Source organism: Marinobacter sp. MBR-105, from assembly GCF_053628895.1.
In genome coordinates this window covers 1-48,375 of sequence record NZ_JBRJHG010000024.1, presented here as the reverse complement: position 1 = coordinate 48,375, position 48,375 = coordinate 1, and the positions used below count along the sequence as shown (strand labels likewise).

The window sequence follows — 48,375 nt, the reverse complement described above, 5'->3', positions numbered from 1 at the left end:
CCCGCGTCGCTACGCTCCGATGGGTGGCAGCCTTGCTCCGGTCCGGGTGGCAGGCTTCACGTGGAATGGGTGGCAACCTTCAGCGGTTTACGCACATTAATCGATAATGAATATCTGACAGCGACCTAACCCCGCATCTTATATTAATAAAAGCAAAGCTTCTGCACAACCCCTTAACTACCGACTCAATATTATCTCTGATACTCTCGGTTTTAAGACTCAGAATCTTTTTTGACTTCGTCAAGCCGACATTAATATTAAATTCGTTATTATCATCCACTAAACCGCCATACTTTACATATGACCTCAGAGATAGCGTGCTAAGAATAAGGGATTGAAATGCACTATTAGGAATGGAGTCATCTGCTATTTCAAAATTCAAAGGCCAAAATAATTGGGGTTTTGAAGACTCCGGTACGTGGCGAAGCAACGCCTGGCTAAGAGAAATAGAAGATCCAATTACCTCTTTGATCTTATTCCCCAATGAATAATTGTCCTCACTTGCATCTATTTTTTTTGCTGCCCTCGCAACAAGTAGATCATAGTCACTTAAACGGATCCCACCTTCATTGAGATGCTTAAAAATCGGAATCGCACGAGTAACATCAGTCGTTTCAATAGCTGTAACCTCGTACTTTGATGCAATATCCTTTATATATGTAGAAACACTTTCAGCCCAAACATTGGCTTTATTTCTCCACATCTCTAATATAATTTGATAGTTTTCTTCAGCATCTTCTACAGATGATATTGAGTTTAAGCGCTCATCGTCATCATAATCTCTTAATGCAAATCTAATCCCTGCTATGTCGCTTAGATTAGCTTCTAAAAGTTGGTGGGCTCGCTCATGGGCAAGGGCTTGTATTAGAGGCCTCCACAATCCCGGACGCTTGTTATCACTGTAAAACAGTGGAATCAATTTATTTGACACGCAGCCTCTTCGGAAAGCGGTTGCATAGGGAGTAGCATCAGGTTCTTTCGATCTCAATTGAAAGTATGGTGACCACCAGGAGGTGACCTGCTTATTATTTTCATTAAACGAATATGATTGGAAGCAACCAAATATATCGTCGGGCTCTAGATTATTAAGTCGTTCTTCATCGAGCTCTAAATCTTCATAACCAAACAGATCTTCAGGCATATTGATAGCTTCCTCACTGAAGTCTGGAAGCCTCAAGAACCATCTCTTTTTTAGCTTTCTATATATATTAGATAAGTATTCATCAAATTCTTCTACGCTGGTAAATCCAGAACTATCAAACTGATCCGTAAAAGTAAAATAAAGTGTTGTAAGTCGTTGCTGTCCATCCAAAAGAAAAGTGCATGAAGAGTTTTCTTTATCAATTCCCTGATCGACTATTCCCAAATGCCGATATGCATAGTCGCTTGTCTTTCCCTTTAGAACGAGAATACTTCCCACTGGAAAATCAAGCGACACGGAAGCTAATAAGTTTGCCTGCTTGTCAACACTCCACTTAAACTCTCTCTGAAACTCTGGCAAAACCAAATTCTTTTTATCGGCATCTTCAAAAATATCGGAAAGATTCATTAAGACCTCTTCTGCTTAAAATGTTTATAACTGCTAAAATAATCAAACTAACAAAAAAAATGGAAGGCTTAAATTGTCAAACATTTAATTTATATGAATGAAAAATCCTTACCCACCACTTATTCTTAATTTTCTATTGATAGTAATATCCTGAACGCTCAAAATTCTCTAAGATTCAAAAATCCCCTTGATTGCACTCCAAAATCTCGTTGAGAATATCGGCCAACTGATGAAGTGAGTCGGGCTTTAAGCGCCTAATTCTGGCCACGATATCCGTTAGATCGAGCTCGTCCAATCTTGCTTCGATACGGCAAACCAACGCCGCCAAAGTTTCTTTTTCCTGTGACACCAAACCTTCAGGTGCTGCTCGCAGTTCCTCCAAAGTTTGCTCACATTCTTGACGAGAAAGATGGTCCGCTCGATCGTCGAGTCCCGAAAGCTGTTTGAACCAAGTGCGGGCCACCTCTCTGGCGTCGATTTGTTCCAGTTGAGCAATACGATTTGATAATGACTCTCGAGCAACTTGGACAATATCGAGCTCTGACTGACCAAGATAGGAGGGCAGCTCCTGCTCCAAGGTGTTCATTTTATATCGGGCTTCTTCAAGAGAGAGCGCCTGAATGGATTCATTATCGGGAATAAAGCCTCGCGCCCAGAGGGCGGCTTTCTCCTTCACGGCCGCAACGCGCTCACTCGCGAAGCGTTTGTAGATTTCTTGGAAGCTCCAGAGCGGCTCAACTTCCTCTTGCTCACACCACTGATCTAATTCACCACATCTCTCAGCAATAGCGCGACCTAACGTCGCCTCGACCTGCTCCGGGCCACCAGAAAGGTCTGTCCACGCCTCAAAATCATTACAGACCTTATCTAGCTGACGGCGAGCATCTTCTATGTCATCAAGGTCCCGCTGTTCGGCAAACACTTCGCGTAACCGCTGCACTTGGGAGCGAAGCTGGTACGCCGAATCCAGAGAATAAATCTCTGCGTCGTAAAGCTTGGCCAGCGACTTTCGATGCTCACTCACCATCTCAGACGCTTTTCCTTCGAGGCTTTTGAGCTGGACGATCAGTTCCTGGAGCTCCGAATCCATTTGGTTCCGCCCGCCTTCCTCAAGGACTTCAGTGAAACGCTTCGCTTTACTACGGAGGTCGTCCAACTCCACGATGGTGGATCGAGACGAGATGGAGGTGACGTCAACCAATTGCTTCGCTTCAGCCAAAGCGCTTTGGTATTTAAACCGGTCTTCTACGTGGGAGATAGAATGGATCTTTTGCTGTTCAGCAGCCGCCGCTAAGTTTGGTAGTTCCAATTTCTTAAGGGTGTTCTCAGCCTTATCCATCTGCTTTCGATAGTCAGCCACTTGCTGCGGCGAGCGACACACCGATCGCTCAATCCAACGAGGCCCCTCCTTGGCTACCCATTGCCGAGCTACCTGCAATAGACTCTCGACCTCTTCGATGTGGGACTCTTCCCATTCCCCGTTAGTTACGAGTTCATGGAAGCCGAGAATACGATCACATACAGATAGCCCCCCAATTGAGTTTTCTCTCTGTAGGCGTCGCTCAAGCTCCCGCTGGATTTCTTCCGAGCGATGCTCAAAGGCCGACAACTGCTTTTGAGATTCGAGAGCCTCATCAATTAACTTTTCGAATTTATAGAGAACCTCATCTGGGACTGGGTCCTCTTTTTCCATTAATTTGGCTTGCCGATAGAATTCCAAGCGTTGTCGGTGCCGCGACGCACTTTGCCAGCTATCAATCAAACTTTGCCAGCGTTCCAGCGCACCTTCACTTATTGCTTGGAGCGTCGAATTGCCAAGGATCTTCCCATCGAAATCCGACGCCTTTAAGGCATGCCCTAGCCATGTGGATACATCACATGCCTCCCCGGCGACCGAAATCCGCCAACGCGGAACCCGCCGTCCCAAAAATAGGCCTAATAACAAACTAGCGGATGCGATATTCAAACCAAATGGTGGTGAAAACAAAGCCTTTCGCGTCTGCTCTAAAGTCCGATCGGGATCATCCCTATGCCAGGCATCCATCTGCTCCAGAACCGACTTGACCTTTGGATTACCCGGCACGCTGGAAACATTGCCGCTCTGGTCTAGGATCCTCCACGCATTGGCGAGTACTTGGCCTGCCCGATTGCGAAGTCGTACAGGACGAGACTGAATCCATTCGTCATTGAGCTCGCCCTTCACAAGCGCTCTGACCAACTCCAAGACATCTTTCTTGGCCTGACTTCCAGCCCCCGATCCTGTCGCAAAGCCATCGAATGGAAACGGAACAACGCTGGGGTAACACCTTGCGAAAATTTCTTGCCCTGCTTTAGTTAAACGCTTTACCTTGAGCTCGCCAAAGCCAGCCGCCTGCCGATGACCTTCAGACAGCAACGCCGCGGTTTCCTCTTGGGCAACACTTTGAGCGCGGGAAAGCTCGGCCGCAACAAATCGACGGTAGCGCTCTTTCTCCTCGCTAGAAAAACCACGCTCCAAAACCAAATTGCGTTTCAGCGATTCTGAGAGACGTTCTTTAGAGTCTTGAAGATAGATCACCCATATGGGGGCTTGGGCCACACCATAACGCGAAAGCTCGTTGTTGAGTGCATCAGTGGTTGCGTTACGGAGCTCCTCCAGAGACTCATCAGACTTAACGTAGGTATAAATGATTCGGCCCTTGGCCTCATTCACATCAACCGCACGAGACCAATCTCTGAAAGCATTGGCGATCGTCTCAAAGACCGTCTGAGATGAGGCGAACAGAGGATCAAACTTCCAGTCCTGAGTCGTGATCGCATTCTCTTGCGCAAAGCTAGTTTCAACGTATGCAAGGTTGCACAACGTCCGGCCAAAATTAACAAACAGCGTCCCCACATCACCAATATTTGGATCATTGGAACGGCTACGCAACAAGCGCATAAATTGACCGCGTGTGGCCGCGTCCTGAACTAGCTCATACTGACCAAAATCAGGATTCCATTCCAAGAGCCCGAGCTCTTCCGTCAAGTAAGTCAGTGTTTCGTGTAAGACAGTTTCAGTAACGCCAGCCGTGAGGCGAAGGAAATAGTTGTAAAGTTCTTGCCTGGGAAGACGCACACCGAGTTTCAGACCAACAGCCGAAGCCGCCAACACTTTTCGGCCAGAATCACTCAGCAGGGCTTTACGTTCTTCCAGAATGCCTTGGAGGGTTTCGGCGATCGTCCCGCCTCGGGCCTGCTCGGCTGCCACAAATTCGGGCAGCATTCCGTTTAGCAGCAAGTCAGCAGCCGATATCGTGGTTGGGACGTTGTTCGCAGAGATGCTCGGCTGACCTGCAAGCCGCTCAATTGCCTCTTTAGCGATGTTGAGGGCGGAGCGTGACTGCACCACATCCTGTTGCCGGGTCAGGAACCAGACGGCAAACGGATGTAATGGCCAACAGCCCGAGGTGATCACCTGCCTGAACTTATCCGGATCCGCCCATACTGGGAGGCGTTTGGCCTCGGGGACTGCCTGAAGTAGAAGGCCATGTTCGGCCTCATCATGGTCGTTATGAAGGACCTTTTGATCGATAAAGTCCGTATGTCTTTTCTCAATTAAATGAGCAAACAGGGTTTCAAGGTTCGTTGAAAGATAGGATTTTTGTGCCGCCTCGAAGCGCGTGATGTAGCGCTGCAGATGCATTAGATCCCTTCGGTCTAAGCGGCTCACATAGGCTTTGAGATCGTATTGAATAAACCCTAAGAAGCGCGCCCGGCCGCTAGCGTCTTGGATCCCTTGGAATAACTGTTGGAGTGCTGAATCCCCGGCGAGATGGGGATGCTCCGCTGCATACTCCAAAAACCGTCCGAACTCGTCGAATAAGATGAATAGGCCGCTGAAGGGTCCATTCGCATTGCAGTATTGGCTGGTGACGGTGGCAATGAGATCCTGGACAGACTCATTGCCTTCGACCGGAATATGAGCCCCGTTGGCGGCTTCATATATGGTGTCCACCGCTGCGTAAGTCACCTCATCGTGCTCGTCAAGACGCTCAATAATCGCCACTTCATTTAGTCCCGGTAGGACTTCTGCGAAATCAGCTTGTCGCAGAGAGAAGTTGCGCCGGACAAAATTCGCTGCGATGTTGAACCTCGGCGATAGTTCCTCGACGGGGGACAGGTCGCAACCAGCGTTCTTGAGCTGGAGGATAATTTGCCGGGCAATCTCCGATCCAAGATTGAAATTCGCCATGCCATCGAGAGGCACCACCAGAGCTGGCTTACCCAACAACTCTAGAGACTGCGATAGTTGATGGCCCAACTCATTATCCGCCCGGGCCACTCGATCGCGAATTACATTTGCCGTAGGTGTGTCGGGATTGGCAAGCAACTTTGCTAAAGTGACAGCCAAATGCGACTTCCCAGAGCCGTAACCCGCGATGGCTAGTGAAAATGGATTCCCTTGCTTTTCCCTTCCTTGGGCAATTTCTTCAACGAGGTTGGTAACGAACGTAGCTGTGTCCTTCAGGACGTAGCCGTCGGCCGGACTATCCGAGTGAACTGCGTGATAGCGTGGACCATGAAATACGAAATTTGTTGCGGCTCGTTCAGCTCTTTCCGGATTATCCTTGACCCAGCGAAGCTGGACAGCACCCTCGAAGAACAAATCATCACGAAAGTGAACGATGTCTTTTACTAGAACTTCGGCGTTATTATTAGATAAGTCGGTCATACATAACCTCTAACACGTCATCCGTATTCATAAGACGAGTAAGAATAGGCGCCCCCGTCTGACGATCCACGCGGAGCAGTCCAGCGCTCTCCGCCGAGGCGAAAAAATCATTCTGCTCCTCGCTATTCCAACCAGTGGCAGCCATCAAACCACTTTCGCTTTCAAGTTCACGCAAGGCAATTTGGCTTTCTCCGGGGAAAATGTCGTCCCATATCAAGAACAAAAGCGCACCCAAGGTATCAAAAAACGCCGGCTGCAACGGCATCTTACGCAAACGAATGCGACCGTCCTCTTTTTGAATAGCAGCGGCTTTGCCTAATGCGGCCGGATCTGCGTAGCTACGAACCAACGGGCCGACAGCATCTCGGCTACTGCCGTATTTGTTTTCGAGGTAGGCCTCAAAGTGGGCCTCATCAAGATCCCGGCCAAGCGCTGCCGCCCCTTCAACAAACACCGCATGCCACACCTCGGCGCCACCTCGGGCGCGGCATAACATTAGGTGTAGTACCCATTGAGTGGTTTGTTCAATTAGATGGATATCCTCATCCATGACCGTTTTCCCGAGAGAAGTCAGTTGAAGCTGAATTCCCTCGCCTGATTTAGTAGCCCAGTTAATTAGCCCCATGCCCCGGGCGTACTGAAGCAGAGGTCGAACCTTGCCAGAGCTTTTTCCGGTTGGGATACCGGTTTGCTCCGAGATAGTTGCAATAGTGACGGGGCCGTCATTTGATTGAGCAAACGCAAGCAACGCGCTGAGATAGTGTCGCTCAGGCTGAAAGGTCATATGGAAGCTCAGCGGCAGACGGTCATTCACAGCACTCACCACACATCCCCCAGCCTGTCACTAAGTGCAGTCACCGAGACCTTACGAACTATTACCCGTAGATCTCCATTCGGACGCTGTTCATAGCCGGCTGAGAGACACTCACCTTTCTTAAGAGCAGACAGCTGTGTGGCCCAGTCCTCAGCAGAGCTATTCGGTATCATATTCTTTAATATCGTGGCGTAGGTCCTAAGCTCTGTAGAAGCAGGAGCAAAAAACAACTTGTGTGCCGCCTGAAACAATCGATCCCGTTCTTCGCTACTGAAATTACTCAAAGTTTGAGTTGCCAGGATCATCGACGCACCAAATTTCCGCCCTTCCCTAAGGTATTTCTCCAGGGGAGATCCACTGCGGTGGTCCAGGTTCTGAACTTCGTCGAGCACAACTGGTAGCGGTCGATTTTTTGAGCCAGTTCGCTTCATAAAATCCCAAAGGTCCCACAGAACAAATTCAATGATAAGCCGTTGGATTTCGGGCGGAATATTGTACAGCTGAAGAATCTTCACCAGCCTATGATGGTCGTTGAAGATCTCAGGCCAGGCACTCTCATTGGCATTCGCAAAAGGCTCCGTGCGCGCCAAGGGCATAATCTTGTTGGCGAGTAAAACTTCCTCATCATCTTTTAGCTGGTTGTAAAGGCTTTCAAGGGTTAGATCGCCCGCGGCAACACCTTGCTCAATGCTGTCAACCAGAGTCGCCTTCTGCTGCTCGCCCAAAGAGCTGTATACCGCGGTAAAAATACTTGCGACGCGTTTTGCCACTTCGAACGGTTTTTCTACGATTGTCCCAAGACCTTCAAACTCAGCTGACTGTGGCTTGAACGGATCGAGAGGCAGTTTTTGTCCGGCCGCCACGACGTAACTTTGGGGCGCTGCTATGCTCTTGAATTCGTCTTCAAGTTGGTCGGGTTTAAAACCATCGGTGTAATCGATAACCAAAGAGTTCTGCTTGGCCTTCGCCATTTCCAGCAGCAACGCTTGAATGGCGTAAGTCTTGCCATTGCCAGACCCGCCAAAGACGAGCAAGTGCCTATTGGGCAGCTGTTTGTGACCAAACTCCCAATACACAGGCTGGCCTTCTCCCCCGTGCGCAGTTATCTCCTGTCCGATCAAGAGGCGATCGGGAACGCCCGATGATGGATTTGGTGGGGGATCAGCTAGTGAGGTCTCTTGAGGACCCATAGCCGTGGTCGTTTGATCGACTGCGGGCTCAGCAGTTACCGGCTCAGAGGCTTTCGTGACCGGCATATCTGCCACCGGTAGTTGAGTCTCTTCTCGAGGCGTGGTTGGCGGATGATCCTGCTTACGTGGAGCTGAAAGCTGCGGCAGATTCGACAAAGTTTGTGTCGAGTCACCCTGAGCTTCGCGGCTGCCAGGCAAGTCTCCGACCTGTACTGCGGTCGAAGGCCATATCTGATGCTTTACGTCATTCCCATCGTTAAGCAGGGCGTTTAGCACCGCATTTTGGCCAATGGCTGCATGATAAACCTCAAGCGCCTCCTTGTGCCCGTTCAACGACAAGTAACCAGCTGATCGCGCTCTTCGCAACTCGAGCCCGTCCTCTGCCGAACGTTGGTCATTCGTCCAGAACGTCGCGCCGACCGCGCGCCAATTTATGACAAAGTAACCTTCCGCCATCTGTTCAAGTGCCTGTTCCACCATTTCCTTGTCAGACGGTTTGATCGACATGACATTTCGCACCACCAAGGCGCGATGAAGCTGCGCCCACCAGTAGCGTCGATCAAATGCAGCCGGCGGACTCTCTGCCCTGACCGGAAGGAACAAACTGCTTAGGTGGGATAGTCCGGCCGCGGCCTGGGCCACCGATTCTTCCACATGATGATTAGACTCTTGGCCGACCTTGCATTCAACAACGGTTGCATCGATCACCAGCTTTCCCTGCTCTACGCTGGCCTCAAGCAGCAGAAGGTCCGGTCTGAGTCCGTCGGAGGCCCCGTCGAACCAATGAACAAAAGAGTCTAAAGGCAGAGCTGCAGACACCAAGGAATCGGAGCGGTCCAGGTACAGCCGATTAGCCATGGCGTACCCGATAACATCCCGCATCACCCCTTCGCTCCCCAACGCACTGACGAGCGAAAGTCCGGTGACGGACTGCGCCTCGTCCATGAGCGTATGAGCAACCGTCTCGCATTGTTCAGCGGGCCATTCGCGATAGATTTGGCCCAGCCGCCGGCTGACACCTCGCGCCAACTCCCCAGTGGTGTTGCTTTCCGTGGACAGGGTCAGATTAAGTTCGCCATACGAGCCAACCCCAGAGGCAAAGCCAACCAGCTTTCGCTGATCCTTAGCCTTTTCCCCTTCATTCAAGATCAGCGTCTTATCAACGAACCGATCGACACAGGTCACCCACCGACAACAACGATGCATTTCCTGAGTGAATTTCTGCTCTAATTCGCCATATTCGACCTGATTAAAGATCACATGATGGCTACCTGGATAGTCTGGATTTTTGAGACGGGCCGTCATTTCTGCATGGCGTGCAGCCACTTTAAATCGTCGATTGCTCACCAAACCTCGGCGCAGATTGGGGTCGGTTGAGCTCGCTAGCCTCGGATGCTCGCAGATAGGGAATTTGCCCACTTGGCCCGCTGCCCAATCAATTTCGAAGGGTTGGGTTGGGACAACAGAGTCGCCTCCGCATTGATCATTGAGAAAGTCAAATAGGAACCCTACGTCATAGGCACTGTTCACAGATTGCAATAAGCTTTGCACCTCTTCACGGGTGCGAGCTGGGCGGTAGGCGATTCCCAGCTTACACGGGCGGTTACGATTTTCCTCTCTCCCATTCCAACGCTCTTGCCAGCGAAGCAAGACTTCCTGGGCTCTGGTTGCGGAGGGGCCGCGCCCAACCAAACGCACGCTTACGACGAAGGGAACGTCAGTTGTCCCCGATTGCTCTTTGGTTATTTCGGTAACGAAGCTATCGATGCCGGCAACGATGGGACGTAGATCTTCGACATTCGCCGCTAAAATGGAGAGGCGGTCGGCCGCATATGGATGAATCTTACTGAACGCCTTGAGAGTCCGTTGGATCATTGTAGATTCCGGCGTGGTGCGCAGATACGCCGACAAGCCCTCTTCGGACGACGCATCTTCCGATCGCATTTCCGCCTGAGCAGCCAAAGTAGGCGTCGTCTTCGGTTTCTCGCCCAAACGGTGAATCAGACCGAACGATCGAAGATTAGTCGTGAGCGTCCTCGAAGCATCAAATACCAGGCCGTAAAGGGGGCGGCGCAACTCGACCAACCCCAGCAATCGATCAAAGGCAGCTTTCCCGGCTTTTGCATCCTTCTGGAGCAGGGTCCGAAGCGTTTCACCAAGCCCATCACGGAGGAACACTTCTCTTGCCTGCACCGTTTCCGCGATGGCGGGTGTGATACCGGTAGCCACTAACGCAGGGACAAACGCACTTGTCGGGGATAGGTTCTCAGGAACGCAGACGAATGCCTGATAGAGGCGCCTTAGCAGATCAGCTCCTAGCGCGCAGCGGTCCTCGTCTCGTTTTAACGCCAAGTCCACCATTTCGCTGTAGCTTTTCACAAGATTAATCAGTGGCTTGTCGATCGCCGCAAAATAGCCGTCATTAGCTAGCGCTGAAATAAACCCCCTATAAGCACTCGAAAGTTGATCGAAAGCGTCTTGTGTCTTAGTTTCCAAATCCTCTTCCGGAATTCCTTCTAAGACATCGCGGACAGATGCTTCCCACATCCCGGTTGAAAGCAGCCGATTAGCTTCTTCGTCGTCAATTGCGAAATACAGTTCATCAAGGGCCGAACCCATGTGAATAACCGGCAATCGCAACGTTGGCTCTTTCTCAAGCGCTTCAAGCATGAATTGGGCAAAACTATGCCTAACGCGTTCCTCGTGGTTGGGTGGTATAATCCAAACGAACGACCGGTCCACCGACAACCGGCTGACTTCGGCTTCGGCGGCTACACGAAAAGTCAACCGACTTTCCTTAATCCCCTTTGAAATAATATCAACTGGTCGCTCATCTCGACCAAAAACCACGGATAGCGGGACAGCCTTTTTCTCGACATCATCATCGTTAGGGTCAGAATCTAGTTCCAATTCAAAGCCGCTAAGAAAGTCGTCAATTCCACCGATTAGTCCACGATAGGCTTCCTCAGCGATACTCGAATCCTCTCCCTGCTTGGGGGTATCAAACTCGAACCGTTCGATTGTCACTCGAATCTGTTTGAGGTGTAAGGGGGCCCAATCGGTCCCGCAACCTTTGGCGAATTCCTCAACACTCGAAAAGATGGCGTTCGCCAAGGTTGAAAACGCAGGCCCCCGGAGACGCGTTGGCGTGTTACGACGATTTGACGTTTTCTTCGTCTTGGTCTTTAGGATCTTGATAACGGGTGCAAAATCTGTGTGCAGAAGTCGTTCTTCTGACTCAAGCGTCCCCTGCTGGACGAACGTCTCAAGCGTATCGAGAAAATCGTCCGTAGAGTCATAAGGAGTGTGATTGATCACCTCAGGTGCGACCGCCAAGTCCTTCCTAGCCTGCTCGATATTCTGTAATGCCTTCTTTCGACCGCTTGCTTCCCGATACGCATCCCTCTTAAACAAGCGTGCGGCGTCGTCGAGCAAGGTCAATCGCTTGGCGGGATTGGCCGGAGAAAAAATGGGCGGGATACCCCAAACTGGCAGGTTTTCATAAGCCAGAGCCAAAGTTTCACTGGCGTTGTTGCAGTTGATGGCCTTAGGAAGCAGATTCTTTTCAAGGAACTCAGATAGCTGGAACAAATTCCTCGGGCGAATTTTAAATAGCTGTTCAAAAAACGCATTAAATTTTTGAACAACACCTCCGTCGATGTCGGGCAGATTGGCCTCGTGCAAAAACCTTTGAGCCCAATCCGTATAGTCGCTGTTCAGCCGTTCCCTAAAAAGCACAGTCTCATTTACGACATTGAAGTCAGCTAAGCCACCTCGGTCCGTAGCATGGTCGATACCCGCCAGTACCACCAACAGGAGGTCTTGTCCGTTCGATGCCGTTAAGTTGCGGTAGTGCGTGAGGCGATCTTCCGTATCCACCCACCCTTTGTTTTGCAGCCGAATTGCTTCTTCGGAATCAGTTTGTAATCCACTACTTAACCAATGTTGGTTAAGCCCAAATGCCACTTTCAGATGGTATTCAATCTTGGCGTTTTTAGAAGCCACGTAATCCAATAGCTGTTCGAAGATAGCGTGGATGGCTTGTGGTGGCATGGACTGAGTAAACACACGGAGTTCTGCTGGCTCACCAGGGGTTAAATCCGCAAGCTCTCGCTCAGCCTGCTCTTTTACATAGTCGACGACGGTCTGCGTATAAAATCTCATGTTTTCTTCTTAGCCGGGTTTTTAACAAGAGGCGTTGCATCAGAAAGGGGGATTAAGAACCCCCCACGCTTCAGCTCATCTTCAAGCCAAGCGGCACAGTCATTGGGGACTGCTGGTCGAATGCCGGCGCTGAGGGTGGAGAGCGCCTCCTTGATTTGAGTCGCACCCGCAGCGATCCCGAAGTGACGGTATAAACGCTGCAAGAATTCGTCAAAAGGGAGACGCTGGCCCGGCTCCAGCAATACCGCAACCAAGGTTTCTACTAACGACGAAGGGAGCGTGAAACGCATGGGGCCTTTGGGTGGGACGATTAGCCCAATTTGTTTTCCGAGCGATCGAAAGAGCTTGAAGCCATGGGCATCAGCATTTCTGAAATTTTTATCGTCGTCGGTTAACGCCGAGAGGGTCGGTAGCTTTGTCGAGCGCACCGCGCCGTACAACAGTTCCTCGGTAGCACTAACGGATGCGCTAGATGCTTTCCCGAGATCTGTTCCTACTCCAGCATTGGGGCCCACGGTTATCCAGCTGTACCCACCCTCAAACTGTTTCTTGCCGCCACTCGATCGTTCGCCGACCCACCGCACGGCTTGGAAGCAGACGCTGCGCAAAACGTGTAAACAGCAAAGGTCTTGAAGCACGCGCATTTTCTTGAGGGCGTCTTGATTGGACAGGACAACATTGCTCAACTCCCAGGCAAACAGTGCGGCCTCACGCCAGCTTGCTGAATGTACCCATCCAAACGCCTGATGCGAGAGTTTTTCGTTGATGGCCGGGGTCTCCCTTGCGGTGTGTTCAATCACCGCACCCAATTGCGAAATCGGCCCATCGATCGCAGACAAAGTGTCGCTTAGCCCGTCAGCCAACTGACCACGGACAGCCGCCCAATCAACGTAACTGTATTCATCATCCAGCCACCGAGAGGCCTGTTCGCATCGAGCTTCCTGCAACACATGCCAAAGCTGCAAAAACAAAACTTCTCCACCACGCGCCATAAAGTTATGGCTGCCCGTTGAAAAGTGCCTCTCTGCGGCGGGCCAATCCTCAACGTTGGCCCCTTTCGCGTCGGTGTGGCGCCAGTCAATCTCACGTGCAAGCAGAAAGTCGGAAGCCGGAATGAAACTGTGTGTGACCCAAGTCCGCTCCCCAGCAACACCCACGAAACCCGAGAACAATTGTTGCAGAACCCGAACCGCGCGTTCACTGCCTTCCCCACTGTCGCTCGCGATGTTGGATTGCATGTCCTCGACCAACTGTGAAAATCGCTCAACATGTGTCTTGTGGCGTGTCTCGAGTTTCGATGACGGGAAGAAGGAGAACAACTTCACGGCAAGCCGACTCTCAGGCAAGTACTCCAATCCGCCTTTGAGATCTTCAGGTAAGTCAGGAAAGCCTCTTCCTATCTCACCAGCCTCGCTTTCCTTCTTAGAGCTAAAACACAATAGAAACTCTGCCAGGTACTCCAACGGGGTCTGATCTTTGTAGAATCGACGTCCGAACGCCCGAACGGCAGGATTACTATCCGTTTGTTTTTCAATAGAGATATTTGGAAATCGTAGCGTGTTCATTATTGGTAAACCAACTTCTGGCCGCCGTCGACCGGCGTGAATTTGTGGATTCGAAGGTCACCTTGGGCATCGATCTCAAGGAGCTTAACGTTATCGGCCGAGGCCCGTACCCGCTCCAACAAATCGCTACGGAACTGTTCCAAGCTCGCCCCGTGGATAGCGTCCAAGTCACTCGTTAACTCGCCGAGGTCTTTACTGATGATGTAATCAAGTAATGGCAGACTCAGCTCCAGGCTTGCTTCCGTGACGGGATGCTTCAGTACCGGCAGCCCACTTACCTCGTCGAGGTCGATGGTGAATTCATCAAACGGAATCTTCCCAAGCACGATCTGAACTGACTGGAACACCTTCTCATCGGGACGTCTAAGGGTGATGTATAAGCTTTCACGTTTATTTCTGGGCACGGACGCACCGATGTACTCTTCCATCAACACTCCCAACACTTGTTTCACAAAGCGCTGTTTCTCCATACCCGACAAATTGTGGTTTACGCTCCAGGCCCGGAGTTTTCGGAGCATTGGGGACTGCAGGAAATCATCGAGGAAAACCTCGGCTGATGCGTGATTTTCCTCACGAGGCGAACCGAACATGTAGGTGAGACGCCGAATTTCCCGCCGAGCGTTTCCGTCGTTCGAACTACCCAAACGCGATGCGAAGTGCGCCCTCACTTCACTGAGTTGGACGGGATAAAGCCAAGCCTCTTCAAGCTTGCCTTCGTGCATCTGTTGGTCGAAGGTCGGCGACGCAGCAATGCCAAAATTAAGGTCTGCCATTTGGCGTAGACAAGACAATGCGTCCACCGCTTGAAGACTAAGTTGGCTACCATGGCCAAAGAAGGTCTCGCTGAACACGCCCCGGAATTTGGTTTGCGGATCTTGCCGGATCTGTTCACACGACAACCCACCCGTGAGACTGAAGCTCAAATGAGCCGCTATCTGACGCATGGTCATACGCCGGCCATACGCATCGAGTCGACGGTAGACGTCTCCGACTCGTTCGCCAACGGTGTCAGCGCACTTATTCATCGCGTCCACGTTGCGCCGTATAGGGCAGCGATCTTTCGCTTCACAGTCACTACACCGGGCCCAGCCGGGATGGGAGACAAGCTTCGACAGCAATCGTTCAGCGGTGTCGACGTTACTGAGCATGCTAAGGTTTGCCACATACACTCGTTTCGTGCCATCGAGTTGCAGCAAGTTAGCGTCTGAGACTTTGTCCTTTAGGAGCGGCTGGTTCAGGCACTCTAGGATCTTTTGCTGAGCATCTCTCTGGCCATGCCCTGCTTTCGCCATCAGTTCCGTAAACGAACTTAGGAGGGGGCCGGTATTACTTACGATTAAAGCGCTGCCGGGTTGATTGAATGCATTGTCTAGCTTTTGTGCTCGACTTTGTGCTGACAACTCACTCATGTCCTTCACAATCGTAAGCTTATGTCCCTCCAGCGAGACAACCTCCTCTTCTTCAGGCGATTTTGGTGCCGGCTCGTTCCCCGGCACGCCCAGGGCACGCTTCCAGATATCTAAAGCCACGGTTGACTTGCCATCTCCTGCATGTCCAGTCAGGACAATCACGACATCACTTTGATCGGCTAGCAACTCTCGAATGCTCGAGACAAGATTAAGCTCAACGTGTAGGTCAGTAAAGTAGGGACTGATCGCCTGAGCTTCCGCAAGCGCATAACGGTTGTCAGCTGTAAGATTATGTATGCTATTCAAATATCGAACAAAACCATCTGCTGCTTGTGCGTGCTTCGTTATATTCTGCTCATCTGCAATGCCGACTTCCTCACCGATAGAATGAATGGGCTTCGCCTTCGGTGTGTAGCCTTCCTCATTGACGCCCACTGCGTTAGCGTCCTCATGAGCGAACAGACTCAGAAATTCCCTTCGAATCATAGATGCAGATATCGTGGGCTCGTCTTTCACCGTAAGCATTGACTCCAAGATTTGCTTAAGATACTCAGATTGGCGTGAATTCAGTTCAGACACAAACAGCTGTGGTAGATCTTCAGAGCCAGTAAGCCGTTTACCGGTCGCCCATTCAATCAGGGTAACCGCTAGGGAATAGAGATCCCCCGACGGTGATGCAAGGTAGCCCTCCTTGGTCATCAGAGTTTCTGATGAATACCCAGGAGTTCCGCCGAGTACTTTATCGCCGCTGTAGCTTGCCAACCCGAAATCTATCAATTTGGCAACTTCTGTCTCAGCGTTAAAAACAATGTTGCCAGGTGTAACATCATTATGGGTGATCCCCCCGCGTACGACATCGTCGCCGCCACTACCTTGCGGGGGCGGAAGTTCATGTAACCCGGCTAGGCCTTGCAGAATTTGTTCCGCTACCAAGAAAAAGCTTTTAGCATCCGGGCGATCACCTCTTGAAATTAGGCTCTTGAGTGTATCGCCTTCGACGTACTCCTCGACAATACACCAATAGCTGTTATTCCACTGAAGGAACGAACGATACTTGGCGACAAACAGATTGTGCTTAGCCGCTCTTAGGAAATCTCGTTCAGCAAGCACCTTGTCTCTTGGCACATCGGCACTGAAGATCTTCAATGCGGCCAAGTCGCCAAGGCTGTCTCCAAGAAAGACATCGCTAGTGCCACCGCTTCCAAGGCTCTCTTTAAGAACCCAGATATTGTGTTCATCTCCCACTTGAGGTCTTCTTGGGTTCTCTTCAGGGATAGCTTTTTGAACTTCAGAGGCACTTTCTCCTAACCAACTCGTGAGCTCATTGAACACCTCCTCCGCAGTTGGCCTGTCAGAAATTTCGACCGACTTCATTCGCTGCGCAAGTTCGCAAAGTTGGTTTTTATCCCCCTCTGTCGTTTTATCAAGTAGTTCGCTGAAAGTCTGACCTAAGCTGAAGACGTCGAAACCATAATCCGTATTTCCGGCCAGAGCCTCTGGGGGGAAAAATCTCTTTTTATAATCGGAGAGCTCATCTGACATAACCGTAAAATCTGCACTAGGATCGAAGACTAAGTCAAAATCCGTGAGTTCAACATGATCATCTCGACCCACAATAATGCTTCGCGGTGTCACGTTCCGGTGGATGATACTTGCTTCTGACTTGTGCAAGTGGACGAGGGCACCTGCGATATCTCGTACCACCCTCACTGAAAAATCTAAACTCAGCCCCTCATTGGTTTCTAAGACCTGGTCAAGAGTTTTAACATCTCCCCACCGACAGACCTCAACCACAAGCCCCTTCTCGTTCGGTTGCTTTTTCACTGGCCTGATGTTTGGGTGCGGGGGAACTCGCTCAAGAACATCAAGGCTCCGAAATTGACGCTCCTGTAAGTCAGGAAGGTCCGAAGCTACGCCAAATACTCTCAACCGGTAGAGAGCATCACCGCGCTTTGGATTTTCCTCAGCGAGATAGCTGACGTAACGTTCGTTACGCTCAAGGTCGTGTAGGATTCGATATCCATGGATCTGATCTGCGTAATCCTGTCTACGACAACCTATCTCAAAGTTCTCATCCCACACTTTCCGCAACCTACGAAAATTGGAGGCGTTAAGTACTCCCCTACCTTTTTCTATGTCACGTTTGACTCTTTCTCGCAGATACTTACCGAGCTCAGACATACCGACAAATGTCAGGTGGTCGGGCAAACGCCTGTTCTGGTCAACCTGTCGAATGACTTCAAACGCACTATCGGCTCCTTCAACAGATGACTTATCAGAAGTCAGCACCACTATCGACTGAACGAACGGAGATTGTGCAGCAGGTAGTGTTTTTTCTATAAGAGATTTAAACACCTTTGCCTTGGGCAAATTAACGTTGTGCGGATTGGGAACTGCCTGATTATTTCGAAACCATGAACTTGGCGCGACATCGATTTCTCCGCGCCAATCTTTAAGCTCAATCACCGCCGCAAAACTTTCAGAGATAAAAAGTGCATCGCATTCACACACCCTATGACCTGGATCTGTGATGTGAATACTCGGATACAATTCGTAATGCTCTGACGGAAGAAGAAGGGGTTTTAGCTCCGCAAAAGCACGACGTTCATGTTCAAACTCAGAGTGGTCGAATGGCTTCATACCTTACCTGGTCTTACGTTAATGAAAATTGATACAAGATATCTCCGGATTGACACGGGGAATAACCGAGAACGTAACCGAACCTAAAATATAAACTTGTAGAAAGCCAAGGTGATTTGATCTTTCTTCAAAAAAAGTATTTGGATCCCTGAATAAAGTCCGCGCCGATAAGTTGCAAATTTGGCAGAGTAGACTAAGGGAAACCGGTAAGCATTTGGCCATAAAATACAATCACTCTCTGGCGTAGCCATCAAAGTAGATGATAATTTACTTCCTATCAATATGTTAGGTTCCGAATTTCTGAGAGGGTCCCCGTTCTCGTCCAATTGAGCGCTAGCAGACTATCTCTCCGACGCCCAAATCCGTTGTATGAAAGTAATTGCCACCAATACAGTTCGCCATTTGTCGCACTGTCACTCTTGTGATCAATAATCATCGATGCGTTTTCGCCATCTACAAAAAGGTCGATAACCCCACTGACCACTTGGTTTTTGGCATTAGTGGAAACAACATGCAACTCGCTTTCGCAAGACTTCAGTCTGCCTACCATGCGAACAAGTTGAGCACGAAAAAATTCAAGATGGATTACAAACGATTTCCGCTCACCTTCAAGGTTGACGTATCCAGGATTATACTCGAGCACTTTATCCAATAATTTAGGTTGCATGAAATACACCTGATATATGCGATGCATCCAAATACCCAGATCGTTCGCTGAAACATGCTCTAATTTCGCAATGTCTGGAGAAGGGCCATATTTCGTTTCTTCCCGCTCTACTAGATTGACCACGCTATTACGCTTGCCAATCGACGGGTTTAACGTATGCGTCAGTTTGTCAGATTGCCGCTTTGGATCGATGAGAAGGGCGACATTGCAGGCTGCTTTTTCGTCACATTTTGGCCTTTTAGGAGCGTACATTCCGTTTCTTATCGCTCGACATACGTATCTAACCGGCACAGAAGATTGAGCAGCAGTCAGTGGTTCTATGTAAACCAGCATCGATCCATCGCTGAAACCCTCGAAGTAAGGCAAGATCAACTGCTCACGTGCTCGCGTCAAAGCGACATAACATAGATTCTTAGATGTTTCCACCTGCTCTTGAGCTAATATTGAAGTGAAGTTCTTTCGCGTTGGCCCGTCATCGATCCTTGGCAAAATCTGCACAAAACTCTGCCGTAACATGGCCTCAATATCACCATCTGGATAAGCCATGCTGATACTCGGGAACCTCGGCTCACTGGCCTTTTCAGCATCCAGCACCATAACCACAGGCCACTCAAGCCCTTTGGATGAATGCCAGGTTTTCAGCGCCACCGCATTCTCAGCCTGTGGATCTGCGTTTGGCTGTTCGTCAATACTGTCTTTGTTCTGGTTGAGCCACACTGGGAAGGTTGAAACGTTCTTGCCAACGATTCCCATGGCATTCAGCGTTTCCGGCTGTAACGACTCAAACTCTTCTGCCAGCCCGATGAGCTTTATAAGATTTGCCCGGTACTGTGCGCCGTCCGGATGTTGTTTCAACGCCTCAAATAGCTTTGCTTCTTCAATCACTGTTAGAAGCTGGGTTTTGACCGGCTGTTTGCGTATTGTTTTCCCCAGTGGCTCCAGCAGTTCTTTGATGTCGTGTTTGAGAGCCGTTTTAGGATCGTAACTGGTTAGCAGCTCTTTGAGCCGCTCCGTGCTGTTGCCGTTCAACAATGGCGAGGTGAGTAAATCCAGCCAGGCATAGTGATCGCGTTTGTTATTGAGTGCCTGCAACGCATTAAGCGCCCATTGCACGGCCTCACACTTGAGAAATCCCGGTTCCTGGATTTGCACTTCTATGCCCACGCTACGCAATGCGGCAGCGAACTTACCTAGCCTTGAGTGACCACGCGCAAGTACCGCAATGTCGGAACCACGAATGGGGCGTTTTTCTCCGGTGTGGCGGTCTGTGATTTTGGTGCCGCTGGCCAGAAGATCAGACAAGTGGTTAGCCAGGGCGATGTTGCCTTCTGCAGTAAAGCCCGGCTTGGGGCTTCTGGAGCTAGCGTTGAGGTTCCAATCGTCTTTGCTGAAACGCAGCACCTGCACTGCAGGTAAATCAGACTGGTAACCCGCCTTCGGTTCCAGTTCCCGGTAGTTGTCTCCGTAAAGGGTTTTACCAACACCGTTAATGAACTCCATTAGCTCTGGCGTGCTTCGCCAGTTGCTATCCAGTTCTTTGACGACACTATCTTTGCCCTCACCTTCCTTGAGCAGTTCAGCAAAAAGCCGGCTGTCAGAGCCCTGAAAGCCCATGATGGACTGTTTCAGATCGCCCACGATCAAGGTGTACTTGCTGGTTTTCTGGAAGCGTCGGAGCAAGGCGTACTGAAGCGGGTTGGTGTCCTGAAACTCGTCGATAATGAGGCAATCATAACCGCCGGAGATTTCTTCCAGCCATTCGGGGTGGGCCTCGAGCATGTCATTGGCCAGGTGCACCATGTCGCCGTAGTCCACCAGGCCAGCTTGTTCTTTGGTTTGTTGGTACGCGGAGAGTGTTTCCAACACGCCGTTGATAAGACATTCGATGTGGTTTAGGGCGTCGTTCAACGGGCCCGGGTGCACGCTGAGTTTTTCGGCGGCGTTCCAGATGGCTTCTGCCAGATCGGCGCGCGTATGCTTGTTCCGAATGTTTTTCAAGTCTTCCGTGTATTGCAGCTTGGCCCAGAGTTTCCAATCGCGCTCTAGCTTGTTCCTTGTGGCTGAATAAATACTTTCTACGAATGCTCGGGTGTGTTTGTTATTCCCCCACTCCTTTTTGTGGCCAAGGGTTTTCGCCTCCGGGTACTCAATTTTTACTGCTTCAATCGCTCTCCAAAGGGCTTCTGTGTACGGCGCCCCGTCTTTCTGCACATGGCCATAGGTGCTGGTAATGATCTCTTTGGCCTGGCTCAGCAGTGCATCCGCTTCGCCCGGGGACGTATTGAACCCTTTCCCGAGGGAACGGAGCTTGTTGATCAGCGCGAGGATGGTGTCCGTCAGCTGCTCATCTGCCTCCTGGTAGTCCTCGCCCTTGAACGAACCTGTGTAGCCATAGAGTTCCAGGTTATCCAGAACCGGTTGGATGGCCTGTACCTGGTCCATCGCCTTTCGTAGGAGAAAGTCTTGCTCCTGTTCGGTCAGCTGCCTGGGGATGGGCGATCGACCAGCTTCGTAGGCGAAGGTTTTCAGGATATCCAACCCGAAGGCATGGATAGTTGAGATGGTGGATTTCTGAAGTAGCCGGGCTTCCACCATCATGCCTTCTTTGAGCAATGCCAGGCGAATACGGCTTCGCATTTCGTTGGCAGCATCGTTAGTGAAAGTCACCGCCAGCACTCGGTCCGGCTTCACAATACCCTGCTTAATCCAATCGGTGAGTGTGCTCTGGATAGTGTAGGTTTTCCCGGCGCCGGCACCCGCCTTGATGAGGGTGAGAGGTTGGGCTGGCAGAACGGCAGACTGGCTCATGCGTTGCCCTCCTCATCGCGGGTAAATCTGCTAACGATCGGATTATCCGTAAGCGCGTACGGAGTGATACCGCGGTCTTTCCAGGCTTTTTCATCGGAGCGCTCATTGAGCCTGATGTTGCCGTTCTCAATGTCTTTCAGGCGCGCCTGAACCAGCTCTGCGGCTTTTTCAGACTGTGCGACCAATCCGGGTTCCGGTTGCAGCACGTTCAGTTGATTACTGGGCGTCAGGGGCTGGTCGGTGAGCAAGGTGGTGTCGTTCAGGGTGTAGTAACCGCTCATCACCTCACCTTGCTCATTGTTCTGTTGAAACAGTTGCCGGTAGATCAGCGTTTGCAACTCATAACCTTTTTCCAGGCGCTTTAATCGGCTCGTGTGTTTGGAGGTTTTGTAGTCTACGATCAAACGCTGGTTGCCGTTGCTCAGTACTGCATCCACGTACCCTTTCAAGGGTGTGTCCCAGAGCTGGCCTTGCAGCTCCAATTCCACCTCGGAGATGGACCAGTTTTCCTGGTTGCACCAAGCAGCAAAGTTATTCAGTGCCCGGTACACTCGATTGCGCAGGTTGGTTCTTTTCAGGCGCCACTGTGGCGAGTCCAGAAATGCAGCCTCTTCCCGCACCGCCTGATTGAATAGGTTGTCGAAGAGTGTTTCGCTCCATGCCTGGTTCTGGTGCTCACGGAACAGTTCAAAGACCTTATGGGCGATAGTACCTTGCACTGAAATATCAGGTGTCTGCGGCTCCCATTGGCGGGATTTGATGCCGAGGCGATACAGCAGCCAAGCCAGTGGGGAGTGCATGAGCTTTTCCAAACTGCTTGGGGACTCCGGCTTTATTGTTCCGTCCTGGTTGGTTCTGGCCCTCTGAATGAGTTCCGGGCCCAACTGCAGATCCTCCAACACCGGAGGCGTTGGTTGTTCCAGCTTGATGGTGGTTTTGCGCAGCAGGGGGTGGTCCGACTGCATAACCGGCTGCTCAAGGCGTTCTGGTTCCAGCTCATTCAAGGATTGGAAACATAACGCCATATCCAGCAGTGTTTCGCTGGGCTCCAGTGTGCTCCCCTGGTGATCATTCATCGAGCGCAAGAACGTGATGCGGGTATCTGCTCGGCTTAAAAGCTCGGCGAAAGACTGCTCCCATAGGGCTTGGCTTTGCTCAAGGGTGGGAATCGCCAGATCCGTGGTCTTGGCCAGTTCATCCCATGCTTCCCGTTGAATAGGGCCAGTATGCTCCGGCTGAAAACTATAGTTACCCTGGTTGAAGCCCAACACAAACAGCTCGTCCACCTGAAACGGTAGTGGTTCCCCGTCCTGTATGATGTTGATGGCGTGCAGGTATCGAACTCGATCTTCCTGGGATTCCAGGGTAGCAACGGGAATTTGGCGGGTAACGTTGCGAATGAGTTCCTCGAAGGAGGCGTCGCCATACAAGTTCATCAGCCGCTGGGTATTCGCCAGAAGATTTCTCATCCGGGATTTTGGCAGCCCTTTTATGCGTTTACCTGCCAGGTTCTCTGCAATACCGCCCAGCCACTCCAGTACCGCCGTTGGCGTTGCCTCCGGGGAGCTTTGGAGTAACTGAAGCATAGCCTGCTCTTCAGCACTGGCATCGTCTCTCAGGGACAGCTCTTTGCCGTCACTAAAACGCTCGGCAAGTTTCTGGCCAGTGGCCGCAGACCAGGGCATCAGCGGGTTAATCATGGCACTCATAACGGCCATGGGGATGTCGGGGTGAATCAAACTGGAAAGCAAATCGTGAATCAATGAAGACTGCCAGTCGAATACACCGGATTCCGGTCGCAGGTTACTGGCAATCAGGCCTGCGTACTCAAAGTGTTTGTCCAGCCAAAGCTCGTAATCGCCGCCTTTGGGCACCACCACAACGATGCGCTCTGGTTTGGTTCCCTGCTCTACCGCCGCTTGTACCATTGAGGTTGCGGCTTCAACTTCCTGTAGCTGGTCCCTGCAAGTCAACCAGTGAAGATTTTCTGGCTTGGTGTCCGGTTTGTCCCCTTGGAACAATGTGTTGGCAAAGCGCTGTACCGGGCACTCCAGATTATCGGGCTGAGGAACAGGAATGAAATCGTATTTCTGAGGCTCCGGGGCAAGCCAGCCTTTCTCGTCGAGTAGCTTCAGAACGTCCCGCTGCCAAGGGTAAAGATCGTCCTGATTCAAGAGGGGATAGACATAGACCGGTTCGATATAGAGTTCTGTGTGCTCACGAAACCACAGCTCGGCAGGTTGGTCTTGTGCCGGACGTTCGCCGATTTTCCGGGCGAGCTCTGCAAGGTCGTTGTAGTAACGCTGATTTCGGGTAGCGGGTGATGGTATATCGGCAGGTCTGGCACCCAACGGCACGTGGTTCAACAGGAACTGCAGGCCCGCCTTCAATTCGGCAACGGTGGCTGGTTCATCCACCCGGATGCTTTTGGCCCAAAACGCTTTGGGCATCGCCAGGGCGTGTTCCTGTATGGCAACGTCCCAATCCAGCTCACTGGGCTCGATTAGCCACATGTCCGCGAGAGTTTCCAATAACACGGAGAAACTGCCCACTTTGGTACCCATGGTGTTCCGGGTAGCCAGGGCATAGCGGGTTTCACTGGCGGTGAATGCATCTGGGACTAGCAGGAAGTCCATTTCTTATCCTTTTGCTGTAGCCTGACTGGCAGGTTCATCCAAGCTACCTATGTTTATAACGCTTTGGTTTGTAAGCAGCAATTTGGATGCTGTTAATTCGTGTTAAAAGGTCAGGTATTCATGTTTGTCCGCACTACGAGCCTCTACCCTCTACCCAAACGAAGCTGTCGGCATTCAAAGTGGTTTCCCCATTGAAACGGTAAGCACACAGCTTTCCGCCCTGCTCCCCTGCCACACTGTAGTCTAGGCATGCGATATGTTCACTTAATGGCTTGGGAGTTCCATTCATCCAATAATGGCCAATGAACACCGGTTTTCCCCCGTCGTATCCTGGCAAAACATTGGACTTGATCGTTTGGTCGGGAATTCGGTGAATTTCTTTTCCCGGCACCATGGCAAGATCACGATAGGTTAACTGCCCTTGCATCCACCAACTTGTGCGGATATTGGTTCGTTTGTTCCGCTCCTTGTCATAAAAGTGGTGCCCATCGGGCAACGGGATCTCGAGTCCCTTAAGCAGCGTTTCAACGGCATTGAATGCATCAGAACCTTCACGGCTGCTTGCCTCCCAGGTTTCGGGCAGCAGTTGGTTTTTCTGATTGGTGAATTGGCCAATCAGGTCAATATACTCAGGATGCCAACAGGCGTGAACGACACGAAGCTCAGGTAAATCCAGGTACACGGGAAGGGTTTTAAACCACCCAATCATGTCGTCGTGATCCTTGCTTCCTTCTCCTACCTGGCGCAAAAATGCTTCGTGCTGTTTCCGATTCTTGTCGGTATGCGCGCGCAGGTGTTCGCCAGGTTTATTGGGGTCTTCACTGGCCCAAGCTACGGCGTTGAACTCATGGTTGCCCATAACTGCCCTCGCCGCGCCTTTTTCAACCATTTCGCGGGCAATCGCTACGGTTTCTACTTGCTCCGGGCCCCGGTCTACGAAGTCTCCAAGGAAAATCACCTGTCTTTCAGGATGCTGCCAAACTCCTTTTAGCTCTTTATAACCCAGTTTGGTAAGCAAGGCTTTCAGCTCTGTGGCGTAGCCGTGGATGTCTCCGATCAAGTCATACATTTTTAGTGCTTTCTCCCTTCCAGGTAGGCAACAACGGGGTCCAGGCAACGGGTATGCAGCGTTTCCGCATCAAAAAAAGACTCGGCCAATTCCAGAACGAGTGCTTCCTTCAACGTGAAACCTTGACGAAGTCGCCCCTCGACACTTTCCGCGATGCGATCGTATTCGTCAAAACAATCGTTTTCTTTGCAGCAGGTGTTCATTGGATCAAACTCGAACAATGCGCGGGAAATCATGTCTGCTTTTAGTACGATGCTCATCCTTCCTCCTGTACGCTATGGTGACAGTGTAAGGAGTTGGTGCGACAAGAGACGTCGCCAGCATTGTTATGCTGCCGTTGAACTATTATTTATTGAGCTTGAGGGCATGCGAGCACTCTGATTGTCGGCCAGTCATTCTGGCCACCAATTACCGATCTACCGGCCTTGTATCAGAGGGGGGATGGCTTTGCGTTGTTAGGAGATTTAGGGGCGCTGCCAACTTGAAAGGTCAACAATCCGATAACTCTTTTTTATGCTATTGATCTCTTCTTGCGCTGCAATATCTGTCAGCAGTAAATCAACAGCTCGATTTACCGCTATTTCGCTTGCTGCTCGATAAGCCGTCTTGGTTTCCTCTCGTTTCGACTCGATGAATTCACGTAGTTCCTTCTCCATCTTTGGTCGGTGCAGTGTTTCCTGAGCATTTAGGGCAATGTACTCAGCCCTCGCAAATAGCACTGCATCAGTCGCCAGCACGGCAACACCTATTCCAAGCGCATACGGGCCAGTAAAACTTGTCGCCGCTGTTCTTGCAGCTCCTTTGGCACCACTCTTGGCAGCCTGTCCAATCGCACGATTTCGAAAACGTTTCACATCAGCCATAGCGGCCATGACAGCAGGAGAACTCGCTGCCGCGCCTACGATGCCCACGCTGGCAGATGTGATCTTGCCGACATTAGCCGAAGCAACAATGACATCAAGTTCAAGGGGTAAATCAGAACTTCTCACTAGTTGAGAGAGATCTAGCAAGGGAGTTTCTGGAGGCAGATCGCTCAGCTCAACAACCGAACCGTGGGTGTTCAAATAATAATCAACCTCGAGACGAAACTTATCAAATTCATTCAGGATGAAGTTGGTCTGGATCTTCGGAAAATCGTTGGTTAGGCTTTCCATAGCCTGGGTATACCCGCTTGCATCTTCAAGCTTTTCCCCTATCTTGTTTGCAGCCCATTCATCCAAATCATCCGTCATGGAAATAAAAAGGCGCAAATAACTTGCTGTTGTTGAGAAGTGCCATTCAAGGTACTCATCTACTGCCCGCTGCAACTGATCAAAACTCGCATCGATGCGTTCTTCAGCATTTTCATAGATTAGAACAGGCACATCTGCTTTGAGATCATGAGACTTTTGACGAACCAGGTTGGCAAGCTGTAGATGCCGTGCGGGACTCAGTTGGCTCGCCTCTCCGGAACTGAGCAAGTGGGCAAAAGGCCCTGGATTATTTTCTGTAAGTTTTTGTAGACCATAAAAACCAAGGCCCAGAAGAAAAAACCAGGTTGCAACGACTATGATCCAACGCTTTTCGACTGGTTTCCGGCCCTTCGGAGAACCGGGAGTCTGTGTATTTTCTGATGTCCCTCCATCACCACGGCTAACAACCATCGCTTCAGTCATACATCATGCTCCGAAAACCTTGCTCTGAGGGAGTCCACTCCCACCATCAACCGACAGAATGCCCACACAAATGCGCATTCTGAGATAAAGAACAATGTCCAACCCAATACATTAAGCATGACCGGCGTACCAAGGGTCTCAATTGTATTCTGGATTGCCCAGTATTCTGTTAGACCAACACCGAGATGAAGAAGCTCTAAAAACGGCAAAATGCCACTGCCCTCAATTTGAGCAGTTCCCCTCCCCATTACATCAAGCCAGCTCATACCCTTCACATTCGGGTGCGGTATAGATAGGGAAACCATTACGGACAGCGTGATCATTATCATCGCCGCGGGAAGTGTGCTGACTTTTCGGACTATTGGCGCAACTGATTTTTCTATTACATGTTCTTCGACTTTACGTGCAAGAGACCTCGTCGACCATTGAAACACCAAAAAGCCGAACAGCACGGCTCCCCATACCGCCAAACCTCCGGAACGGAGATTAAGCAAAAGAATCACGGACAAGAAGGTCGCCAAGGGAAAAATATAGAACCAGGAAATAACCCCTACAGCCAGTGGCTTGCGTAAAGTGGAGCTGGCTTTTAAGTATTGGCCGAGCCAAGCTTCTCTTCGAAGTTTGGCATGTTCATAACCGGCGCGACCAATGCAGGAAGCAACAACCAGAATGAGCAGATAAAAAATGTAATTTGCGATGCTGACGGGTAGCACGCTCCAAGCACCCAATACTGCAATAAGCACTACGTGATATGAACTATCCTTCAGTGGCATGCTCTACGCGCCCAAGTCCCCAAGGACAACGACTTTGCGCTCTGGATGCTGCCACACGCAGTCTTCTTCACGGTAATCCATTTTGGCGAGGAGAGCTTTAAGCTCGGTCGCGTGGCCGTGAATGTCACCTATCAAGTCATACATCATTCAGTCCTTTTAAATTCGTGACTACCGGGCCGCCAACCCCGCTGAACTGATGACGGCCAGCTCGCGATCGCTGATTATGGCACTCGGCTCTGCCCCATACTGCTTACCAACCACCTCACCATTCAGGTTAAAAAGGTAGGCTGCGTTCTTTTCGTAATAAAACCAATACTGCTTGATCTTACCCCAGATGCCAAGTTCTCCCCCTGTTTCAGCGACATGTGCGCGAATGCGGCCCTGTGCATGACCTAACTGCTCGGTTAGCGAATAGCGCCAGAACCCCTCCGAAAACCCCAAATAACGCTGATGTTCGCAAACTGCCAAGGCAAACAGTGGTTGGTTTTTTCGCACAAACCCAGTGTCGATCCAGATATAAGGCTTAAAGGCACAATGCTCTTCCTCCATTCGCGCAATGAGTTTCCCGATGCGCTTCTCAACTATGGGCTCATCCATGCTAACTGCTCGGCAGAGTGCCCTGAGGAAGTCTTCACTGCGGTACTTAAAGTCGAAACCGGCCTCGCTCAGCCCAAAATCAGGGCATTCCAACACCCTCTGCAAACGCCTTCGGTTTGCAGAGGTAGGCCGCGCATACCCCATTGCTGCGAGCGTTTCGTCCAGCGATTGTGCGGCAACACGGATAATAAGATCCGTTTTAAAATTGTTGATCACTTTACTTTCTCCAGTTGCTTTATCACTGGCTGAAGACTGCTTGCATCAAATGATTCGCCGTCGTAAAACCATTCGCTGATCGCTTTTTCTAACGCACGTTGGAGGCTCGCCCCCCGAAGAACGTCCTGAGCAATAGTCTGCGCGACGTGGTCGTATTCGTCCCAACACTCGTTTTCCCTGCAACAAGTGTTGAGGGGGTCAGTCTCGAAAAGCGTTTGTGAGATTTGCTCTGCTGTGTAATCTCGACTCATGATTTCCTCCCAGTTCCAGGGTCAAACTAATCCGCCCGTGCGACATATCTAGTCGCTTTCAAATGCTAGTCTGTGTTTATTGATTTTCACTGGAGGAGCAAAATGAACCGAGTCGAGAAAGAGCTTGCCAAAAAACGCGCAGAGCTTTGTGAGGAAATAGGTGAGGAGAAAGTCCGAGAGATGGAACATGCCGAGTCTCTTGCCAGGAGCATCCATAAGGAGATGTTTCCGGAAGAGTATGACTTCATGATGGACTCAATCTCGGACGCCCAGGACCGCCGCCGTGGAATCAATCCGATGAGCGCCGAGTACACCGCCAAGGTGAATGCCCGCCGATCAGAGCTCGGGGTCACTCCATTGGGCGAGAATGGAATGCCCACCGATAATAGCAGTTTGGATGTGGCGAAAGCTGAAGCGCTTCGCCGGCTACAATAACAAGCGCGAGCGTTCATCGAACCCAATAACCTGTTAACGCCCCAAGGCTCGCCCATGCCCTACCCAATTGAAGACAAGCTCGTAATCGCCGTTGCATCCAGCGCATTGTTTGATTTATCCGACTCCGACCATGTGTTCAGAACCGAGGGTGAAAAAGCCTACCGAAAACACCAGGAAGCTCACCTGGATGTTCCACTGGAGAAAGGAGTGGCCTTCCCGTTCGTGCGGCGTTTTCTAGCCATCAACCAGCGGTTTCCAGACAAATCTCCGGTTGAGGTGGTGTTGCTCTCACGCAACTCGGCGATTACCGGCAAGCGGGTGTTTCGCTCTATCAACCATCACGGCCTGGATATCAGCCGTGCAGCGTTTCTGGAAGGCAAATCGCCCTACCCTTACATTCCTGCGTTCAACGCCTCCCTGTTCCTGTCTGCAAACGAAAACGATGTACTTAAAGCCATCGACTACGGCCACCCCGCAGGGACAGTATTGCCCAGCCATGTTGTAGACGATGAGGGGGACACCGAGCTCAGGATTGCCTTCGACTTTGATGGTGTGATTGCAGACGACGCCTCAGAGAAAGTGTTCAAAGCCGGCACACTCGAAGCATTCCAGGAACACGAAACGTCTCGAGCGCACATTCCCCACAGTCCGGGCCCACTGGCTGACCTGTTCAGAAAGCTGTCGCACTTGCAGAAGCTGGAGGACAAAGCGGTAGACGAAGACCCCAGCTACAAACGTGTGCTCCGTACCGGCATCGTCACCGCTCGCAACGCGCCGTCCCACGAGCGGGTGATCACCACCCTGGAGCATTGGGGCGTCGACGCCAACGAGGTGTTCTTCCTGGGCGGGATGAAGAAGGATCGGATACTGAGCGTGCTAAAACCGCATATGTTCTTTGACGATCAGCGGTCGCATTTGGAGTCTGAGGCCGGGAATGTGCCGATGGTGCATATTCCGTTTGGGGTGGCGAATGTGGGCTGAGCGATCAATTGCTCCAATCACTCAGCCCATTCGGTAGTCGCGCCATAACGCTTCTTACTTTGACTCCTTAACATTTTCAATCGGTTTGAAAATGCAGGAAACAGCACCTTCTGTCATCGCAACAGTAAAACGGTGATCGCAGTTTAGCGCTGCGAATAACACAGGAAGCTGTTTATTGCCCCAACTACCAGGGAGGTAGACGATCTTCTGGCCCGTCTCACAGGTGGACCGCGTGGTATCCAGATCCATGGCATTCACCTCACAAACCGTGTTCTGGTCCAGGTCAGCGCCAAGTTGTTGGTTGCAGCCAGCCAATAAGACCAAAGCGCCCGTAACGCCAGCCAGCAAAGAACTTTTAATTTTCATTATTATCTCCGTCAACTATCCAAATGAGCCAAACAGAACTAGGGGCAATTGGTGGATGCAACCTCAAATTCAATGGCATGCCCAACCAGATATGCGGAATCCATATAGGCGCTCACCTTTTGTCGACACCAGTTCAGGGCCAGGTTCTGCTCTTTGTAGTCAACGCCGTCCCAGCATTGGTTAAGGTCAGCGGTTCGATCACTAGAGAGGAGCGCTTCAGATTTCGTGATTGCGCATGAGCTATAAGTCGACGCCTTCGATCCATCGGAGTTATCACCGCCACCGCCACATGCCGTGAGTACAAGACAACTGGTTGCGATTACGAGAAGTCGTTTCATTCTGCGATCTCCTTTGATTCTCCGCAGGAGATATTTGTGAGTTCCATCCTGACCTGAATCTCAACACTCTCACCGTTAAGACAGGGCTGAAGCATGGCGGTACCTGCTCGCAACTTCCGATATTCACCATTCACCCACAAATCAACAGCCTCAGGGGAATGGTTAAGGACCGTGATCGATTTGGGAAGCGGCTCTCCGCTATTGGCAACGGCAAAAGGCGATAGTAATAAACCGGCGCATAACATCCTTACTTTCATGAAGATCCCTTATTTCTATTGCTGACAAAATGCCTGTGGCATTGGTTAATTCAAGTTCACTGGGCACACCAGGCTGACACTGGCGATTAAGCTAGTCGGTAAGAACAATGGGAATCACCAGGAAACAGTCCAGCACTAATTACGAATTAGTGCTGTGAATCTTGGCTCGAAGAGTGGTGGCATATCCCTGTCCCGACTGTGTTGGTTGAACTGGCTGTCGGGAGGGCAGTTGTTGGCTCCGACATCCGTTGTCGTCTCTTAAATATTACGATTGCGTTACCTCGATAATGATCGATCGAGCCGGAAAGATGAAGGGCGGCCTACTATATTTTACATTTTATGTAATTGTTTTTTATTGATATTTGAAGTTTGCAACTATCTTCAAGGTGTATTTCATTAGCGGCGCTGCTACATTCCAAACGTTGAGTAGGCTCGCAAAACTCTGAGAGGAATAAACGTGAATGAGTCAAGAACCATACTACAGCAGGGCGAGCTTGACGGCTTTTGCCTGCTGTATGCTGTGCTGAACGCATTCTCCGCAGTCTATCCCAAAAAAATCGAGCTCAGTCAGCAACAGGAACTTTGGTCTCGATTGATTAGCGTAACGCCTTCTCTGCAGGAATTTGCGTCATCCGGAAGTACGTTTCGTGAGCTACCCAATAACGAGATAGATATTGCTATCAAACGGTCTTTGCTAGGCCAATACGGTTCTGTGCTTTCTGACTGGCTGAAAAGCGAAGCACAAAGCTCGATGAGCCAGATCAGCATTGAGCCCATATCTGCTGATACGCCAACATGGTACCGAGCCCTGCTATCTGAGCCGTTTTCACCTCGGAAAGCTTTCATTGTCTGCCTAAAACGTCGAAAAAAACGTCCGACGCTAAAATATGGACCAACCAACGAGCACTGGATTGCAGTAGTTGGAAAAACAGATAAAGACTTGGCGGTCGCATGCTCCTTCACCAGTCACCACTTGGCGGAAAGCTACAGGGAATCGGAGATCATTGTTGGCAAACAACCACGGGCTTTCAACAACCTGATAGTTGAACCCCTTACCTGCGATCACGTATACGTAGGGTCTAGATATCAGCTAATAATTTCCTGAATCCCTGGCCCACAGCTCCATATACTCAGGCCCTTCCACGACCAGAAAGTCATCACCCGTAAGCCGCCCATAGCTCGCGAGCATGATTGGTATCAGGAACGGTTCTGACAGCGAAATCTTTGCTTCAAACCCGAGCGCAATTCGTCGGATTTTCCTCTGTTCGAACGTGTCATTTGGGATGCGAGCAAGAATGGAGCGGAGCTCGAGCCACCTATTCCGGCTATATAGGCAGACACAACGCCTATCTGGGAATGCCGTAGCATAGAGATCGCCTGCAACTGCCTCGGCCAACTCAGGGGCGAGGCTTGCAAGGACTCCCCGATCGAACAGAAGGCCGACCGAATTTGTAGCGGTTGTCCCTTCCGGTAGAACTACATTCTTCGAGGCTGCGGTGTAGACTTTGAACCCACCTGAACTGTGCAATTTGAGAGGACTGGAAGTTCGTTTCCTATCGCGATCCATAGTGGTGAATCCTCTCCAGAAATCCTGCTGCTGTTTCGAAGCTGCCCGTTCTCATTGAACAAACCCCATCGGCTGGCTAACAACGCCCTCAGTCTGCTGGCGCTGCTCCTCCTTCAAAGCATCAAGCAGCCTCTGTGTTCGCGCTTTGAATCCGCGCAAGCGGAGGCTCTGAACAGCGGCGCGAATGAGGCCCGGTGTCAGGTGATCTAAATGGCCGAGCTGATCGCTTGTCAGGGCTTGTGCCCTGTCTTTGTCCACTACACACGCCGTTATGATGGTTTTGACCTGCTCAGCGTTCAGGCAACTGAATTCCACTTTCAGCTGGAAACGCCTGAGGATAGCTTTATCAAAGCTGTCGAAGCGGTTGGTGGTGGCCAGGAACACACCGTCGAATCGTTCCAGACGCACCATGAATTCGTTCACAGCACTCACTTCCCAGCTGCGTTGGGCCATGCTGCGGGTGTAGAGAAAGGTGTCTGCTTCGTCTAATAGAAGCACAGCACCGGTTTTCTCGGCCTTATCAAACATGGCCGCGATGTTCTTTTCAGTTTGCCCCACGTACATGCCCAGCAAGTCGCTTCCGGACTGAAGTATGAATGGCTTGTTCAGGCGTTTGGCCAATTCCTGGGCATAGGCGGTTTTGCCTGCTCCGGGTGGGCCGTAAAGGCAGATTCTTGCGGCACCCTCTTCTCGCGCCAGCCGTTCGACATTTCGTAGGGTTGGCCGTGTGTTGATCCATTCAGCCCGGAATTGCGGGAAGTCTGCTTTGAGTGTTTTCCTCAGCACCTGTACCGGGCGATTCTCACCCATGGCGGCGAGGCGCTGCTCGATCAGCGACTCCAGCCGGTTCTGGTTTCGGGTGATCTGTTTGGCCGGTAAATACCGTGCGACCTCTGCAAGGTTCTTGGCCAATGCCGGCGTCATCCAGCTCTGGCCAGCGGCGTTTGCTGCCCAGTCCGGAGACACCGGCAGAGTCTGCAGCTTCCGTTTCAGGCGTTCGGTTTGTTGGTCGGTTCCGGAGCCTTGCACTTCGACAATGAAATCGAACCGGCGCAGAAACGCCGGGTCCATCTCCGCAATGTTATTGCTGATCCAGATCACCGGTGCCTGGTTCTCTTCCAGCAATTGATTGAACCAGCCTTTGGCCAACTGATCCGACTTCCGAAACGCATCTTCCATTTCATCAAATAATAGAATTGCCCCCAGACGGTCTTCCAGGAACATCTGCGCCAGTTTGGCTGCATCCAACCGGATGCGCCCGGTCATAGCGCCGGTGCGGGCATCTTTGGTGGGCACTTCATACAAGGGTGCGGAAAGTTTTTCGGCCATAGCGCGGGCCAACTGGGTTTTGCCAGTACCCGGCTTGCCATGCAGCAGGATGTTCTTGCCAAGGGCCTTGGTGCTCAGTGCGTTGTTCAAGTAGTCCAGCATTAGCTGGAGCTCTGGCACACCTTTGAAATCGCCAATCCGATGCTTAGCCTCCGGTCCCGGCGGGCATATGTGCCGGAACAGCATCTGTTCGATATCCTGCTCACTTTGACTATCAGGTGCGTCGGAAGCTGCCAGCACCAACTGGCTCAATAACGGGCCACCTTCAACCAGATCCCAGATATCGCTGCCACGATTAGGCGGCTCTAACAGCCTAATCTGGCAGAGCATGGCATCTTCATCCAGTGCCCGGGCAAGCATGCGGGATGACTCTCGCATGGCTTTAGCCAGTGCATTCACCGAGTTGTTGAGCTCGTTAATCTCCAGTTCCCGAAGCACTTGTTTGGACTGTGGGTGCTTGAGCAGCAGCAAGGCGTAAATCAGTACCTTGATCTCCACCAGGTTTGGCTTCAGGAGCTTAACCAAACTGGTCAGCAACGGCTCGAACGAGAGTTGAGGCTTGCCCTTCAATGACGCAGTCAGTGATTTTTCGCGCTTACGGATGGCCTTGAGGTGAGCGCGGCTGCCCGGATGCATATCACCGTCTTCCGGTACATCAATACCCAGAAACGCCATCGACTCCTCGGCATTGAACAGGCTCAGAGTGTTCTCGTATCCGGGGGTAAGGTACAGGCGGCAGAGGTAAATCTGCAGAAGCTTCAGGTCGTCTTTGGAACCGGCGGTGCTTGGCTCCAGATCCTGGGCTTCGTTGATGAGCTCTTTCCACAACAGCATAAGGTGGTCTCCTGATCCTTTTGAGAGGATTTTATGCTGTTAGTGCGTCTTTCTGTGTCGCCTGGACCCGCGCTGATGGTCGGTGAGCGTATCCTCATTACTGTATGAGCAAGCTCTAGAGTTCGCTGCCACAATTATTATTACGACCAGCATCCGTTTGATCCGACAATAATCGGAAAACTCACACTTTCACCCTTTTTTACACTAGTTCTCTATCATTTTAGATGTGTGTGCCGGCATAATATTTTTACGGTAGCTGATAGTTGTGACCGATAACATCTTTGCTAGGCACAACAGTAAAGAAAGGGCGATTAGTCTACTTATGAAGTCCGGGATAACTCACTTCAATGCAGAGATATACCTTCTTGATATGACCGAAAGTGTGTACCGCTTTCGAGAGAATAGCGGCTTTGATCTATACGACTTTAAGCTCCTCAGACTCCAGGAATTTCCTAACGCCACAAGGTCTTGGTAAAAAATAAAAAAACATTCTTAGTGATCGGGAGATACCAACATTGGATGCGGTAATAATTTTCCTCGCATACGCGATATTCTCCTCCGTGCAACAGATTACCGTAGATTTCAACGGCAGCCTCCTAATGGTGCTCGAATTGATAGCGATGATCAGGCCGAAGGTGTTGCCGATACATCTTGTCGAAAATGCCCATTTTCAATAAAAAAAATGATTTGCTCTAACGTTTCCTCCGCGTGGTGTATTTTTTTATGGCTATAAGGAAGAACAATTGAATCTTTAGCATCAAGGGAAATAGCTGACTCTACCGTCACATGACCATCATTAGGAGGTTTAAGAAACACCCGCCCAAATGGCCCCTTCGTCACATTGCCTGCAACTACTCCAAGTTCCATAATCTGTGCATTGACCTGACCAATTTCTGGTTCTTTCGGCATTAACGCTTTTATTGGCTTAAAGATATTCGAATAGAATGGAATATAATCAGCAATCATAGCTAACTCCGAGCCATAGTTAGGAGTCGCAACAAAAACACATCGCCTAACATTATTACTGCCGTATTTATTCAGATAGGAGCGAGTTATCAAGCCTCCCATGCTATGTGCTACGAAATGGACGTTGCGCCGATTTGTGATCTGGTTAACTTGGACATGCATTGATTTGACACAATCATCCAAGCTACCGAACGTTGTCGGTAGGTCAACAGTCAAAGTATCGTACCCAAGATCCCGGATACCATCTTCAAGAAACTTCATGTCAGATCTATTCTTGAAGAATCCATGAACAAGGACAACTAGCTCATCCTTCATAATTTCTTTGCGATCGAACTTATAATGGATGACCAATCAACTTTTTCTAGAGCCTCAGCCACATCGATCTTTTTATCTAACTGAGGAATTACATTTTCTTGAAGATAATCCCAATCATGCATTATCTCTTCGACATCATTAGAATTGGCTACTTCCATTCTATTCTCGCGCAGCGTTATCCGGTATTTGTAAGGCCATGCTGGAAGGCCAACTTTATGCTCTTGCAGGATAAAATTTGAATCCTGGCGAATATTCTTCCACCAAATGAGACCGCCCAATGTGGTAATCGGTTTTCTGAATGCCATATTAACACCTACCTTTGAATTTTATATCAAGAAGTTAGTACAAAATCCCACCACCTTACCAAAACAATATTGTATTTTTTTGTTTCAATGTTCTCCCACAAGACTCTGGTTTGTCGAGCCACTATTTTCAGCCATTCACTGAGCTCAGGATTATGGCTGATTGTGCTTGCAGGATGATTGATCTACTCACACTTCCAAATCTCAGCCCAGCCAGAATCAAACACAATAACCACTACCTCCTGCCCGAGATCAGCATGACCTCGCTGTTCCTCTGAGATCCTCAGCGGCTCGGATCGATCGAAGCAAATTGCCATTCCAAGCATCTTGCGTTGGATCTCTCTAGCGCCTCTGTTCATGGAAGGGAGCCTCCGGAGTTGGGGCGCGAGATCGTCCCACACATCTTTTGGATAGACGATCAGGGCAGGCCAATCAGCCGAGGCGGTAATTGTGACCTCCTGTGTCATCAGTGCTTCCAGCTTTGGGCACAACCTTGCTATTGCATGACGATCAAGCCCAAGGGAGCAGCCATCTGGCCCCTGACTTAACGTGATTCGATATGCCGAGCCAGCGTGCCAGAACGGATATTCTTCACTCATTGTCACTCCCCTTTCTTTGTTAATGAACGAGGCTATCCGCGGCTAGCTCCCGAACTTGTGTTCCTGAGATCTGCGTACTGATTTACACCTACGAGTCGGATAAAGTTACCTGTATCCTGCGACAAGATGAGTCGCACCAAACCCCTAAACTATTGCTAATTAATGATAGGATGCGCACCAAGTAACCCGACCGGTTGGAGTCTATGGCTTTTCGTTTTCGTAGAACCGTTAAGATTTTCCCAGGCGTTCGCCTGAACCTTGGCAAGCGTGGCGTGAGTGTCTCCGCGGGGATGCGCGGCGCCACTGTCACGATGGGACGACAGGGGCTATACGGGAACGTGGGACTCCCGGGGTCGGGTTTGTCGTACCGTGAAAAGCTCCTGAAAGAGGGAAAGCCTGGACGGCGTTCAGCCAAGGCTCCCACAACGTCTGGCCAGAACATCGCCCTTCCGCCTGTTGCAGAACGCATCGCGCAAGTGCAACTGAACACCGTGACCGGCGAGATCACCCTTCTGGATGCCAATGGTGCTGACCTCGGTAACGAAGCCATGGCAGTGGCCAAAGCCTATGCCAACGAGGCATTGAAGGAAAACCTGGCGGAACAGGTGGATGCCCATAACCGGATGATGGAACAAATCGGTACCATTCATCTGGGCACTCCAGCGCCGGACCAGTTTCCCCAACTGGTGCCAGAGCCCTTCGACCAACCAGAACCGGTGCGCCCGGAACCCAGAAAACTGGACTGGAAAGCCTGGCTCTGCCCGGCCCGGCGCAACGCTATTTTGAACAGCAATGAACGGCGGGTATCCGAGTACCAACGGCAGCAGCTGCAATGGCAATCAGAGCGAGAGAATCATCTGCGTAAGGAAGGCCAGCGGGCTGCGTTGTATCAACGAGCTCTACAGGCCAGTGTGGCGGCCATGGAATTGGTGCTGGATGACCATTTGATGGATATCGACTGGCCACAGGAAACCAGCCTGTCCTTCGAGCTGAGCGCCGATGGTAACGTCCTGATGCTGGACGTGGATCTGCCCGAGATCGAGGATTTCCCGAAGACAGAATTGCGCCTGTATCAGCGGGGTATTGGAGTGTCCGTCAAAGAGCTTTCCGATACCGCTCTCAGAAAGCTCTACATGGCCCATGTGCATGGCATGGGGTTTCGCCTGATTGGCGAAGGGTTTGCCTGCGCGCCTTCAGTAGAAACGGTGGTGCTTTCGGGCTTTACGCAGGTTACCAATGCGGCCACCGGCCGTGTGGAAGACAAGTACCTGTACAGCGTGAAGGTTAAGCGCGAAGCCTGGGGCGCGATTCATTTCGGCAACCTGGGGCAGGTCGACCCGGTTGAGGCCCTGGCCGCGTTTGAACTGCGCCGCGATATGACCAAAACCGGGATTTTTGGGGCTATTAAGCCTTGGGACGGCTGACGTTCAGCCTTTTCCACCGCCATTGAGTTTTCCTTATCCCAAAACCCAGATCATCTAACCCATAAATTCTGGAAATCCTACATACTTCGAATATGCCCAGAACACTACGAGCCAGAACACTAAAAAAAATAGGATATAGAGAAACATCGCCTTTTTAGATGTACTGTACAAACCAGTCATTCCGCTGATCATCGCGCTCATAGACATCATGAAAATGACTAAATAGCCAACCAAGCTAGCCTCATCCATGGACAATACCCCGTTCAATTTTTTCGAAAATCGAATAGAACACTTTGAACTCCCAACGATTTAGCCAATTGAATAGCTAATTGGTCGGATTGCCCCAAACCGAGGCAACTGTAAGCCCTTATTACGACAGATAACGTCGCTCTGTGGCTAAATGTATGAACCACCCCATATCTGATGGGCTTTACCACAAGACAACTGAGCCCGGCGGGCTACAGAGCCTTGGCCTGCCGTGTTCGATCCAAGCCTCGAGTGAGGGTGGTTTCAATCTCCTCCCGCAACCAGACCGGTTCCAGAATATCGCAGTGCACCGCCTGTGCGGTCAGCCACCAGCGCAGATCCTGGGTATCGCCCACGGTGACGGCGATCTCGAAGGTGGAGTCATCAATCTCGCGGTTTATCTGGTCAAAACCCAGCGGCGACTCAATCAAGTGGTTCAGAGCCGGTTTGTCGCAGCGGAGCTTGAGATAGACCGGCGAGTCAGAGTGCAGAATGCCCATGGCGCCGGAGCGTATGTAGAGATCGAGGTCGAAGTCCTCTGGCCGGTCTGGTTGCTCTTCCACTAATTCACCCGACGTCGCCCGATGCAGCACCAACTGCCGAATACCTTCCCTGCCCTCGATTGTGCCTATCAAGTAGACGTTCGGGTCCCGGAAGATCAGACCGAATGGATGCACAACGATCTCTTCCGGCGCTTTCCAGCTGCGGGCCTGGTAAACCAGCCTGCATTTGTATTCCCTCAGCAAGGCTTCGGTCACGGTTTCGAGCACGTCCGCATCAATCGCCGGGCGCTCACCTCCCAAACCGCGATTGATCACCCGTACCCGGTCCGGCCACTGGCCGAGGGGATTCTTTTCACGCAGCAGTGTGCGATGGGCTTCATCGAAGTGAGGCTTCAAGTGGGATAGCGCCCTTGGCGGCAGCATGGGTGAGAGGTAGGCCTTCGCCAGTTCGAAGGTCAGGGCTGCCGGCAGGTCCAGGGCCGGGATAATATCCATAGTGGCGTTCCGGTCGAACGACCAACGGTAAGGCCGTGACTCCTCATCAACCAGTAGTGGGAAGTCGGCACTCAGCTTTTCCAGATCCCGCTGGATAGAACGCATGGTCACCGAGAAACCCTGCTCTTCGAGCCTGCCCGCCAATTCGGTGGTGGTGATGGATTTTGGGTGCCTAGGCACCATCCGGAGCATGGTGAGGTAACGAACGGCGGTGTTGGACATAGCGGGATCCTTGTCGTGCTGGTACTTTCATGCGACTGGTTATGTCGCGTTACTGTAGCCAACAATTGCGGATCAAACCACTTATGCATCGGCGGGAATGAGTTCTGCATCCCCCGTAGGCTCCAACAGTTTGGTACTCCGCACCGGCTCACACACCAGCGGGGCGGAGATATGGGTTCTCATCAGCCCTTGAAACGCATCCGTCGCGTGAAACTCAGGATCCAGCCACAAATCAAACTCCTCCGGCCGAAGCATCAGCGGAATGCTTTTCGGGTGGATGTGGCTGAACCTCGGGTGCGGCGGCAGTGTGATGACGGTGAAGGAATTCACCTGCTCCTCCCCGAAGTGCCAGGCTTGCCATAACCCCGCCAGTGCGGTGGCTTCATTCTGTGGGTGAATGTTGTAGACCTGCTTGTCCTTCCATTCATGAAAGGCGCTGACCGGTACGATGCACCGCTTGGTGGGATACACCTTCTTCCAGAGTGGGCCGCTGGTTAAGCGATCACTACGGGCATTGAAAGTGTGAAACTTCGGGTTGGGCCGGAAGCCATAACCATTCGGGTTTGGCTCGATCAGAAGCGACCAAATGCCTGGCAACAGATACCGGTCGTCAGCTGCTTCAATAACGAACTCCCCAATTCCGCCCGGCGGCACGTTGTGCTGGGGTCTGGGTGTTACACCGGGCAGTCCCAGTTGTTCCATCAGCGTTAAAACTTCGGGTGAGTCTGTTACGTTGTACCGACCGCACATTAATCACCCCCCTTCGGGACACAGCTCCAGTTTCTGTTCCACCACACTTTCTTCGAGCAAGATTTCACGCATCAAGGGAGCAAAGCCCTCCATGTAGTCATCTCTTAGGCCTTGGGTACCAGTTACATGGGGAATGCTAACAACTGTTGTATGCGGAAATTGTTGGATAAGCACTTTAAATTGCCGGCCGGTCGTAGGGACATCCGAGACGTGATGTACAGCATTACCCGGCCGAGCTCCCAAAATCCGCTCAACATCACCGCGAATCCTTATGTCATTAAGAGCTTCGATGAGCTGGCTTCCCACAAAGAGAATGACTCGGGGGGCCCGACGCTCAATCAAGTTCAAGATGCTCTCAGAATTCTCGACTAGCGTTTCAATGTCGATCTTTTCTGCGCCGGTGATTGAACGAGTCTGGGTCATAATCCAATTTGTCTGGAAGAATGACCGCTCAAAGCCAGATGCATGACACGGATCTGTCTGAAGTGGCACGCCCCAACTTTGAATTAGAGTGACTAATTTGTTCTTGAACCGGGTACCATTAACTGACGGATCCGAGAAGAACGACTTTTCTTCTCGCTCATTCTGAATGCCAGTCATTTCATTCGCTTCATCTTCTCGAGAAAAACCAAAATTATAACCACACACCATTATCCCGCCAGACATATTCTCTGGACAATTCAGCGTTATAACCTCGTGTTTGTTTTTATCCATTGATCAGTCCTTGTTCAACTAGTATCAAAGACATTGCGTGAAATATTAGCCCAATTGGACGTCAAAGAGCTGCCGGCGATCAATGCCTGGATAAACCTGTTCAGCCGGCTTCGGTCCATCTTCAGGCTCGCAAACCTCGTAGACTCTATGACGTATGCGGTATCCGGTTTAGGGGGGCAACTACGCACCCCGAGCCCCCTTTGAGGCTAGATGCAGAGATTTGTTAGGTTTGAGGCCCAGACGCAACGCGCGGGGGCCTTTCACAGCAAGCTCTTGTTGCCACGCCGTCACTCCTTCTGAGCGAGTTCTTCGATCCGCGCAAACACCTTTGCCAAGTTGTCTTTCCAGACCGTATGACCACTGATGAAGTCGGTGCAGTCAACATTAAAGGCAATCGGTACCGCAGGCCCAAGGCCGGCAGGCTTTGACAGGCCGAGGTTCGCGGTCTGGTAAAGAAATTTGAGGGTGCCGTCGTTAGCGGAATGGCAGTTGTAGAGTGTGCCGGTGATGGCAGACTCAGCTGAAAGCCAAGACTGAAGATCATCCCGCCCCACGGCACCACCCATCAAGACAACATCCTTGATGTATTTCTGCTCCTTGGTTGCCAGCGCCATCAAAGCAAAAAATATGACCCTCGCGCCCAACGAATGCCCCATTAACGTGAAGGTTTGCCCTTCTGTGCGACTGATGGCCTCTGCCAGCAATGCACCGGTTTTTTCCGCATTAAGCATGGCCGAGTGCCAGGGGTTGCTAAGGTACTCCGTGGCCGTGAGTGTCAAGCCAATGGCGTTGGCTTTCTTGGCGAGCTGCTTGGAGCCAACAGCAACAGCACCGGCAATACCCTTGGCAGCCACACCCGTTCTGGCTGATGTGATCCATCGGCCGAATTTAACGAGATTCTTCGCTTCCCAGTTCAGGTGCCAAATGGCTTCATCGCCATGAACGTCACTGAGACCAGTCACCCAGTCTTCCGTTACCTCGTCCCATTTCTCCTCGGAAATCCGCTTTGCATCCTGCTCGGAGAGAAGGCCATTGATGACGATGACGTTGTGGTTCGAGCCAGCAGTGTCTTTCTGCACTTGCACAAAATTGAAGTCCGGGATGTCCTTCAGGTAGGCATTCGCTATGCCCATACCGGACCTGCCACCCAAGCCAGCGCCGGCAGCGGTGACGATCGCCAACCCACCTACACCGAGTTTCGCCACGGCTGCACTGGTGAGCGCTGCGCCAGAAAGGGATGATATTGCTGTTCCCGTGCCCGCTGCGCCCAGGACGCCGGCCGTTCCGAGCGCGGCTGCGATGCCTGGTGCCGCCACAAAAGCACCGGTGCCAATGGCAGCTGCTCCGCCAGCAATGGCAGCCGTTTTTTTCGCAATCCCGTAGTAATTCCTCTGCTTGGGCTTCATCAGATCCGCGAACCCGGACAGGTCGGCGATCTTCATACCTGCTTTCGAGAAGTCCGGCATCGTGCCATCGTGCTCAGAGCACAACTCATTCGCCCAGTTATCCTTGAAGAACGTCGAGACCTTGCTCCCGCCGGACCCGCCTTCCATGAGACTGGTTTTCACATCAACGCTTGAGCCCTTGGCCATGTTGTCACAGTAACGACAGATCACTGTTGGGAACATGCAGCTGTCGCAGGAATAGTTCGAGCGTCCAACAGATCGCGCAACGACCAGACTATGGTTGCAGAAGTCGCCACACCAAGAACACCAAGCCGTGACACTCTCTGGGTCCTCCAGGCGCCCCTTCACCTCCGAAGAAACGGCATCGTAGTGTTTAGATGCCTGTTCACGACCTTTCTTAACCACATCCCCGGCTACCAGGCTGGCAATATGAATGTTTTTTTTGAATTTATTGATCATGCTGAGGTGCCCTTGAGTGTCCATGGCGAGATGTAAGCTCTAACTTTGACATGCACATCTGTAGCATTCAGATACGAGTTGTATTAGTTGTGTATATGCCGTTGCGCAGAGTCACCCGAATAGCTCGCCATCCCCACTGACCTGCTCCCCTTTTTACTAAACCTCTCACTGCTTAGGTAGAGTCACTTCGGTCGCATAGCGAACATTCAGGATTGGGAATAACGTTTGGCTTTGCGGCACAACTATGCTCAGCGAAGGTGTGTCCGACAACGGCCTTCTGTTAGCACCTCAAAAAGGTTCATTGTTATCTTCCCACATCATGCTATCCACTTCGGACTCTATATCTATATCGAAGTATTCAACCGCATCATAGTGGCTCGTGGATATATAGGTATTTCCAAGTCCGCATGCAACTAACTTTGAATAGCCTGCTATTTTTAAGCCGCAGGCAACACACTCGAAAGATGAGGGAAGCATTGTTTGTTTCTCAATGATCCCATCCTCATCAACCGTGGTTTTAGGCGCGCCAGTCGACCTACCCTGCACAAGCGCAGTACTTCCACAAGCTGGACAGGCTACTCTATGCCCATGATGTCGAGTTGACAGCAGCTCCGCCTGTTTAGATAGCTTTTCTCGTTCTTCTTCTGGTTTTTCTTCCCAGATCGTTTGATGGGCATTTATGGTACCTTTTACGGATTTCGCACTTTCGTCCTCAAGTGCCTGGATATGTTCCTCTGCTTCTTCCGCAATGTCTTCTCCAACGAGAGATTCCAGTGACTCGCCAATTTCTTCAACCAACACTTTGCAAACAGAATAGAACATAGGCAACCACGATGCAGACCCCGCGCCATCAAATGGAAGCGCGCCAGAATGTAGTTCGCTATTTCTCTTATTTATGTGTGCGACACTGAAATTAAGCATTTCTCTAGTAAAACTTGAGAAAAGACTCTCCGCACGCTTAAGCAAATCAGAAATATCAGAAGATTTCGGAGTGAACTTTTGTTGGTTAGGTTCGACTCCCACCGCATATAAGACATTATTCCAATCTTTCCCATCAGCTAACAGTGCTGGAGAAATATTCGCGATAGATGCTCGAACCAGCACTTCAAGTGTTAGGGCTGACCAAAATCCAAACTCCCAATCAGAGTGATTTTTATCTGCCATGATGTCTGCGTAGCGCTGCGCCTTCGAAAACAGTGCATCCTTGGACCATTCATGGGCCGTTCTTTGTGCTGTCAAGGTTCAACTCCTCTAAATAAACTCGCTCAACTATTCGGTTCATCGAATTTCTTCCGACGGCGCTCCTACCATGAAGCATTCTCCAATTATCAATAAGTAAACATTGCCCATGCCTATCAAGGAGAATTGACTCTGGAGAACTAGCACTTATCCGTCCTTCGATTCGTTGTTTTAATGCCTCAGCCGATCTATTGGCCGGCTTCAAAAAAACTGAATCCCATCTAAACAGCTCTCCATTGAGAATTTTTAGGACATTGGCCGATCTATCTAATCTTTTCCTCGGCATAAAGTGGGATCGGCTTACCCCTTCCTCAGACTCCCCTTGCAACAATTTCTGATGGTCAAGGATCTTTGTAACCACTTCACTTGTTGGTTTCACGCACCGAAGGAGAAAATACCTCGGAGGGATATACCAATGGGCCAGGTCCGTATGTAACGGAAACTCATTCAGACCGAAATTACCGCTGTATGTATTAGGGTATTCATTTTCTTTGATTCTTGGTGTCAGCGTTTGAATCAAAGGCATAGTAGGAGTTTTTATCGGGCGCCCAACTCTTTTGGCGACCTCAAGCGTAGTCTCCTCTGCGTCAGAATCGAACAGGAAATATCCATTCCTAATCATATTCACATCATTTCTCAAGGAACTTGATCCAAATTGTTAACGCCCGGCACATGCGTCGGTTTAAAGCTGTGAGGCAGCGAAGAACCGGTCGCAATGCAGACGATTTTTATACTAAACACCGGTTAAAAGGGAATTTCGTCATCCTCTTCCTCGACTGCTCTCTCTGGAATTAATCCATCCTTCTCTAGTTCTTTCTTCAAGCTCTCGTACTCAAAGCCCTTTTCTAGGATTTTCTCCCAAAAACCTTTCCAAAGATTCGGCTTATCATAAGATATTATTTTCGTTGCAGAGTACAGCTGGGCAAAAAAATCTCCGATGCTTCCAGCATTGAGGATTTGGTTGATATTCCAGTTCCGGTTCTCAAGAGCACCTTCAAAAATTCTTTCCAAATCTGGGGTAGACAAATATTTAGCATGCGGAAGCAGTACGTTTACTCCCCTGTGCTCCGCGGACGCGAAACTTTTGGAGTCTATAAATATTTCGATGGCTCGATCTTTGGTTACGGGAAAAGCTTTGGCTGCTACAATCTTTTCTTGGTCGTTCACTTCTAAACCGTTCAGCACTTCTTGAAACACAGCATTAAGGCGCTCGCTTGCAGTTGAGACTTCGGCGAGGCGGTAGTTGATCAACTCCTCAACTTCCATGTTGCGAAGTAGACCCTCGATCCGCACCTTTATTCCCTCATCAATATTTACCCACGCCTCTGGGCGCTTAGAAAGAAATGGGAAAAACCTCTTCAGCTGCTTGTCACTGGCTTGACCAAGCAAAGAGTCAAGCTTGCTCCGTATTACTTCAGAATATACAGCCGAATTAATACGATTTATCGCACCCAAAGCCGCGGATATTCGGTCTAGGAGATCCGGATTTAAGCCCTCATCATCGCGGAATAGGCGCTTTAATAAAATTATGATCAAATTTCGGACACTACTTGCTCTAGCTCGCCCCAGATAATTGTTAGAGGAGAGAACAGCAAAGGCTTTTTCGTCAGATTCAGGAAAAGAGTTTTCATTAATTAATTCAAATAACCTATTTACTACCACCTTACCCTTTACCGGTGTTTGTGTGAGCAAATAGTTTGCCGCTTGAACCATATAAGCGAGAGCTAGCTCCGCAGGCGGTGAGAACTGATTTCCATCCTGAGAAAAATTAGGGTGAGCGCAGATATTCCGATCATCTTTAAGCTTTTCAAGATGTGACTTTTCTATAACTGAAATCAGTTCCAGCTCGTCACATGCAAAATCCAAAATCTGGCGCTCAAAGTTGAGCATTGCGCCAGGATCCTTCGGGTCAATTGCATCTAGCTTTCCCTCTATGACTTTGGCAGCACCCTCACCACTTACACTCAACTCTCTAATCTTCTCGATAATATCGATGCAAACTGAAATCCAAGTGGCAATCAAGGCGGACCGATATGCGCCCGCTCTATATGATACGACTGCTTCCTTAAAGTACTCTTTGGAGTGCCTATTCAGCACCCTCTGGGAAAGTTCATCAAGGTCACTCAAATGTAAGCTCATTTAGTTTCCTTTGATCTCATAAAATGGTGGGCAAAATACTGGTATTACGTCGGTGGCAATGGGGGGAAGTCCAGCGTCCCGTTGACCACCTTGTTACGAGACAGTGCAGAAGCAGCCTTTCGCTGCGCAACCTACAAAGTCATAGCCAATTCAGACCAGGCACCAAAGTCGCTGGCCATGATCTCTTGGCAATAATCACGATAGCTTCCACCAGACCACCCCATCGGTGGATTTACACCAAGGACATGGTTTGCAGATATATCTCCGCTTGGACTCACGCGAACGATTATTCCCGTGAACCGACCATGGTTTAGAATCGTGTAGGCTTCAGTCCCGCAGAACTTCTGTTTGTCGTAGTACAACTCCCCGGTCTCATCATTGGTCCAGAAGCTAAGATGTTTGCGCCAGTCATCTAGGATTTTAATCGACATGCCATTTGCCAATGTCATCTCGCTATCATTGGCCTGCAGAATTCTAGCAACGTTTAATCTGCCCGATTTGAACCCCATTTTGACTTTAATCAAGCGTCGCAGTCCCATATTGCTCCCTTAGTTTTATTCGTAACGCCGCTCAGCACGCGCGGTTTTGAAATCGAGGCGAAGCCGCAATGTAAAAACCGTCGCTGTAGCTGGCCTGGTTAGCTTCATTTTTCGCTCTTCGGAGGTTTGACCTTGGGCATCTCAGGAACATCCTTGGGTGGCTGAAGTCCCCTTTCTTCGTTAATTCGTACCCGATCACCTGACCCTTTACTGCCACCTTTTCTGTCGTTGTCGCTCATAAATAGTCCTATTAATTGTAAAATGTATCGAAATAAGCTATCGCTGATTTTTCAGCTTTTCGTTGCAGACTTTCATTTACGGGTATAGTTGTGTGAATGTGCTTCTTCAACGCTTTCTGCTTATTAGCTCGAACCGAAAATCTCGATTTATTAATATCAGCTTCTGTCATCTGACCATCAGCTATAGCATGCCATTTGAACTCTGCTTGTATCATTGTTTCTTCTAACTCATTGAGCAGAGAGGAATAAGCCTTAATTCTATGCCTGTAAGGAAGGTACTGTGTAATTGCGCTTACCACTTGCGAACAGGCAATAATTGCAGCCCACACCCAAGAAAACTGTTTCCATATCACCCAAGCACCTATGCTTGAGCTTGAGGCAATAGCGAGAAACATCTTTAATCCGCGGTCAATTCTCTCAGAACGCTCCAGCAAGAGCTCTATGAAGGCAATATGAACCTTCAGTTGATAAATTTCCTTCCAGTACTGAGATTGAACCATACTTCAGAAATTCCCCAGAAACTAACAGCTTATTCAACGGTCAATGACATATATCCCGCATGCGTATATCCCTCAACGGGAAAAGCATAAAGCGCCACTTTACATTTAATTATCAGAGATCTACGAGTGGATCTCTGACAGCTTTTGCATCGAGATATTCGTAGAATGTCGTTTTTGGCGCAATTTCAAGGTTCGTTTATCCAAGATTACCCTGTAGCACTGTTTCATAAATTTCAGATGCTTGTAAGCCCTGTAGAATTCAGTCGACGAAGTCTTGCGACAACTGTCCGTGATCTCCCCAAGTCAGCAAGGCTCGCAAAAGGCACTGAGAACCAAATCTGAATGTCCGCTTTTGTTTAGCAGACAGCGGGAAAAGGCCTCCAGCGGGCGAGTAAGTTCATGAGAAACCCAATAAATGCGCTAGCCCGGATTTCTCATGACGGGATAAAAGAAAGCGGCTGAAAGTGCTATAGTTTCAGGACCTTACACCGTTCACCAAGCACCAACAGCCGCTA

32 protein-coding genes and 1 pseudogene are annotated in these 48,375 nt (G+C 50.4%); 5 read left to right on the top strand and 28 right to left on the bottom strand.

The features are described 5' to 3' along the window. Positions 1-79: 79 nt before the first annotated feature. The 14 genes from ACSSVV_RS19885 to ACSSVV_RS19820 form a co-directional block, all read right to left on the bottom strand. Positions 80-1,549, bottom strand: a complete 1,470-nt coding sequence (locus ACSSVV_RS19885) for a DUF262 domain-containing protein (RefSeq protein WP_454106883.1) — start codon at positions 1,547-1,549, stop codon at positions 80-82. A gap of 175 nt (positions 1,550-1,724) precedes the next feature. Beyond that, positions 1,725-6,242 (bottom strand): hypothetical protein, encoded by a 4,518-nt coding sequence (locus ACSSVV_RS19880; RefSeq protein WP_454106882.1) that lies wholly within the window; start codon positions 6,240-6,242, stop codon positions 1,725-1,727. Further along, positions 6,226-7,056 (bottom strand): hypothetical protein, encoded by an 831-nt coding sequence (locus ACSSVV_RS19875; RefSeq protein WP_374814471.1) that lies wholly within the window; start codon positions 7,054-7,056, stop codon positions 6,226-6,228. The genes ACSSVV_RS19880 and ACSSVV_RS19875 overlap by 17 nt, the downstream gene beginning before the upstream one ends. Before the next feature lie 5 nt (positions 7,057-7,061). Further along, on the bottom strand, positions 7,062-12,410 hold the full coding sequence (locus ACSSVV_RS19870) for an ATP-binding protein (protein ID WP_454106881.1): 5,349 nt from the start codon (positions 12,408-12,410) through the stop codon (positions 7,062-7,064). After that, positions 12,407-13,975: a hypothetical protein gene (locus ACSSVV_RS19865; RefSeq protein WP_374814467.1), complete on the bottom strand. Its 1,569-nt coding sequence runs from the start codon at positions 13,973-13,975 to the stop codon at positions 12,407-12,409. The genes ACSSVV_RS19870 and ACSSVV_RS19865 overlap by 4 nt, the downstream gene beginning before the upstream one ends. Beyond that, on the bottom strand, positions 13,975-18,024 hold the full coding sequence (locus tag ACSSVV_RS19860; RefSeq protein WP_454106880.1) for a protein kinase domain-containing protein: 4,050 nt from the start codon (positions 18,022-18,024) through the stop codon (positions 13,975-13,977). The genes ACSSVV_RS19865 and ACSSVV_RS19860 overlap by 1 nt, the downstream gene beginning before the upstream one ends. Positions 18,025-18,301: 277 nt before the next feature. Beyond that, positions 18,302-21,499: a UvrD-helicase domain-containing protein gene (locus ACSSVV_RS19855; RefSeq protein WP_454106879.1), complete on the bottom strand. Its 3,198-nt coding sequence runs from the start codon at positions 21,497-21,499 to the stop codon at positions 18,302-18,304. After that, entirely contained in the window at positions 21,496-24,135 is a 2,640-nt protein-coding gene (locus tag ACSSVV_RS19850) for a PD-(D/E)XK nuclease family protein (RefSeq protein WP_454106878.1), read from the bottom strand. The genes ACSSVV_RS19855 and ACSSVV_RS19850 overlap by 4 nt, the downstream gene beginning before the upstream one ends. 133 nt (positions 24,136-24,268) lie before the next feature. Then, positions 24,269-25,204: a metallophosphoesterase gene (locus ACSSVV_RS19845; protein ID WP_374814459.1), complete on the bottom strand. Its 936-nt coding sequence runs from the start codon at positions 25,202-25,204 to the stop codon at positions 24,269-24,271. A 2-nt stretch (positions 25,205-25,206) separates the two neighbouring features. Next, positions 25,207-25,464, bottom strand: coding sequence for a hypothetical protein (locus tag ACSSVV_RS19840; protein WP_374814458.1), 258 nt, complete (start codon positions 25,462-25,464; stop codon positions 25,207-25,209). Positions 25,465-25,668: 204 nt separating this feature from the next. Continuing rightward, positions 25,669-26,859, bottom strand: a complete 1,191-nt coding sequence (locus tag ACSSVV_RS19835) for a hypothetical protein (protein WP_454106877.1) — start codon at positions 26,857-26,859, stop codon at positions 25,669-25,671. After that, positions 26,856-27,632 (bottom strand): hypothetical protein, encoded by a 777-nt coding sequence (locus tag ACSSVV_RS19830; RefSeq protein ID WP_454106876.1) that lies wholly within the window; start codon positions 27,630-27,632, stop codon positions 26,856-26,858. Before ACSSVV_RS19830 ends, ACSSVV_RS19835 begins: the two co-directional genes overlap by 4 nt. 168 nt (positions 27,633-27,800) lie before the next feature. Next, positions 27,801-28,445: a hypothetical protein gene (locus ACSSVV_RS19825; RefSeq protein WP_454106875.1), complete on the bottom strand. Its 645-nt coding sequence runs from the start codon at positions 28,443-28,445 to the stop codon at positions 27,801-27,803. Then, positions 28,442-28,696 (bottom strand): hypothetical protein, encoded by a 255-nt coding sequence (locus ACSSVV_RS19820; protein ID WP_454106874.1) that lies wholly within the window; start codon positions 28,694-28,696, stop codon positions 28,442-28,444. The genes ACSSVV_RS19825 and ACSSVV_RS19820 overlap by 4 nt, the downstream gene beginning before the upstream one ends. A 102-nt stretch (positions 28,697-28,798) precedes the next feature. Between ACSSVV_RS19820 and ACSSVV_RS19815 the strand changes: the two genes are divergently transcribed. Beyond that, a complete protein-coding gene (locus ACSSVV_RS19815; protein WP_454106873.1) occupies positions 28,799-29,131 on the top strand; it encodes a hypothetical protein in 333 nt (110 codons plus the stop codon). Positions 29,132-29,185: 54 nt separating this feature from the next. Then, on the top strand, positions 29,186-30,112 hold the full coding sequence (locus tag ACSSVV_RS19810; RefSeq protein ID WP_454106872.1) for a 5'-nucleotidase: 927 nt from the start codon (positions 29,186-29,188) through the stop codon (positions 30,110-30,112). A 54-nt stretch (positions 30,113-30,166) separates the two neighbouring features. Here ACSSVV_RS19810 and ACSSVV_RS19805 read toward each other — a convergent pair whose 3' ends face one another. Both ACSSVV_RS19805 and ACSSVV_RS19800 read right to left on the bottom strand, forming a co-directional pair. After that, positions 30,167-30,478, bottom strand: a complete 312-nt coding sequence (locus ACSSVV_RS19805) for a hypothetical protein (protein WP_454106871.1) — start codon at positions 30,476-30,478, stop codon at positions 30,167-30,169. A 334-nt stretch (positions 30,479-30,812) separates the two neighbouring features. After that, complete coding sequence (locus ACSSVV_RS19800; protein ID WP_454106870.1) at positions 30,813-31,073, bottom strand: hypothetical protein; 261 nt, start codon at positions 31,071-31,073, stop codon at positions 30,813-30,815. A gap of 457 nt (positions 31,074-31,530) precedes the next feature. Between ACSSVV_RS19800 and ACSSVV_RS19795 the strand changes: the two genes are divergently transcribed. Further along, on the top strand, positions 31,531-32,178 hold the full coding sequence (locus ACSSVV_RS19795) for a hypothetical protein (protein WP_454106869.1): 648 nt from the start codon (positions 31,531-31,533) through the stop codon (positions 32,176-32,178). A 513-nt stretch (positions 32,179-32,691) separates the two neighbouring features. Here the strand turns inward: ACSSVV_RS19795 and ACSSVV_RS19790 are convergent. The 3 genes from ACSSVV_RS19790 to ACSSVV_RS19780 all read right to left on the bottom strand — a co-directional run bounded on the left by ACSSVV_RS19790 (position 32,692) and on the right by ACSSVV_RS19780 (position 36,389). Then, positions 32,692-34,803 (bottom strand): AAA family ATPase, encoded by a 2,112-nt coding sequence (locus ACSSVV_RS19790; RefSeq protein WP_454106868.1) that lies wholly within the window; start codon positions 34,801-34,803, stop codon positions 32,692-32,694. 624 nt (positions 34,804-35,427) lie between these two features. Beyond that, positions 35,428-36,084, bottom strand: a complete 657-nt coding sequence (locus ACSSVV_RS19785; protein ID WP_454106867.1) for a lipase family alpha/beta hydrolase — start codon at positions 36,082-36,084, stop codon at positions 35,428-35,430. Next, positions 36,081-36,389, bottom strand: a complete 309-nt coding sequence (locus ACSSVV_RS19780; RefSeq protein ID WP_454106866.1) for a hypothetical protein — start codon at positions 36,387-36,389, stop codon at positions 36,081-36,083. Before ACSSVV_RS19780 ends, ACSSVV_RS19785 begins: the two co-directional genes overlap by 4 nt. Before the next feature lie 799 nt (positions 36,390-37,188). Here ACSSVV_RS19780 and ACSSVV_RS19775 point away from each other — a divergent pair. Both ACSSVV_RS19775 and ACSSVV_RS19770 read left to right on the top strand, forming a co-directional pair. Further along, positions 37,189-37,344, top strand: a pseudogene (locus ACSSVV_RS19775) (DUF4236 domain-containing protein); the annotation flags it as partial. Beyond that, complete coding sequence (locus ACSSVV_RS19770) at positions 37,345-38,409, top strand: hypothetical protein (RefSeq protein ID WP_454106884.1); 1,065 nt, start codon at positions 37,345-37,347, stop codon at positions 38,407-38,409. 458 nt (positions 38,410-38,867) lie between these two features. Here the strand turns inward: ACSSVV_RS19770 and ACSSVV_RS19765 are convergent, their stop codons facing one another. The 9 genes from ACSSVV_RS19765 to ACSSVV_RS19725 all read right to left on the bottom strand — a co-directional run bounded on the left by ACSSVV_RS19765 (position 38,868) and on the right by ACSSVV_RS19725 (position 47,860). Next, positions 38,868-39,875: a helix-turn-helix transcriptional regulator gene (locus ACSSVV_RS19765; protein ID WP_454106865.1), complete on the bottom strand. Its 1,008-nt coding sequence runs from the start codon at positions 39,873-39,875 to the stop codon at positions 38,868-38,870. Between the two features lie 81 nt (positions 39,876-39,956). Then, the gene (locus ACSSVV_RS19760) at positions 39,957-40,625 is read right to left on the bottom strand and encodes an SOS response-associated peptidase (RefSeq protein WP_454106864.1); all 669 of its coding nucleotides are present in this window, start codon (positions 40,623-40,625) and stop codon (positions 39,957-39,959) included. Between the two features lie 3 nt (positions 40,626-40,628). Beyond that, on the bottom strand, positions 40,629-41,339 hold the full coding sequence (locus ACSSVV_RS19755; RefSeq protein ID WP_454106863.1) for a hypothetical protein: 711 nt from the start codon (positions 41,337-41,339) through the stop codon (positions 40,629-40,631). Positions 41,340-41,626: 287 nt separating this feature from the next. Beyond that, the gene (locus ACSSVV_RS19750) at positions 41,627-43,204 is read right to left on the bottom strand and encodes a DUF726 domain-containing protein (RefSeq protein WP_454106862.1); all 1,578 of its coding nucleotides are present in this window, start codon (positions 43,202-43,204) and stop codon (positions 41,627-41,629) included. Between the two features lie 288 nt (positions 43,205-43,492). Then, positions 43,493-44,443, bottom strand: coding sequence for a hypothetical protein (locus ACSSVV_RS19745; protein WP_454106861.1), 951 nt, complete (start codon positions 44,441-44,443; stop codon positions 43,493-43,495). Between the two features lie 744 nt (positions 44,444-45,187). Then, positions 45,188-46,582, bottom strand: coding sequence for a hypothetical protein (locus ACSSVV_RS19740; protein ID WP_454106860.1), 1,395 nt, complete (start codon positions 46,580-46,582; stop codon positions 45,188-45,190). Positions 46,583-46,713: 131 nt separating this feature from the next. Beyond that, positions 46,714-47,121, bottom strand: coding sequence for a hypothetical protein (locus ACSSVV_RS19735; RefSeq protein ID WP_454106859.1), 408 nt, complete (start codon positions 47,119-47,121; stop codon positions 46,714-46,716). A gap of 104 nt (positions 47,122-47,225) precedes the next feature. Further along, entirely contained in the window at positions 47,226-47,360 is a 135-nt protein-coding gene (locus ACSSVV_RS19730) for a hypothetical protein (protein WP_454106858.1), read from the bottom strand. 11 nt (positions 47,361-47,371) lie between these two features. Continuing rightward, entirely contained in the window at positions 47,372-47,860 is a 489-nt protein-coding gene (locus ACSSVV_RS19725) for a hypothetical protein (RefSeq protein ID WP_454106857.1), read from the bottom strand. Between the last annotated feature and the right edge of the window lie 515 nt (positions 47,861-48,375).

Excerpts from the sequence above, each read along its gene's own strand:
- ACSSVV_RS19885 (WP_454106883.1), bottom strand. The coding sequence starts at position 1,549 with ATGAATCTTTCCGATATTTTTGAAGATGCCGATAAAAAGAATTTGGTT.
- ACSSVV_RS19880 (WP_454106882.1), bottom strand. The coding sequence starts at position 6,242 with ATGACCGACTTATCTAATAATAACGCCGAAGTTCTAGTAAAAGACATC.
- ACSSVV_RS19870 (WP_454106881.1), bottom strand. The coding sequence starts at position 12,410 with ATGAGATTTTATACGCAGACCGTCGTCGACTATGTAAAAGAGCAGGCT.
- ACSSVV_RS19865 (WP_374814467.1), bottom strand. The coding sequence starts at position 13,975 with ATGAACACGCTACGATTTCCAAATATCTCTATTGAAAAACAAACGGAT.
- ACSSVV_RS19860 (WP_454106880.1), bottom strand. The coding sequence starts at position 18,024 with ATGAAGCCATTCGACCACTCTGAGTTTGAACATGAACGTCGTGCTTTT.
- ACSSVV_RS19855 (WP_454106879.1), bottom strand. The coding sequence starts at position 21,499 with ATGAGCCAGTCTGCCGTTCTGCCAGCCCAACCTCTCACCCTCATCAAG.
- ACSSVV_RS19850 (WP_454106878.1), bottom strand. The coding sequence starts at position 24,135 with ATGGACTTCCTGCTAGTCCCAGATGCATTCACCGCCAGTGAAACCCGC.
- ACSSVV_RS19845 (WP_374814459.1), bottom strand. The coding sequence starts at position 25,204 with ATGTATGACTTGATCGGAGACATCCACGGCTACGCCACAGAGCTGAAA.
- ACSSVV_RS19840 (WP_374814458.1), bottom strand. The coding sequence starts at position 25,464 with ATGAGCATCGTACTAAAAGCAGACATGATTTCCCGCGCATTGTTCGAG.
- ACSSVV_RS19835 (WP_454106877.1), bottom strand. The coding sequence starts at position 26,859 with ATGACTGAAGCGATGGTTGTTAGCCGTGGTGATGGAGGGACATCAGAA.
- ACSSVV_RS19830 (WP_454106876.1), bottom strand. The coding sequence starts at position 27,632 with ATGCCACTGAAGGATAGTTCATATCACGTAGTGCTTATTGCAGTATTG.
- ACSSVV_RS19820 (WP_454106874.1), bottom strand. The coding sequence starts at position 28,696 with ATGAGTCGAGATTACACAGCAGAGCAAATCTCACAAACGCTTTTCGAG.
- ACSSVV_RS19815 (WP_454106873.1), top strand. The coding sequence starts at position 28,799 with ATGAACCGAGTCGAGAAAGAGCTTGCCAAAAAACGCGCAGAGCTTTGT.
- ACSSVV_RS19810 (WP_454106872.1), top strand. The coding sequence starts at position 29,186 with ATGCCCTACCCAATTGAAGACAAGCTCGTAATCGCCGTTGCATCCAGC.
- ACSSVV_RS19805 (WP_454106871.1), bottom strand. The coding sequence starts at position 30,478 with ATGAAAATTAAAAGTTCTTTGCTGGCTGGCGTTACGGGCGCTTTGGTC.
- ACSSVV_RS19800 (WP_454106870.1), bottom strand. The coding sequence starts at position 31,073 with ATGAAAGTAAGGATGTTATGCGCCGGTTTATTACTATCGCCTTTTGCC.
- ACSSVV_RS19790 (WP_454106868.1), bottom strand. The coding sequence starts at position 34,803 with ATGCTGTTGTGGAAAGAGCTCATCAACGAAGCCCAGGATCTGGAGCCA.
- ACSSVV_RS19785 (WP_454106867.1), bottom strand. The coding sequence starts at position 36,084 with ATGAAGGATGAGCTAGTTGTCCTTGTTCATGGATTCTTCAAGAATAGA.
- ACSSVV_RS19780 (WP_454106866.1), bottom strand. The coding sequence starts at position 36,389 with ATGGCATTCAGAAAACCGATTACCACATTGGGCGGTCTCATTTGGTGG.
- ACSSVV_RS19765 (WP_454106865.1), bottom strand. The coding sequence starts at position 39,875 with ATGTCCAACACCGCCGTTCGTTACCTCACCATGCTCCGGATGGTGCCT.
- ACSSVV_RS19760 (WP_454106864.1), bottom strand. The coding sequence starts at position 40,625 with ATGTGCGGTCGGTACAACGTAACAGACTCACCCGAAGTTTTAACGCTG.
- ACSSVV_RS19755 (WP_454106863.1), bottom strand. The coding sequence starts at position 41,339 with ATGGATAAAAACAAACACGAGGTTATAACGCTGAATTGTCCAGAGAAT.
- ACSSVV_RS19750 (WP_454106862.1), bottom strand. The coding sequence starts at position 43,204 with ATGATCAATAAATTCAAAAAAAACATTCATATTGCCAGCCTGGTAGCC.
- ACSSVV_RS19740 (WP_454106860.1), bottom strand. The coding sequence starts at position 46,582 with ATGAGCTTACATTTGAGTGACCTTGATGAACTTTCCCAGAGGGTGCTG.
- ACSSVV_RS19735 (WP_454106859.1), bottom strand. The coding sequence starts at position 47,121 with ATGGGACTGCGACGCTTGATTAAAGTCAAAATGGGGTTCAAATCGGGC.
- ACSSVV_RS19730 (WP_454106858.1), bottom strand. The coding sequence starts at position 47,360 with ATGAGCGACAACGACAGAAAAGGTGGCAGTAAAGGGTCAGGTGATCGG.
- ACSSVV_RS19725 (WP_454106857.1), bottom strand. The coding sequence starts at position 47,860 with ATGGTTCAATCTCAGTACTGGAAGGAAATTTATCAACTGAAGGTTCAT.